Below are 45,987 nucleotides of genomic sequence, written 5' to 3' on the forward strand. Positions count from 1 at the left end.
ACGCACCGCTCTCGCGGCCAGAAGTCGTGGCCCATCATGAAACAGGTGAGCACCTCCACCTTCTCCAGGCGGGGGTCCGGAGCCAGGTCGCGCACGTCCGCCTCGATGAAGTCGAAGCGCCCGCCGAAGCCCTCGGCGGCCACGTTCTCCGCGGCGTCGCGGAGGGCGTCGGGCGCGATGTCGATCCCGATGCCCTGGACGTTGGGATAGCGGCTCGCGATCTGCGCCAGGCGCCCGCCGCTGCCGCACCCGAGGTCCGCGACGGTGCCGAAGTCGAAGTCGAGCGCCTCCATCGCCTCCCAGAAGACCGGGTCGAACGAATGCCGGTTGATGTCCTTGCAGGCGTAGCTGATGGCCACGGCGTTGCGCCGGTAGAAACCACCGACCCTGTTCTCGTTGCGGACGATGCCCGGCATGTTCGCGAACAGCTCGGCGCAGCCGATGGTCAGCCAGTGGAAGAACGCCTTGTCCCGGTAGACCTCGGCGAACGCCGACCCGGCACGCACCGTGTCCTCGTCGTCGCGGACCACCACGCCGGCCGAGCCGAGCGCGGCGAACATGCTCCGCATGGATGGCAGATGCAGGTTGTGCTTCTCACAGAACGCGGGGACGTCGATCACGCCGCGGTCGTTCAGGACGTCGAACGCGCCCACCTCCCACGCGGCGGCGATCGCGAACCCGGCCACGGTGGAGTTGAAGATGTCGGCGGACAGCCCCGTGCCGTCGGAGGACGGGCCGAATCCGGTCGCGTGTGCGGTCATCAAGCTCTCCTTCAAGCGGGCATCGGCGAAGGCGACACGACCGTCGCGTTCAGCGAGCCGGTACAGGCGGGAAAGGTCCCGGCTCGCGGGCCGGGGAGGGGTCACACGATCCGCACGTCCGGGACGTACAGGATCCACTTGCCGCCCGCGTCCCGGAACTCCTGCTCCTTCGCCATGATCTCCTCGGCGTGGTTCCAGGCGAACAGCAGGGCGTAGTCGGGGTAGGGCCGTGAGAAGTCCGCGGGCGTCCGCACCGGGATGTGCGTACCCGGGGTGAGCCGCCCCTGCTTGGTGGGGGTGCTGTCGCAGACGAAGGAGACCAGGTCGGGCCCGATGCCGCAGAGGTTCGTCACGGTCGCGCTCTTCGCCGTGGCGCCGTACCCGACCACCGACCTCCCCTCGTCGCGAAGGCGGCGCAGCAGTGACGTGAGGTCCTCGCGGATCTTCAGCACGTTCTCGCCGAACCGGCGCAGCGTGGCCATCTCGCCGAGCCCGCGCGCGTCCTCCTCCGCCAGCAGTTCGGCCACCGCGGCGGACGGCTGCCGCGACCCGGCGGGAGCCAGCGTGTAGCGGACCTCCCCGCCGTGCACCGGGAGCCGCTCCACATCCACCAGTTCCAGCCCGTGTGCGGCGGCCATCGCGCCGACCGACCGCACGGTGAAGAAGAAGAAGTGCTCGTCGTAGATCTGGTCGAACGAGGTCCGTTCGACGATGTCGGAGAGGTAGGGGTCCTCGAAGACGAACACCCCGGTCGGCGCCAGCAGCGCGGCGACGCCGGACAGGACCGACCCGATGTAGGGGATGTGGCAGAGCGTGTTGGCCGCGTAGATGACGTCGGCGTGCCCCTCCGCGGCGAGGATCTCCTTCGCGGTCGACTCCTCGAAGAACGACTTGCGGACCCTGATCCCCTTCTCGGCGGCGAGGTCGGCCACACCTCCGGAAGGCTCCACGCCGAGGTGCCGGACGCCGGCCTCCGCGAGCGCCTTGAGCATCACGCCGTCGTTGCACCCCACCTCGACGATGAACGGGTCCTCGCCGGTGAGCTCGGTCGTGAGAAGGCGCTTGGCCAGCCCCTCGAAGTGGTCGCGCATGTAGGCCGACCCGGAGGAGTAGTACGGGTACTCCTCGTGGAACATGCGGTCCCGCGGCACCTCCTCCATGAGCTGCACCATCGTGCACGCCTCGCAGAGGCCGGTGGCGAGGCGGAAGAAGAACTCCTGACCGAGGTCGGAGCCGGGGGCGAGGAAGGCGTCGGACAACGGCTGGCGCCCGAAGTCGAAAAACTCATGAACAGTGCCACCGCACACGCGGCATTGGGATGTGTTCGGCATATGAGCTCCTGACTGACCAAACCGACGGCGAGTTGAGTGGGCCGAGTGTCAATGGGCGGACTCATCCGCGGTGTCCTCGGCCAAGGAACAGGGAATCGCTCCGTACAAGTTTCCGCAAGCAATGCTCTTTCGGCAAACACTTCGTTCCCACAGCACCCTGTGGCGATGGTGTTTCGCCTTTCTTGAGCAGGCAGGGAACTGATTTAATTTCCGGAAGTCGGGCCGGTTCGCTGTCCCGCCAGCGGGACGAAGAGGCGGTTCACATCGGGGTTTATCTGGTACGACGGGATCGCCCTGCGGTGCCACCCGCCGACGGCCGTCTAGCATTTTGCGTTGTTAATTCGCTATCAATGGCAGGCACGGCGCAACCGCGCGACGAATGCGGAGGAGACCGATGATTACTGCCGGGCTCAAGCTGACCAAGAGCGGCGGCCTCGCCCTGATCCGGGATGGCAGGCTCGAGTTCAATATCGAGATCCAGCAACTGGACAACAACCCGCGTTATAGCGGCGTCCAGGACCTGGAAACCCTGCCGAAATTACTGGCCGACCGGGGATACGACGTGGACGACGTCGACGAATGGGTGGTCGACGGCTGGGCGGGCACGAAAAGCGGTCGGGTGCTGGATGTCGAGGTGGCGCCGTACCTGGAGACGGGGTCGGCGCCCGACCCCGCCCTGCCCGGCCACCGGGGCACCGTCCTGCTGGGCGGGAAGTCCAGACCATATACCAGCTATCCGCATGTGACGAGCCATATCGCGGCGGCCTACTGCACGAGCCCGTTCGCCCTGCGCGGCGAGCCCGCCATGGTCCTGGTGTGGGACGGCGACGCCTTCCCACGGCTCTACCACGTCGACGAGGGCGGGCGAATCGAGGCCGACGGCGCGCTGTTCCCGCTCATCGGCGACGTGTACGCCATGGCCACCCAGCATTTCGGACCGTTTCCCCGGGAGAGCGGGGAGGGCGAACCCGGCCCCCACGCGGCGGGGAACCTCATGGCGTACATCGCGATGGGCACCGTCAAGGACGAGATCCAGGCGGTGCTCCGCACGCTGTTCCACGAGCACTTCGAGGCGGACACGCCTCGGGCGCGGGAGTACCGGCAGGCGGTCGTCGGCTGCGGCGGCGCCGCCGAGCCGTCCCACCGGTACGTGCACGCCTACCTGGGCGAGCTCCGCGAGCGGATGGACCGGCTGGGGGTCGGCGACGCCGACGTCCTGGCCGGCCTGCACGACTTCGTGGAGAAGCTCCTCATCGAGCGGCTGGTGCCGCGGATGCGGGCGCGGGGAGACGGGCCGTTCAACCTGTGCTTCGCGGGCGGCTGCGCGCTCAACACCAAGTGGAACTCCGCGCTCCGTGCGGAGCCGGCGATCCGCGAGATGTGGGTGCCGCCCTTCCCCGACGACTCGGGATCGGCGATCGGCGCCGCGGCGGCCCACCTGGGCCGCGCGGACGGTCTGCGCCCGCTCGAGTGGAACCTGCGGGCCGGCCCCGCGCCGGTCCGCCACCCGCACCTGCCCTCGGACTGGTCGGTGTCGCCGTGCCGGCCGGAGGAGCTGGCCCGCCTGCTGCACCTCACCGGCAAGCCGGCGATCGTGCTCAGCGGACGGGCCAAGCTCGGCCCGCAGGCGCTGGGGTCGCGCAGCATCCTGGCCCCCGCCGTCGATCCGGGCATGCGCCGGCTGCTGAACGAGGTGAAGCAGCGCGACGGGCACCGGCCGGTCACCCCGATATGCCTGGCCGACCACGCGCGGAAGGTGTTCGATCCGGGGACGCCGGACCCGTACGCGCTGTTCGAGCACCGCCTCCGCCCGGAGTGGGTGGATCGGATCCCCGCCGTCCAGCACCTGGACGGCACGACCCGGGTGCAGACGGTCAGCGTGGACGACGATCCGACGCTGACCACCATCCTGCGCGAGTACCACAAGTGGAGCGGGATCCCGGTGCTGTGCGGCACGAGTGCCGGTCTGAGCGGGAGCGGGTTCTTCCCCGACGTCGTCTCCGCGATGCGCTGGGGCCGGATCGACATCATCTGGAGCGACGGCGTCCTGTACCGCCGCGTCCGCAACGGCAGCGAGTGAAGGAGCCGGACACATGACCCGAGAACCGCGCGCGATGGTGATCTCGCTGCAGAAGAGCGGGACCCACCTGATGCAGGAACTCATGCTGGAGCTGGGCTTCAAGATGGTCGGCGTGCCCCGGCCCGCGCCGCACACCGTGCCCGTGTTCGACGAGGAGCAGAGCAAGGCCATCGCGGCCCAGGTCCTCTCCAAGCTCGACTACGACGAGTTCCTCGAACTTCAGGGCACCGAGGCGTTCGCCGAGCGCGCCCAGGAGCTCTGGGGGACGATGGTCTGGCACTGGCAGCGCCAGCTCGGCCAGCGGGTGGTCAACCGGTACGGGCGCACCAGGTACGAGTTCGCCGAAGGGCTCGCCACCAACCCGCACCTGTCCTACAGCCGGTTCGCCGACACCCCGCCCGGCCTGTGCTGGATCTTCCACGAGCTGGACATCGAGCGGGTGGACGGCACCTTCCTGAGCGAGTGGGTGGAGACCGCGAACCCGCCGCTCATCTTCAACTACCGTGACCCGCGCGACGCCGTCGTCTCCATGATCAACTTTCTGGAGGGACGGACCAGGGAGGGGTACGGCAACTTCTTCGAGGCCGACATCTTCAGTGCGATCCTGGCCAGCAAGCCCACCTGGGAAGAGAAGATCGACTACGCGTTGCGGGACCGGTCGTTCCTCGGCCGGGACCAGTTCGAGAAGGCGCTCTGGCTGCTCAATCACCCGAAGGTCTGCAAGGTGCGGTACGAGGACCTGGTCGGACCACAGGGGGGCGGCTCCCGCGAGCGGCAGCTCGACGCGGTGAACCGGGTGCTGCGCCATCTCGGCTCCGACCGGGACGCCGAAGAGGTCGCGGGCCGGGTCTACAACCCCGACTCGTGGAGCTTCTACAAGGGCCGCAGCGGCGGCTGGCAGGAGCGGTTCACCGCTCGTAACCTGGCCAGGTTCAACGAGCAGTTCGGTGACCTGCTGGAGCAGTACGGCTACGAGTGAGGCGAGATCCCCCGGCCGGCGGCGATGCCAGCCGCACCGCCGCCAGGCCCCCGTGCCGCGTCCTAGACTTACCCGGGATGGATGAATTCGCCGTGTCACCCACGTCCCGGCGCAGCGTACGCGACTGGCTCGTGGACATCGGACTGTTCCTCTTCGCGGCGGCCTTCGGAATCATGACGGCCGCCCAGCGCCTGCAGATGCCCGCCCCGGACGTGGTGCCCTGGGTGTTCCAGCTCGACCAGGTGATCGGCGTGCTGGGCTGCGTCGCGCTGTGGATACGGCGGCGCCATCCGGTCGAGCTGGCCCTGGCCCTCGTCGTCCTGTCGGCCTTCTCCGAGCTGGTCGCGGGCGCGATGCTGGTGGCGCTGTTCACGGTGGCGGTGCACCGGGCGGCGCGCACCACGTTCGCCGTCTTCACACTGAGCCTGCTCGCCGCGCTGGTCTACGCCGTGGTCAGGCAGGAGGTCGGCACGCCGCGCGAGGTGCTGTTCCTGCTGGGGGTCGCGGCCCAGGGCTCCGCCACCGGCTGGGGCCTCTTCGTGCACCACCGGCGCCGGCTCGTGCTGTCGCTGCGGGAGAGCGCCGCCAGGGCCGAGGCCGAGGCCCAGCAGCGCGCCCGCGAGGCGATCGCCCGGGAGATCCACGACGTCCTCGGGCACCGGCTGTCCCTGCTGAGCGTGCACGCGGGCGCGCTGGAGTTCCGGCCGGACGCCCCCGCGGAGGACATCGCCCGCGCGGCCAAGGTGATCAGGCAGAGCGCCCATCAGGCGCTGCAGGACCTGCGGGAGGCCATCGGCGTGCTGCGGGCTCCGGTCGGCGAGCTGTTACAGCCCTCCCTGACCGACATCGAGGAGCTCGCCGCCGAGTCCCGGCGGGCCGGGATGCGGGTGAACCTCACCCAGGAGGTTCCCGGGAGCGTTCCCGGCCGGAGCGCCGGCACCGCCTACCGGATCGTGCAGGAGGCCCTCACCAACGCCCGCAAGCACGCCCACGGGGCACAGGTGTGGGTGCACACGACGGGGACGCCCGGCCAGTGGCTCTCGATCGAGGTGCGCAACTCCGCGCCCGACGCCCCTTCCTCGGCCGCTCCCGCCCCTGCCCCCGCTCCCGGTGAGGGCTCGGGGCAGGGGTTGGTCGGCCTGGCCGAACGGGTCGCCCTGATCGGCGGGCGACTGGAGCACGGGCCCACCGCCGAAGGTGGCTGGTGCCTGTCGGCCTGGCTACCCTGGCCGGTATGACCTCCCAGCAGCCGCGGCAGGTCGGCGTGCTCATCGTCGACGACGACCCCCTGGTACGCGCCGGGCTGGTGATGATGCTGGGCGGCGCGCCCGATCTCAGCATCGTCGCGGAGGCGGGCGACGGGAGCGAGGCGCTCTCGATGGCCGCCCGGCATCGCCCCGACGTCGTCCTGATGGACATCCGGATGCCCGTCATGGACGGGCTTACCGCGACCAGGGAGCTCCGCGCCCGCCCCGGCGCCCCGGAGGTCATCGTGATGACCACCTTCGACGCCGACGACCACGTCCTGCGCGCGCTGCGCGCGGGAGCGGCCGGCTACCTGCTCAAGGACACCCCGCCCGCGGAGATCGTGGCCGCGGTGCGCCAGGTCACCCTGGGCAACCCGGTGCTCTCCCCCGCCGTGACGCGACGCCTCATCGCCCGGGTCGCCGACGACGGCGAGAACGAGCGCCGCACCCGGGCGCGGGAGCGACTGGCCCAGCTGGCCGACCGGGAACGCGAGGTGGCCATCGCGGTCGGGCAGGGCAGGTCCAACGCCGAGATCGGCGCCATGCTCCACCTCAGCCTGGCCACGGTGAAGACGCACGTGTCCAGCGTCCTCACCAAGTTCGACCTCAACAACCGGGTCCAGATCGCGCTGCTCGTCCACGACGCGGGCCTGCTCGACGACCCGCGGTGACTCAGCCGGCGGCGCGCTTGGACTTCCACCAGGAGGGGTTGTCGGCGTACCAGCGGATGGTCTCCGCCAGGCCGTCCTCGAACGCGGTCAGCGGCCGGTAGCCGAGAGCGCGCAGCTTGGTGTCGTCGAGCGAGTAGCGGCGGTCGTGACCCTTGCGGTCGGTCACCCGCTCGACCATGGTCCAGTCGGCCTCCAGCGCGTCCAGCAGCCGCTGGGTGAGTTCCAGGTTGGTCAGCTCGGCGGTGCCCGCGATGTGGTAGACCTCGCCGGGCTCGCCCTGTTCGGCGACCAGGCGGATGCCCCGGCAGTGGTCGTCGACGTGGATCCAGTCGCGGATGTTGCCGCCGTCGCCGTACAGCGGAACCTTCCTGCCCTCCAGCAGGTTGGTGACGAAGAGCGGGATGACCTTCTCCGGGAACTGGTACGGCCCGTAGTTGTTGCCGCACCGGGTGATCGACACCGGCAGCCCGTGCGTGATCGCGTAGGCGCGGGCGATCATGTCGCCGCCCGCCTTGGCCGCCGCGTACGGCGAGCGCGGGCTCAGCGGGGCGTCCTCGTCCCAGGAGCCCGTCTCGATCGACCCGTACACCTCGTCCGTCGAGACCTGGACGACCCTCGGCGTACCCGCGTCCAGGCAGGCCTGCATCAGCGTCTGGGTGCCGAGCACGTTGGTGCGGACGAACTCGCCGGCCCCCTCGATCGACCGGTCGACGTGTGACTCGGCCGCGAAATTGATCACGACGTCATGGCCGGGGACCACCCGGCTGAGCAGTTCGGCGTCGCAGATGTCGCCCTGAACGAGATCGTGCGGCACCCCCTCCAGGTTGGCCAGGTCCGCGGCGTACGTGAGCCGGTCGAGCACGGTGATCCGGGCGTCCCGGGTGGTTCTGACGAAATGGGACCCGATGAACCCGGCACCGCCGGTGACGAGGATTCTCATGAGCGAGACACACCTTTCTGTCTGGGTAGGGCGCAGAGGACACGCGCTACCGGGCCAGACACCATTCCAGCACCGCCATGGCGCTGTGGAGCTTGTTACGCGCCTGCTCGAAGGCGATACTCGCCGGGCCGTCCAGCACCTCGGCGGTCACCTCCTCGCCGCGATGCGCCGGCAGGTCGTGCATGAAGCAGGCGTCCGGGTAACGGGACATGAGTGACGCGTCCACCTGAAACGGTGCGAAGACCTGCCGCCATCGCGGGTCGGGCTTGCTGGTCCCGGTGGTCTGCCAGCGGGTGGTGTAGACGACGTCGACCTGGGCGGGCAGCGACAGCATGTCGTGGCTCTCACGGACACTGCCGCCGGATCGCGCGGCCAGCGCGGCCGCCTCCGCGAGCACGTCCGGTGTGAGGCCGTACCCGCGGGGAGTGCGGAACTCCAGTTCGACACCGGGGAACCGGGAGAGCGCGAAGGCGAGCGCGACCGCGGTGTTGTTGCCCTCACCGACGTAGAGCACGCGCAGCCCCTTGAGACGGCCGAACCTGGCCGACATCGTGGTGAGGTCGGCCAGGGCCTGCGTGGGGTGCTCCTCGGCGCTCATCGCGTTGACGACGGCGGGGCAGTGCTCGGCGAACGTCCGCATCTCCCGCTGCGGCCCGGCGGTACGGATGACCAGGCCGTCCAGCATGCCACCGAGCACCCTCGCGGTGTCCTCCAACGTCTCACCGGTGTTGAGCTGCAGGTCGCCGGGCCCGTAGGTGATCACCTGCGCGCCGAGCCGCAGCGCGCCGGTGGTGAAGGAGGTCCGGGTGCGGGTGGAGGTCTTGCTGAAGTAGACGCCGACGATCCGGCCGCGCAGCGGGGCGTCGTGCGCCTCCGGGTCCGCGGCGAGGTCGACGCCGCGCTGGACGATCGACTCGATGTCGGCGTCCTTGAGGTCGCGCAGCGAGATCACATCACGGGAACCGACCATGGCTCACTCCTCGGGGTTGTCGATGACCGCGGTCAGCGCGGCCGCCAGAATGGACACCTGCGGTGGGAAGAGCGCCGTCCGGTGGTCGCCGGGGACGCGGCGGACACGTACCCCCGCGGCCTGCCGCCGCCACTGGTCCAGGTAGTCGTCGAACGACCGGCCGAGAATGGTCTGGTAGCCGCCCGCGGCGAGTTCCTCGCAAACGATCAGGTCGACCGTGCCCGGGTAGGCGGCGAAACGGTAGCGGGAGCGGGCCTCCAGCATCTCCCGCCAGGAGCGCAGCCAGTGCGTCCAGCCCTCGCCGAGGTCGAGGTCCGCACCGTCGACCAGTAGGTCGCCGTCGTCGATCACCTCGCGCAGCACGGCCATGATCTCGGCGCGCGCCTCCTCGCCGCCCGGCCCGTCCTGCAGGTCCGCGAGCAGCCCCTCGGCCCGGCGCAGCACCTCCAGGTTGGCCAGCAGCGGGTTGACCCCGGCCGAGGCGTACTCGAACGGGTCGATCAGGATCAGCCGGGGCCGTTCACCGATCTCGTGGAGCTGACGGGCCATCTCCCAGGCGATACCGCTGGAGGCGCACCAGCCGAGGATGTGGTACGGGCCCTTCGGCCGTGCCTCCCGTAGTTCCGCCAGGTAGGTGGCCGCGATCTCCGGCACGCTCGTGGCGTGACCGTGGTCGCCGTGCAGTCCGGGCCACTCGAAGGCCGCCAGGGGTCGTTCCGGCGCGTACACGTCGGCGAGATGCCGGTACCAGTGGGCGCTCCCGCCGCCGGGGTGGACGCAGAACAGCGGCGTGCCCTCGTCCTGGTCGTTGAGCCAGAGCAGCACCGACGGCCTGGCCCGCTCCGTCGCGGCGGCGGCCGCCAGGCCGCGTACCGTGCGGTGTTCCAGGAAGTCGCGGAAGGTCACCTCGACGCGGTGCTCCCTGGCCAGCCGGGCGACGATCCGGAGCATGAGGAGCGAGTGGCCGCCCAGCTTGAAGTAGTCGTCGTCGCGGCCCACCCGCTCGATGCCCAGCGCGTCGGCCCACACCTCGGCGATCGCCGTCTCGACCGGACCGTCCGGCGGCTCGTACCGCGTGGTCACCCTCGGCCGGTCGGAACCGGGCACGGGCAGCGCGGCCCGGTCGACCTTGCCGTTGGCCAGGCGGGGGAAGGACTCCAGGACCACGAAGTGGGTCGGCACCATGTACCCGGGCAGCACCCGGTCGGCGTGGCGGCGCACCTCCTCGACTGCGGCGCCGTCACGAAGGATCAGGTAGGCGGCGAGCCGCTGCTCACCCTGCGGCCCGGGAACCGGGTGCACCACCACGGCCCGGACGTCCGGATGGTCGGCGAGGATGTTCTCCACCTCGCCGAGCTCGACCCGGAACCCGCGGATCTTGAGCTGATGGTCGCGCCGGCCGAGGATCTCGATCCGGCCGCCGCGGTCGCGCCTGCCGATGTCGCCGGTGGCGTACATCCTGCCGCCCGGCTCGGCGAACGGGTCGGGCAGGAACACGTCCGCGGTGGTGGCGGGCCTGCCGAGATAACCCCGGGCCAGCCCGTCGCCACCGACGAAGATCTCTCCGGCCACCCCGTCGAGCACCGGTTCCAGGTCCCGGTCGAGCAGGTACACGGTGGTGTCGGCGGCCGGCACCCAGACGGGCCCGTCATCGGTCATCCGGGTGCCGAAGGCGAAGACGGTCGCCTCGCTCGGGCCGTACATGTCCCAGACCTGGGCGTCGGTGGCGCGCAGCCGGGTCATCAGGTCGGCGCTCATCGCCTCGCCCCCGGACAGCAGCCGGAATCCGGCGGGCGGGGACCAGCCCGACTCGGTCAGCATCCGCCAGGTGGTGGGCGAGGCCTGCAGGAACCTGGCGCCGCTGCCGCGCAGCAGCCCGGCGAGGGATACCGGGTCCCGGCCGAGGTCCTCACCGGCCAGGACCAGGTGGCCGCCGCCTGCGAGGGTGGTGAAGACGGCGAGCTGGCACACGTCGGTCACCATCGGCACGACCGCGGCCGCCACGTCGTGGACGGCCAGGCCGAGGTTCCGCCACATCGACCAGACCCGGTCGGCAAGCGCGCCGTGCCGGACCATCACCCCCTTGGGGCGGCCGGTCGACCCGGAGGTGTACACGACGTAGACCAGCTCCTCCGGATCGGGCCGGTGCGGTTCGGCGACCGGCTCGGCGTGGTCGATCCGGCCGGGAGTGACCACGACGGCCCCGGCGATCTCGGTGCCGCTCACCACGACCCGCGGCCCGGCGTCGTGCACCAGCGCGGCGATCCGGTCGGCCGGGTGCCCGGGGTCGATGGGCACGTACGCCGCGCCCACGGCGAGGACGCCGAGCACGGCCGCCACCAGGTCGGGTTCCCTGGGCAGGCACACCCCGACCAGATCCCCGGCGCGCACGCCCGCCTCCCGCAGGCCGGCCGCCCAGCGCCAGGCGCGGTCGCGCAGTTCCCGATAGGTCAGCGTGGCCCCCGCCGCCTCGACCGCCACCGCGTCGGGGATCCGCTCGGCCTGCTCGGCGAAGAGCTCGTGGACACCCCGGCGCGGCCGGGGCGCCCGGGTCCGGTCCACCCCGCCGGTCAGCAGCCGTTCCCGCTCGCGCGCCGGGAGCAGTGACACACCGGCGTCGCCGTCGAGGTCGGCGATCATCAGGGTCAGCGCCCGCCGGTACATCCGGGCGAGCAGCTCGGCGTACGGGCGCCCGACCCACGACGACTTGGTGGCGATCACCAGCCCCTGGGCGCCCCTCATGACCGCCAGCGGGAACTCGTTCGGGCTGACGTCCGTGCTGCCGGAGGTGTCGACCGTCTCCCGGTCCAGTACGTGGAAGTCGAGGTAGTTGAAAGCCACGTCGAGCACCCGCTGCCCGTCGCCGAACTCGCGCTGCATCTCGGGCAGCGGGAAGCGACGGTGCGGCCACAGTTCGACCTCCTCGGCGAACACCGCCTCGACCAGCTCGCGCCAGGTGGCCGCCCCGGTCGGCGCGACGAAGGGCACCGGGTTGAGGAACATGCCGCGGACCCGGTCCCCGCCCTCGACCTCGGTACGGCCGTTGCACACCAGGCCGCAGTAGAACGGCCCCGGGCCGGCGACCGCCCGCCACACCGCGACGTGCGCGGCGAGCAGCACGCTCTTCAGCGACGTCCCCGCCGACGTGGCCACCCCCCGCAGCGCGGCCTCGATGTCGTGGAACGGCACGACCGTCGAGTACGCCCCCGGACCGTCCGGGTCGGCCCAGGCGGCGGGGATGGTCAGCCGGTTCGCGCCGCCCAGCCGGTCCCTCCAGAACGCCCGGTCGGCCTGGCCGGTCAGGCTGCGCCGCTCCTGCGCGATGAAGTCGGCGTACCTGACGGCACTCGACTCCCCGGCGGGCGCGGGCCGGCCGTCGCGGATCGCCCGGTAGAGGTCGAGCACCTCCGTGATGATCGAGTTGTGGCTCCAGCCGTCCAGGATCGCGTGGCACTCGGTGAGCGAGAAGTACCACCGGTCGTCACCGGCCTGGTGCGCGTGGACGCGCAGCAGCGGCGCCGCAGCGAGGTCGAAGAGCCGTGCGCGCTCCGCCGCCCGGAACGCCGTCATGCTCGCCTCCCGCTCGTCCGGCGACTCCCCGCGCAGGTCCGCGTACCCGACCTCGACCTCCACCCGCTCGTGCACGAGCTGCAGCGGCTCGGAGAAGGTCGCCAGGTCGAACGAGGTGCGCAGGATGTCGTGCCGGGCCACGACCTCCTCGGTCGCGGCGGCGAACGCCGCGACGTCGAAGACGCCGGGATCGCGGATCAGGTAGCTGGTGATGTTGTGATACGGGTTGCCGTCCGGGTCGGCCAGCAGCTCGTAGACCATGCCGGCCTGGACCCGCGCCATCGGATAGGCGTCCGCCACTCCGGCCGGCACCTTCGCCCGGTCCTCCGCGCCGATCAGCGCGAACGGCGGCGTGCCGGCCCGCTCGACGTGGGTGGCGTCGCCGTCGCCCGCCAGGATCAGGTCGGCGATGCTCTGATGCCGGAACAGGCTCTGCACGGAGTAGTCGAGGCCGCCGGCGCGCAGCGCCCCGACGAGGCGGACCGCGCGGATCGAGTCGCCGCCGAGCTCGAAGAAGTTGTCACCCACGCCGACCCGCTCGATGCCGAGCACCTCGGCCCAGATCCTGGCCATCGCCGTCTCCGCCTCGGTCCGCGGCGGGACGTAGCCGTTGCCCTGCTCCTGCCGCGAGCCGTCGGGAGCGGGCAGCGCCCGCAGGTCGACCTTGCCGTTGGCGGTCAGCGGCAGCTTCGGGACGATCACGAAGGCGGCCGGGACCATGTGGCCGGGCAGCCGCTCGACCGTGTACGCGCGCAGCTCCGCCGCGCCGATCCGCGCGCTGTCCCTGGGCACGGCGTAGCCGATGAGCCTCCGTTCGCCGGGCACGCTCTCGTCCACGGTGACGACGGCGTCGTCCAGGTCCGGATGGCCGGACAGGCACGCCTCGACCTCGCCGAGCTCGATCCGGAACCCGCGGATCTTCACCTGGTCGTCGAGGCGGCCGAGAAAGCCGATGTCGCCGTCCGGCCGCCACCTCGCCCGGTCTCCCGAGCGGTAGAGCCGAGAGCCCGGCGGCCCGAAGGGATCGGGCACGAAACGGTCCGCGGTGAGCGCGGGATGGCCGAGGTAGCCGCGGGCGACGCCGGCGCCGCCCACGTAGAGCTCGCCCGGCACGCCGACCGGCACCGGACGCATCCGCCCGTCGAGCACGTGCAGGGTGAGATCGCCGAGGGGCCGCCCGATCGGGCTGCGGTCCCCCGCCAGATCGGCCGGGCCGAGGGGCCGGTAGGTGACGTGCACGGTCGTCTCGGTGATGCCGTACATGTTGACGAGCCTCGGCCGCTCGGCGCCGTACCTGTTCCACCAGGGTTCGAGCATGCCGACGTCGAGCGCCTCCCCGCCGAAGACCACCAGGCGGAGCCGGAGCCGGTCGAGGGCGACCTCACCGCGCCTGGCCAGATCGACCAGCGAGCGGAACGCCGACGGTGTCTGGTTGAGCACGGTCACGCCCTCGTCGGCGAGGAGCACGGCCAGGTCCCAGGGCGAGCGCGACACCTCGTAGGGGACGACGACGAGGCGGCCGCCGTACAGGAAGGCGCCCCACATCTCCCAGACCGAGAAGTCGAAGGCGTAGGAGTGGAACAGCGCCCAGACGTCGTCCGGGCCGAAGCCGTAGTCGTCCTCGGTCACGGTGAACAGGCGGACCGCGTTGGCATGGGTCACCTGGACACCCTTGGGGCGGCCCGCGGACCCGGAGGTGTAGATGACGTAGGCGAGATCGCCGGGGTGCGTCCGGAGCGCGGGCGCCTCGGCGGGCAGCGCCGCGATGCGGTCGATCTCATCGGCGTCGTCCAGACACAGACAGTGTCCGGACACCCGTTCCGCCAGCGCGGTCTCGGTGACCACGACACGGGCGGCGGCGTCACGGACCAGGAAGTCGATCCGCTCGGCCGGATGATCCGGATCGAGCGGCAGGTAGGCCGCCCCGGCCTTGAGCACCGCGAGGACGGTGACCAGCATGTCGACGCCACGCGGCAGGCAGATCCCCACGAGGTCCTCGCGGCCCACGCCGAGTTCCGCCAGCCGGTGCGCCAGCCGGTTGGCCCTGGCCTCCAGATCGGCGTAGGTCAGGTGCCGTCCGTCGAAGGTCACCGCGATCGCGCCGGGCCGCTCCCGCACCCGGGCGGCGAAGCGCTCGTGCAGGCAGGGCTCGCCGGTCGTCTCGGCGCTCGGCGAGACGACCGGCCCGCGGACCAGCCGATCGAGCTCCGCGGCGCCCAGCAGCGGCAGTTCGCTCACCCGCGTCCCGGGGTCGGCGACGGCCGCGCCAAGCAGGCGGACGTAGTGCTCGGCCATCCGCCGCGCCGTGTCCGGGTCGAGCAGCGCGCGTGCGATGGTGGCCTCGCCCGCGACCGAACCGTCCGGCCTCTCCTCCAGCGTCCAGCTCAGGTCGAACTTGGCCTGTCGCGCCAGGACCGGGACCAGCTCGCCGGAGACCGCTCCGGCCGTGAAGCTCAGCGGTTCGTTGTTCTGCAGGGTCAGGTTGACGCTGACCAGCGGGTGGGTGGACAGGTCCCGGCCGGCCGCCAGCGCGTTGACGACGCGCTCGAACGGGACGTCCTGGCGGGCGAAGGCCTCAAGGGCCGTACCGCGGGCGCGATCGAGCAGCTCGGCGAACGTCGGGTCGCCGGACAGGTCGGCGCGCAGCACGAGCAGGTTGACGAACACGCCGATCAGGTCGTGCGTCTGCGCGCGGGTCCGGCCGGCCACCGGGCTGCCGACGGCGAAGTCGGCCTGGCCGGTGTACCGGTGCAGCAGCGACCAGAACGCCGCCAGGTAGACCATGAAGGGGGTGGCCTGGTGCTCCCTGGCCAGGATCCGGACCTGGTGCCCGATCTCGGCCGGGATGTCGAACCGGACGGTCTCCCCCGCCGGGTCCCACACCGCCGGGCGCGGCCGGTCCGTCGGCAGTTCCAGCGCCGGCAGGTCACGGAGGGTCTCCGACCAGTGGTCGAGGTCGCGTTCCAGCCGTTCACCGGAGAGCTGGTCGCGCTGCCAGGCCGCGAAGTCGGCGTACCGCAACCTGGGCGCGGGCAGTTCCTCGCCGGTGGCCAGCGCGGCCAGCTCGCGTACCAGCAGGCCGCCCGACCAGCCGTCGACGGCGATGTGGTGCAGCATGAGGACCAGTACGTGCTCCTCGGGTGCCAGCCGTACCAGCCTGGCGCGCAGCATCGGACCCGTGGCGAGGTCGAACGGCGTGCCGGTCTCGGCTTCCAGGAGGGCGTCGAACTCGGCCGGGGTCAGGTCGTCGAAGGCCAGCTCCACCGGGCCCGGCGGGTCGATCGTCTGGATCGGTTCGGCGTCGGGCCCTTCGGTGGTGTAGCGGGTGCGCAGGATCTCGTGACGACGTACCAGCTCGTCGAGGGCCGCGCCCAGATCGACGCCGGAGAGGTCACCGCGTAGCCGGATCACCAGCGGCACCAGGTAGTCGGTGCCGCCCGGGCGGAGCCGGTCCAGCACCCAGAGCTGCCGCTGCGCGAAGGAGAGCGGCGGCGAAACGCCGGGAGGCAGGGGCGGGATGGCGCCCTCCCGCCCCGCCGCACGCCGGGAACGCAGGCGATCCCTCAGCAGCCCGGCGCCCGCGCTCGTCTCCGGCTTGGTCACGTCAGTGCTCATCGTCTCTTCCCTCGTACGATGTGGGGGCGGCGGCCTCGGCCAGTCTTTCCAGCGCGGTGGCCTGCGCGCGGACGGTGGTGGCCTCGAACAGGACGCGTAGCGGGATCTCCAGTCCGAACAGGTCCTGCAGCAGGGCCATCAGGCGGGTGGCGAGCAGCGAGTGGCCGCCGAGTTCGAAGAAGTCGTGTTCCACGCCGACGGCGGGCAGGCCGAGCACGTCGGCCCAGGCGGCGGCGATGGCCTCCTCCACCTCGGTGCCCGGCGGGACCGCCTCCTCCGGCGCGAGAGCGGTGCCCGGGTCGGGCACCGGCAGCGCGCGGCGGTCCACCTTCTGGCCCGCGGTCGCGGGTAGCCCGTCCAGCGTCACGAACAGCGCGGGCACCATGTACTCCGGCACCCGGTCGCGCAGGTGGGCCCGGAGCTCCGGCGACGACGGCGCGCCCCCGGACCCGGACGCCGGCACGACGTACCCCACCAGTCGGCGGTCGCCCGGCGCGAGTTCCTGAACCGCCGCGGCGGCGGCCTGGACGCCGGGGTGCGCGGCCAGCGCGGTCTCGATCTCGCCGAGCTCGATCCGGAACCCGCGCAGCTTCACCTGGGCGTCGATCCGGCCGATGAACTCGATCACCCCGTCGGGACGGTACCTGACCTGGTCCCCCGTCCGGTACAACCGTTCCCCGGGCTCCTCGCCGAACGGGTCGGGGACGAAACGATCGGCGGTCAGCCCCGGCTGCCGCAGGTACCCCCGGCTGACCCGCGGGCCGCCCAGGCAGAGCTCACCGACCACGCCGACGGGCACCGGGTTGAACGCCGCGTCCACCACGTAGGCTCGGGTGCCCGGCAGCGGGCGGCCGATCGGCAGGCCCGCGTCCGGGGCGGCGGCGGCCACCTCGGCCGGGGTCACCGGGTGGCACAGGCTGCCGATGGTGGCCTCGGTCGGGCCGTACACGCAGAGGAACCTGGCGGGCAGGCCGGTGGCCAGCCAGAGCCGGGCGTCCTGGTAGCCGACCGCCTCGCCGCCGACGGCCAGCACGCGCAGCGCGGCCGGCCTCGGGTCGCCGGGCCGGATGCCGGTCATCACGTCGCGGTAGTAGGTGGCCGCGAGCGCGACGTGGGTCACCCCGGTCTCGGCCAGCAGGTCCGGCAGGTCGGCGGGGGCGACGACGCCGGTGTCGCCGATCACCACGGTGGCGCCCGCCAGCAGGGTGGCGCCCATCTGCGCCATGGCCGGGTCGAAGATGAGCGGCGCGTGCAGCAGCACCCTGTCCCCGGGGCGGATGTCGTGCGCGTCCGCGTGGACGCGGCAGTGGTGGGTGTACGCGCCGTGCGGGACGACGACCGCCTTCGGCCGGCCGGTCGAGCCCGAGGTGTAGATCATGTACGCGGCGCGCCCGGGGTCCCCGGGTGGGAGGTCGATGAGCGGGAGGTCACCGGGTGGCGCGTCCTCCGCCTCGCCGACCGTCTCTCCGACGGTGAGGACCGGGGCCGAGCCGGGGAGGGAGCTCAGCCCGCGGTCGGTGAGCACCACCGCGGGCCGCAGGTCGCCGAGCATCGCCGCCAGGCGTTCGGTGGGTTGCGCGGTGTCCAGCGGCACGTACACCCCGCCCGCCCGCAGCACGGCCAGCAGCGCGGTCACCGCCGCCGGTGACCGGTCCAGGTAGACGGCCACCGGGTCCTCGGGGCGCACCCCCGCGGCGTGCAGCCGCCTGGCCAGCGTGGCGGCCCGGTCGTCCAGCTCGGCGTAGGTCAGGCGCTCGCCGGCGTACTCGACCGCGGGCGCGTCCGGGGTGCGGGCGGCCTGGGCGGCGAACGCCTCGTGCAGGGATTCGTGCGTGATCGGCGTGGCCCGCGGGTTCCAGTCCCGCAGCAGCCGTCCGCGCTCGGCGGGGTCCAGCATGTCGAGGCGGCTGACGGGCCGGTCCGGTGCCGTCGCCGCCGACTCCACCAGGGTCCGGAAATGTCCGGCGAGACGGCGGATCGTCGCCTCGGTGAACAGGTCCGTCGCGTACTCCAGCTCGGCCAGGTAGCCGCCGTCGGTGCCGGCGGTGAGACCGAAGGTGAGATCGAACTTGGCCGTCGTCCGCTCGACGGCGACCGGCCGCACGTCGAGCCCCGTCAGGCGCGGCGGCTCGGGCGCCTGCTCGCGCAGCCCGAACGTGACGTCGCACAGCGGGGAGCGGGACAGGTCCCGCTGCGGGGCCAGCCCCTCCACCAGCCGGTCGAAGGGCAGCTCGTCGTGGCTGAAGGCGTCCAGCGCGCTCTCCCTGACCCGGCCGATCAGGGTCGTCACCGTCGGATCGCCGGCCAGGTCCACCCGCACCACGACGGTGTTGACGAAGAACCCGACGACGTCGTCCAGTTCCGCCTGGCCACGACCGGCGACGACCGTGCCGATCGCCACGTCGGTGGCACCGGTGTGGCGGCCGAGCAGCGCGGCGAACACGCTCAGGAAGGTCATGAACGCGGTCGCGCCCTGCCGCCGGCCGAGCGCCAGCAGCGGCTGCGCGACCTCGGCGGGGATGTCGCAGGTGACGGTCGCGCCGCGGCCCTGGCGGACCGGCGGCCGGGGCCGGTCGGCGGGCAGTTCCAGCGGCTGCAGTCCGGCCAGCCGATCGCGCCAGTGGTCCAGCTCACGGTCCAGCACGTCGCCGGTCAGCTGGGAGCGCTGCCAGGACGCGTAGTCGGCGTACTGCAGCGGGGGTGGCCCGAGCGCCGCCGGCCGGCCCTGCACCCGGGCCTCGTAGAGCTCGGAGAGCTCTCGCGCCATGATCTGCTCGGACCAGGCGTCGGCGACGATGTGGTGCATGACCAGCAGGAACACATGCTTCCGGGCGCCGAGCCTGATCAGGTAGGGCAGCGCGGGCGGCTGCCCGGCCAGGTCGAAGGGTCGCTCGGCGAGCGAGCGGGCGAGCGTGGTCACCCGTTCGGAGTCCGCTCCGGACAGGTCGATGACCGGCAGCGGAACGGGGGCGGCCGGGTCCACGATCTGGACCGCGCCGCCGTCCTGCCCGGTCACGTAACGGGTGCGCAGGGCGCCGTGCCGGGCGAACAGTCCGGTCAGCGCGCCGGCCAGGGCCTCGGCGTCCAGCTGCCCGGACAGCCGGAACGCCCAGGTCACGTGATACTGGCCGCCCTGGTCGAGGAGATCGAGGAACCACAGTCGCTGCTGGGCGAAGGAGAGCGGGACCGGTCCGGCCCGCCGTTCCGCGTCCAGCGGGACGATCTCGCCGGTGGCCTGGACGCCGAGCCCGTCGACCCTGGCCGCCAGCGCGGCGGCGGTGCGGTCCTCGAACACGGCGCGGACCGGCAGTGCGACGCCGAACGCGGCCCGCAGCCGGGCCGCGATCCGGATCGCCAGCAGGGAGTGGCCGCCCAGGTCGAAGAAGTCGTCGCCCGTCCCGACCACGTCGAGCCCGAGCACCTCGGCCATCACATCCGTCACGATCTTCTCGGCCGGGGTGCGCGGCGCTGCGGGGACGGCCCGGCCGGCCCGCCGGACGCCGTCCGGGTCGGGCAGCGCGGCCCGGTCGATCTTGCCGCTGGAGGTCCGCGGCAGGCGGTCCACGGTGAGGAGCACCGAGGGCAGGTACGGCTCGGGCAGCCGCGCGAGCAGGAACTCGCGGATCTCCCGCTGCTCCGGCGCGTCTCCCCGCGCCACCAGGTAGCCGACCAGCCGGGGCAGGCCGTCGGGTCCCCGCCTGGCCTCGACCACGGCCGCGGCGAGCGCGGGGTGCCGGGACAGCACGGCCTCGACCTCGTCCAGCTCGATCCGGACTCCGCGGATCTTGACCTGGCGGTCGGCCCGGCCGAGGAACTCCAGCGCGCCGTCGGTCCTGCGGCGCACCACGTCGCCGGTGCGGTAGGCGCGGGCACCCGGCGGTCCGTACGGGTCGGGTACGAACCGGTCGGCGGTCAGTCCCGGCCTGCCGAGGTAGCCGCGGGCCAGGCCGTCCCCCGCGGCGTGCAGCTCGCCCGGCGTGCCGATCGGGGCGAGCCTGCCGTCCGGCGTGTAGACGACCGTGCGGGTGTTGTCCAGCGGCCTGCCGATCGGCACGATGCCGGGTCCGTCACCCGGCTCGTACTGCCACGCGGTCACGTCGATCGAGCATTCGGTCGGGCCGTAGGTGTTGACCAGCGCCGTCCCCAGCCGGGTGGACAGGCGGGCGGCGAGCTCGCCGGGCAGCGGCTCGCCGGCCGAGAAGAGCAGGCGGAGCGTGCCGCAGCGTTCCAGGCCCGGCTCGTCGGCGAGCGTCCGCAGGAAGGAGGGGACGCCCTGGAGCACGGTGATCCGGTCCCGGACCAGCGCCTCGACCATGCTCGCCGGGTCGCGCTCGGTCCCGTCCGGCGGGAGCACCACGGTGCCACCGGACACCAGCGGCCCGAGGAACTCCCAGACGGAGGCGTCGAACGTGACCGACGTCTTCTGCAGGAGCCGGTCCGAGGCGCCGAGCCCGTGCTCGTGGACCGTCCACAGCACCCGGTTGCGGATGCCGCGGTGCGGCACGGCCACGCCCTTGGGCCGGCCGGTGGAGCCGGAGGTGTACATGACGTACGCCAACCCGTCCAGGTCGGTGCCGACCGGCGCGGACTCGCCGGGGCGGGCGTCGATACCGGCCCGCTCGGCGGCCAGGCTCAGCACCGGCGTGCCGTGGCCGCTCGCCGGAGACGGCTCGGCGTCGACGACGACCAGCCGCGCCCGGGAGTCCTGGAGCATCCAGGCCAGCCGGTCGGCCGGGTGGGCGGGGTCGAGCGGGAGGTAGGCCGCTCCGGCGCGCAGCACGCCGAGCAGCGCCACGACCAGCTCCGGTCGCCGGGGCAGGCAGACGCCCACGACGTCGTCACGGCGGATGCCGGCGGCCCGCAGGTGGTGGGCGAGCCGGTTGGCGGCGGCGTCCAGGTCACCGTAGGTGAGCGCGGCTCCGTCACACTCCACCGCGCCCCGGCCGGGGGCCAGGGCCGCCTGGCGGGCGACCAGCTCGGGCAGGCCGAGGTCGGGCCTGCTCCGGACGGGGCCGCCGGCGCCGGCGGTGAGCGCGTGCCGCTCCGCGTCGTCGAGCAGTTCCAGCTCCCCGAGCGCGCCGTCCGGCCGGGCCGCCGCCGACTCCAGCAGGGTCAGGTAGTGGCGGGCGAGCCGGTCGGCGGTGGCCCGGTCGAAGAGCGCGGTCGCGTACTCGATCTCGCCGGTCAGGCCGCCGTCGGCACGCCGGGTCAGCTCCATGGTGAGGTCGAACTTGGCGGTGCGCCACGGCACCGGCTCGGGCGAGACGTCCAGCCCCGGCAGCCGGAACCGCTCCTCGCCCTCCTCACGGAACGCGAAGAGCAGCTGGAACAGCGGGTGCCTGGACAGGTCGCGGCTCGGTGCCAGTTCCTCCACCAGCCGCTCGAACGGTAGCCCGTCATGCTGGTACGCCTCGGCGACGACGTCCTGGACCCGGCCGAGCAGCGTGCTGAACGACGGGTCTCCGGTGAGGTCGGCGCGCATCACGACGGTGTTGACGAAGAAGCCGATCAGCCCCTCGACCTCGGCGGAGTCGCGGCCGGACATCGGCACGCCGACCGCCAGGTCCCGCCGCCCGGTGTGGCGGGCGAGCAGTGCGTAGAACCCCGCCAGGTAGGTCGTGAACGGGGTGGCTCCGGCCCGCCTGCCGACCTCCTCCAGCGCCCCGGCCAGCGTGGGCGGCACGTCGAAGCGGAGGACCGCCCCTCGGTGGTCGCCGATCGGGGGACGGGGCCGGTCGGTGGGCAGTTCGGTCGGCTCCAGACCGGTGAGCCTGCCGCGCCAGTGCGCCAGTGCGCCGTCCAGCGCCTGCCCGGCGAACCGCTCGCGCTGCCAGGCGGCGAAGTCGGCGTACTGCAGAGCCGGCTCCGGCAGGTCCCGGCCCAGGTAGGCGTCCGCCAGCTCGGTCGCGAGGATGCCGCTCGACCAGCCGTCGGTGGCGATGTGGTGGGTCACCAGGACCAGCACGTGCTCGTCGTGCTCGTCGTGCTCGCCGGGGCCGGCCCGCACCAGCCGGACTCGCAGGACGGGGCCGCGGGCCAGGTCGATCGGCGTGGCCAGTTCCTCTTCGAGTACCGCGGCCGGGTCCGCGTTCTCGGCGACCGGGCGGAGCCGCGACGGCGGGTCGACGACCTGCGCGGGCTCGCCGTCGGAGCCCGCGACGTAGCGGGTGCGGAGGATCTCGTGCCGCCCGGCCACCCGGGTCAGTGCCCGCCCGAGCGCGTCGACGTCGAGCTCTCCGCGCAGCCGCAGCGCGGTCACCACGAGGTACTCCGTCCCGCCCGGGCGCAACTGGTCCAGGACCCACAGGCCGCGCTGCGCGAAGGAGAGCGGCAGCGGGCGGGACCTGTCCGCGGGGGTGACGGGCGAGGAGAGGGCGGTCGCCTGCGGCGTCTCCGGCTGCCGCGCCCCGGCGGACGCCCCGAACATCTCCTCCATCTGGGCGCGCACCCGGGCGGCGACGAGGTCCGCGAGGGTGGCCACGGTCGGCGCGGCGAACACGTCCCGCACCGAGACCGGCACCGGGAACCGCTCGCGCAGCCGGGCCACCACCCGGGTGGCGAGCAGTGACTGCCCGCCGAGGTCGAAGAAGCGGTCGTGCCGGCCGACCCGGCCGGCTCCGAGCACCTCGGCCCACACCTCGGCGATCGCCTGCTCCGCCGGGGTGGCGGGCGCGGTGTAGGTCTCCGCGCCGCCCAGCGGGGCCAGGCCGGGCAGCGCCCGGCGGTCGAGCTTGCCGTTGCCGAGCAGCGGCAGCTCGGCGAGGGTCCCCCACAGGGTGGGCACCAGGTGACCGGGGAGCCGCTCGGCCAGGTAGGTCCGCAGCTCGGAGAGCGGCGCGCCGGGGCCCGCCGGGAGGATGTGGGCGGCCAGCCTCGGGTTGCCCGGGTCGGACCGGTCGGCGACCACCGCGGCGGCGCGGACGGCCGGATGCTCGGCCAGGACACCCTCGATCTCGCCGGGCTCGACGCGGAAACCGCGAATCTTGATCTGCTGGTCCGCGCGGCCCAGGAAGACCAGGGTGCCGTCGGGTCGCTGCCGGGCCAGGTCGCCGGTCCGGTAGAGGCGCGCTCCGGGCTCGGTCGCGTGCGGATCCGGTACGAAGCGGTCCGCGGTGAGGCGCGGGCTGCCGAGGTAGCCCTGGCCGACACCGCGCCCGCCGACGTAGATCTCGCCGGCCACGCCGGGCGGCACCGCGCGCATGGCGTCGTCGAGCAGGCAGACGGTGGCACCGGGGATCGGCCGGCCGATCGGGACCGGACCCGGCACCGTCTCGCCCGCGGGCACGATGTGCACGCAGCAGGCGACGGCGGTCTCGCTCGGGCCGTAGCTGTTGACGATCCGGGTCGCCGGGGCATGCGCGGACCACACGGCGAGCTGCTCGCCGCGCAGTTCCTCCCCGCCGATCACCAGGCACCTGGCCGTGCCGGCCAGCACGTCGGCGGGGAGCGTCCCGGCCAGCAGGTCCAGGTGGGTCGGGGTCAGCTTGACGACGCCGTAGGGACCGTCGGCCAGCGCCCGCGCCAGCTGCTCGACGCCGGCCGGCTCCTCGTCCACCAGCCGCACCGGGGCTCCGGCGGCCAGCGTCGGGTAGAGCGAGGTGAGGGCGAGGTCGTAGGCGATGGAGGTGTGCAGCGGCGATCCCACGCCGTCACCCGGCCGCAGCTCCGCGCAGGCCCAGCGGGTGTAGCCGGCCAGGCCGCCGTGGGTGACCATGGCCCCCTTGGGGCGACCGGTGGATCCCGAGGTGTAGACCACGTACGCCAGGTCGTCCGGGTGCGGCCGGACGTCCGGCGCGGTCGGCGGGCAGGCCCGTATCCCGGCCCGCTCGGCCGGGTCGTCCAGCGCCACCAGCCGGACTCCCGCGGGGAGCAGCGGAGCGGCGTCGGCGGTCGCGATCAGCAGCGGCGCGGCGGAGTCCGCCAGCGCCTGTGCCAGGCGCTCGGCCGGATGGGCGGGGTCGAGCGGGATGTAGGCCGCCCCGGATTTGAGCACGGCCAGGAGCGCGACGACGAGGTCGGCGGTTCTCGGCAGCCGGACCGCGACGAGCGTGCCGCGGCGGGCGCCGAGCGCGCGGAGGCGGCCGGCCAGCCGGTTGGCCTCGCGGTCCAGTTCTGGGTAGGTGAGGGTGGTTCCGCCGCCGGTGACGGCGATCCCCTCGGTGACGGCCGCGCGGGCCGCGATCAGCTCCGGCACGGTGCCGGAGTCGTCCGGCACCGGCTCGCCCGCCAGGACGGGCGCCGCGGCCTCCGCGCCGGTGAGCAGCGGCAGCCGTCGCACGGGTGTGTCCGGCGCCGCGACGGCCGCCCGCAGCAGCCGCACGTAGTGGTCGGCGAAGCCCGCCATCGACGAGGCGTCGAAGAGCGCGGCCGCGTACTCGATCCGGCCGTCCAGGCCGCCGTCCGGCCGCCGCGTCAGATGGCAGCCCAGATCGAACTTGGCACCCGGCAGGTCGGGGAGCTCCACGCCGGACGGGCGGGCCGCCGCCTCGTGCGTCGCGAACATGATCGAGAACAGCGGGTTGCGGGACAGGTCGCGCTGCGGCGCGAGCTCCTCGACGACCAGCTCGAACGGCACCTCGGCGTGCGCGTACCCGGCCGTGGCGCTCTCCCGGACCTCCGCCAGCAGGTCGGTGAAGCCGGCCCGGTCGGCGAGAGACGCCCGTACCACGATGGTGTTGACGAAGAGGCCGACGAGATCGTCCAGCTCGGGCCGGTTCCGCGCGGAGACCGGCACGCCGACGGCCAGGTCGCTCTGGCCGGTGTAGCGGGCCAGGATCGCGAGGAAGCCGGCCAGCAGCGTGATGGACGGCGTCGCCCCGTGGCCGCCGCCGAGCTCGTCGAGGCGGGCCGCCAGCTCCGGCGGGACGGCGAACCTGACCGTACCGGCCCTCGGGTCGCGGACCGCGGCGCGCGGCCGGTCGGCCGGCAGCTCGGTCGGCTCCATCCCGGCCAGCCGCTCCCGCCAGAACCCCAGCTCCCGCTCGACGAGCTCGGCGGCGGACCCTGCCATACGGTCGCGCTGCCAGATCGCGTAGTCGGCGTACCGGACCGGGAGCGGCGGCAGCGGCCTGCCCTCCAGCGCCGCGACCAGCTCACCGGCGAGCACCTCATGCGACCGGTCGTCGGTCGCGATGTGGTGCAGCGTGAACAGCACGGTGTGCTCACCGCCGGGCCCGCGGACCACGCGGACCCGGACCGGCGGGGCCGCGGACAGGTCGAAGGGGCGGGTCATCTCCTCGGCGAGCACCTGCCGGGGGTCGCCGTCCTCGATCCGCACCGGAACCGGCCCGGCCGGCTCGACGACCTGCGCCGGCTCGCCGTCGCCCTCGGCCGGGTAGCGGGTGCGCAGGATCTCGTGACGCTCGAAGAGCCCGGTCAGCGCGGCGCGCAGCCGGTCGGGGTCCGGCGTGCCCGGCACCCTCACCGCGAGGGGCTCCAGGTAGGAGGTGCCCTCCGGGTCGAGCTGGTGCAGGAACCACATCCGCCGCTGCGCGAACGAGAGCGGCACGGGACCGGTCCGCGGCGCGACCGGCACCGGCGGGAGGGCGCGGCCGGCGGTCTCCAGCCGCGCGGCGAGGCGCTCGACGGTACGGGCCTCGAACAGCGCGGCGACCGGCAGCTCGATCCCTCGCTCGGCGCGCAGGCGGCCGACCACGAGGTTGGCCGAGAGCGAATGCCCGCCCAGGGCGAAGAAGTCCGCCTCGGCGTCGGCCACCGGACGCTCGAGCACCTCCGCGAACGCCGCCGCCACCGCGCGTTCCGCGGGCGTCCCCGGCTCGCGTCCCGCCGGGACCGCGTCGGCGGGCATCGCCCGCAGGGCCGCCCGGTCGATCTTCCCGTTGGGCGTCGTGGGGAACTCCGCCACCCTGAGGAAGTCCGCCGGGATCAGGTACGGCGGGAGCAGCCGCGCGCAGTGCAGGTGCAGTTCCCGCGCGGAGGGCGGCGCGGCCGGGTCGGCCGGCTGGACGTGGGCGACGAGGCGCGGTCCGGTACCGGCCTCGACCGCCTGGACCACCGCGAACCGCACCCCCTCGTGCGCCGCCAGCACGCCCTCGACCTCGCCCGGCTCGATCCGGTGTCCGCGGATCTTGATCTGGTCGTCGGTGCGGCCGAGGATCTCGATCCTGCCGTCCGGGTGCCGCCGGGCGACATCGCCGGTGCGGTACAACCGTCCGCCCGGCACCATGCCGTAGGGGTCGGGGACGAACCTGTCGGCGGTCAGCGCCGGCCTGCGGTGGTAGCCGACCGCGACGCCGTCGCCGCCGATGCACAGCTCTCCGCTCACCCCGGTGGGCACCGCGTTCAGTCCGTCGTCCAGGACGTGCAGCGTCGTGTTGGCCACCGGGGCGAAGTCGCGCACCTCACCGTCCGCCAGGAACGCGACCGACGACCACACGGTCGTCTCGGTCGGCCCGTACAGGTCCCACAGCCGTGCGCCGCCCGCGCACAGGCGGCGCGCGAGCTCGGCGGGCAACCGCTCGCCGCCGCAGAGCGCGGTGAATCCGGCGGGCGGGCTCCAGCCGGCGTCGAGCAGCAGCCGCCAGGTCGTCGGGGTCGCCTGCATCACGGTCGCGCCGATGCGGGCCAGCAGGGCGGCGAGCCGCTCCGGGTCGCGGGCGTCCTCGGGCTCGGCGACCACCACGCGCCCGCCGACGACGAGCGGCAGGAACAACTCCAGCGCCGCGATGTCGAACGACACCGTGGTCACGGCCGGGAAGACGGTGCCGGGGGCCAGCCCCGGCCGCTCGCGCATGGACCACAGGAAGTTGGTGAGCGCCCGGTGCGAGACCAGCACACCCTTGGGCCGTCCGGTCGATCCCGAGGTGTAGATGAGATAGGCCGGGTCGTCCGGCACCACCGCCCGCGGCGCGGGTTCCGGGGACCGCTCGGACCGCGGCTCCGCGAGGTCGTCGATCCGCACCACGGTGGCCGCGGCCGCCCCTCCGGCGCCGGCGTCGGCGCCGGAGGTGACCAGTACCCTCGCCCCGGCGTCGTCGAGCACGTAGGAAAGCCGGTCGGCCGGATGGGTGGGATCGAGCGGCAGGTAGGCCGCCCCGGCCAGGTGCACGCCGACCAGCGCCGCGACGAGTTCGACGCCGCGCGGCACGGCCACGCCGACCGGTTCGCCGGAACGCACGCCGAGCCGCCGCAGGCGACCGGCGAGGGCACCGGCCAGTGCCATGAGCTCCGCGTAGCTGAGCCGCCGGTCGCGGCACTCGACCGCCACCGCGTCCGGCGTCCTGGCCGCCTGTGCCGCGATCAGCTCGTGCACCGGAAGCGCGGGGTACGGCTCCGCGGCCTCCCTGCCGCTGTTCGGAGCGTGGTCCTCTGGCGGCGCGTGCCGTCGCGAAGGGGTGGGATCCACACCGGTCTGGTCAGGCATGCTCATCGTCCCCTCGGGATGGCTCGGCGGATCGTCAGCGAGCCTCGTCGGCCATGCGCAGCCGCAGGCTGAGCGGGCGCATGTCGGTCCAGACCCGCTCGATGTGGTCCAGGCACTCCTGCCGGGTCCCGGAGGCGCCCTCGGCCCGCCAACCGGCGGGCAGCGCACGGTCGGCGAACCAGACCGAGTACTGCTCCTCGTGGTTGACCACGACCAGGTACTTCTCGTCCGCGGACATCTCTCTCCTCAACGGTCGCGTTGTTCCGCTTCTCCCGGACCCGCCTCCGGGCCCGTGGAGAAGTCGGGAAGGTGGATCCCGAGCCCCCGCGCCGCGGCCTCGTCCATGACGTGGGCGGCGAGGGCGGCGTCGAGGGCGCCGAGCCCGAAAGGCGAGAACACCGTCACGGCTCCGGCGTCATAGGGCAGCGCGGTGCCCGGGGCCAGCAGGTCGCCGAGCTCGGCGGTGACGAATCCCCGGTTCCCGGCCAGCCGCGCGGCCAGGTCGAGCGAGGTCGCCTCGCGGCAGACGTGGTCGGTGTCGTCGACCACGTTCCTGGCCGCCAGGATCGACTCGGGGGTCAGGTCGCGCAGCGACACGTGCAGCACGACGGTGCCCGGCAGGCAGGAGTCCGTGCTCAGGTGCGGCTCGCCGGCGGTGGTGGCGAGGGAGACGATCCGGTGCGCGGCCAGCGCCTCCTCGACGTCACCGGCGATCTCGACCTTCAGGTCGGGCACCCGGGACGCGAACTCCCGGGCGCGCTCGGGGTCGAGGTCGAACACCGTGACCGTCGCCAGCTCGGGGAGCTGTGACCGCAGGAAGCGGAGGATCTCGAAGTTGATGACCCCGCAGCCGATCAGCGTGACCCCGCTCCGGACGTCGGCGGGAGCGTCGGCGGTGAGCGTGGCCGCGGCCACGGCCGCGCCGGCCGCGGTACGCCTGGCCGAGATGACCGCTCCCTCCAGCAGCGCCACCGGCCGTCCGTCCGTGACGGAGTTGAGCAGGATCGCGGCCGACGCCCGCTCCAGCCCGAGGGCCAGGTTCCCGGGGAACGACGCCACCCACTTGACCGCCGCGACCGGGCGCTCGCCCCCGACGTAGGCGGGCAGCGCGATGATCCGGTCGCGTGTGTTGCCGGGGAAACGCAGGAAGACCGAGTGCGGCACCGAGGTCTCCCGCCGCGAATGGGCCAGGTAGGCGTCCCTGACGGTCCGGCAGACGGCGTCCTCGGCGTCGTCCAGCACCGCCAGCACGTCGCTCCTGCGGAGGATCAGCATGCCGTTTGCTCCTTCCAGAGGTGGGCGATGTCGCCGAACCTCTCTTCCACCCAGACGTCGGAGTAGATGGTGTCCAGGTACCGCTCGCCCCGGTCGGGCAGCAGCAGGACGCAGTTGGCTCCGGCCGGGATCTCCGCGAGCCGCTGCGCGACCGCGCTCACCACGGCGCCCGAGGAACCACCGCCCAGGATCGCCTCGACACCGACCAGCCGCCGGCAGCCGACCACGCAGTCCTGGTCGGTCATCCGGGCCACGGAGTGGGCGATGCCGTCGTAGTACAGCTCCGAGCGAATCGCCGCGCCGTGCCCCGGGATGAGCCGCTGGCAGGACGGCTCGCCGAAGATGGCGCTGCCCTCGGCGTCGACGGCGACGATGTGCGTGCCCAGCCCGTGGTCCGCGACGAACCTGGCGCACCCGTGAATGGTGCCGCAGGTTCCGGTGGCCACGAAGAGGTAGTCGACGTTCCCGTCGAGCTGCCGGACGACCTCCTGCATGATCGTTTCCTGGGCGCGGGCGTTGAGCGGGTTGGCGTACTGGTTGGGCCAGAACGCGTGGGGAATGTCGTGGACGAGTTCGCGGACGCGCCGGATCCTGGCGGACAGGAAGTCGCCCACCTCGTTGTCGGGCTCGCGCACGATGTCCAGCTCCGCCCCGTACGCGGCCAGGATCGCGAGGTTCTGGGCGGTCATCTTCGGATCCGCCACGCAGATGAACCGGAGGCCGAACCAGCGGCACACCTGCGCGAGCCCGATGCCGAGGTTGCCCGAGCTCGACTCGACGACCGTCGACTGGTTCGGGATGAGCTCGCCGCGCTCGATCGCACCCAGCACCATGCCCATGGCGGACCGGTCCTTCATGCTGCCGCCCGGGTTCAACGACTCCAGCTTGGCGTGGAACCGGACCTGGGAGTCCCCGAAGAGGCGCGTCAGCCGCACCAGGGGGGTCGCACCGACCGCGGAGAGGACGCCGTCACCGACCCGCGCGTTCACCGCCGGAGTCGTCCGGCCGGGGGGCGCACAGTCGATGGCCTCATATCCTGCGCTCACCGTTCCGCTCCGTCAGGAAATTCAGAAGATATGCTCCGCGAGACATTGGCACCTTTCCGGATGGCTTCATTCTCATGGGTTTCCGGCAGCACCCGCCAGAACCCGCCGAACATATTTACCGGGCCACCTCGAATGGCTGTCCACATCAGCGGGCCCCAAAACGTGGCCCGACCATAACCAGGGCGCCTCGACAGGGTCAATAGCGCAGGCCCCAGAAATGGTCATTGCCGCAAAAACTCCAGCCGTGCATGATAAGTCTCGACACCGCCGAATTATCGCACCGTATTCACCGAATGAACGGGCCGCCCGGCGCATTAATGTCGCTATTAGACGATGGCTGGGAGCTGTCCCGCCGGCGGGACAGCTGGGCGACGCGGACCGCCGGGGAGCGTGCCATGGCCGCTCCGACCCCCCGCACGCGAAGGAGAAAGCCGAGATGACCACCATTTTGCCCGCTCCGGCGGGCCCGCTGAATAATGTTCGGCCGATGACCGGTGAGGAATACCTGGAGTCGTTGCGCGACGGCCGCGAGGTATATATCGGGGGCGAGCGCGTGCCGGACGTTACCACTCACCCGGCCTTCCGTAACAGCGCGCGTTCCATCGCCCGGCTGTACGACGCGCTACACGAACCGGAGGCCGCGGATGTATTGCGTGTGCCGACCGACACGGGAAACGGCGGATTCACCCATCCGTACTTCAAAACGGCCCGTTCCGCGGCCGATCTGGTCGCCTCCCGGGACGCGATCGTCGCCTGGCAACGGCTCGTCTACGGCTGGATGGGCCGCACCCCGGACTACAAGGCCGGCTTCTTCGGCACCCTGGAGGCCAACGCGGAGTTCTACCGCCCGTTCCAGGACAACGCGCTGCGCTGGTACAAGGAGGCGCAGGAGCGGCTGCTCTACTTCAACCACGCGATCGCGCATCCTCCCGTCGACCGGGACCGGCCGGCCGACCGGACCGCGGACGTGTGCGTCCACGTCGAGGAGGAGACCGACTCCGGCCTGATCGTGTCCGGCGCGAAGGTCGTCGCGACCGGGTCCGCGATCACCAACGCGAATTTCATCGCCCACTTCGGCCTCCCGCTCAGGGACAAGAAGTTCGGCCTGGTCTTCACGGTGCCGACGAACTCCCCCGGCCTGAAGTTCATCTGCCGCACCTCCTACGAGCAGGCGGCGGCGGCGCAGGGCAGCCCCTTCGACTACCCGCTGTCCAGCCGGATGGACGAGAACGACAGCATCATGGTGTTCGACCGGGTGCACGTGCCCTGGGAGAACGTTTTCATGTACGACGCCGGCGCGGCCAACTCCTTCGCCGCCGGATCCGGTGTCCAGGAGCGCTTCACCTTCCACGGCTGCGCGCGGCTGGCCGTCAAGCTGGACTTCATCGCAGGCTGCGCGATGAAGGGTGTGGAGGCGACCGGCGTCTCGACGTTCCGCGGCGTGCAGGCCCAGATCGGCGAGATCCTCAACTGGCGCGACCTGTTCTGGGGGCTGTCCGACGCGATGGCCAAGTCGCCGACCTCGTGGCACGGCGGCGCCGTGCAGCCGAACCTCAACTACGCCATGGCATACCGCACGTTCATGGGCGTCGGCTATCCCCGCATCAAGGAGATCCTCCAGCAGACCCTCGGCAGCGGCCTGATCTACCTGAACTCGCACGCCGCCGACTGGAAGAACCCCGATGTGCGTCCCTACCTGGACCGCTACCTGCGCGGCTCGCGGGGCATCCAGGCCATCGACCGGGTGAAGCTGCTCAAGCTGCTCTGGGACTGCGTCGGCACCGAGTTCGCCGGACGCCACGAACTCTACGAGCGCTCCTACGCCGGCGACCACGAGGGCATCCGGGTGCAGACGCTGCAGTCCTACACGGCGAGCGGGCAGGCCCAGGCGCTGAAGGGCTTCGCCGAGCAGTGCATGGCCGAGTACGACCTCGACGGGTGGACCCGTCCCGACCTGATCGGCCCCGAGGGCCTGCCCGGCCACGCGCGTTGACGCCACCCCACGGAGACATCGCCCACACCGAAGGAACCATCATTGGCCATCATCGCGCTTGAGCCGTCGGCCCGGCCCCGCCGGGAGTACCACCCGCTCGCCTGGAAACCGTTGTCGCTGATCGTCGCGGCCGTCGTCGTGCCGGTGGCGCTGCTCATCGACGGCTACGGCTACAACATCGACGAGCTCTACTTCATCGCGGCCGGCCGGCAGCCGGCCTGGGGATACGCCGACCAGCCGCCGCTCGTGCCGCTGCTGGCCGCGCTGACCGACGCCCTGTTCCCCGGTTCGCTGCTCGCGCTCCGGCTGCTGGACCTGCTCGTGGTCGCGGCCGGTGTCGTGGTCACCGCGCAGATCGCGCGGGAGATGGGCGGCCGGGGGCGGGCGCAGGTCATGGCGGCCGCCGCCTACGCGATCGCGTTCCTCGGCCAGGCGGGCAGGCTCGACACCGAGACCTTCGACGTCGTGCTGTGGATGACGGCCGGACTGCTGGTGGTCCGCTGGGTCCGGCTGCGCGGCGAGGGCAGGACCGGCCGGAGCGCCGACCTGCCGCTGCTGTGGGCCGGCGTCGTCACGGCCGTGGCGTTGCAGGTCAAGTTCCTCATCCCGGTCTTCTGGGCGGCTCTGGCGGTGAGCGTGCTCGCGGTCGGCCCGCGCGACCTGCTGCGGCGGCCGGCGCTGTGGGCGGGGGCCGCGATCGCGGTGGTCGCCACGCTGCCCGGACTGGTCTGGCAGACCGTCCACGGGTGGCCGCAGCTCCAGGTGGCCGCCGCGCTGACCGGAGAGAACGAGATGCTCTGGGGCGGCCGGCCGATGTTCCTGCCGCTGCTACTGCTGGTCACCGGCATCCCGGTCGGGACGGTGCTGTTCTGTTACGGCCTGTGGGCGCTGCTGCGCTGCCCCGACCTGCGTGACCACCGCTTTCTCGGGTGGACCGTGCTCGGCGTGATCGCCGTCCTGCTCGCGGCCGGTGGCCGCTTCACCTACGTCGGCGGGGTGTTCCCCCTCGCCTTCGCGGCGGCGGCGGTACGGATGGAGCGGCACCGGCCGGCCCGCTGGTGGCGCTGGACCGTCAGCTGGCCGGTCTTCGTGCTGGCGGCGCTGCTGCCGCTGGTGCAGCTGCCGATCACCCCGGTCGCGGAGCTCAGGCAGCCGACCACCCCGCAGGAACGGTCGGACATGCTGGAGGCCTTCCTCCAGCTCGGCTGGCCCGAGCTCGCGAACTCGGTCACCCGGGCCTACAACGCGCTGCCACCGGCCAGCCGGGACCGGACCACGGTCCTCACCCGATACTTCTGGCAGGCGGGCGCCCTGGAGGTGCTGGGCACCAGGCAGGGGCTGCCGCACCCGTACAGCGGGCACCGCGGGTACGGCTACCTGGCGACCCCGCCGGAGGAACCGGGCCCGGTCCTCTACGTCGGCGGGATGAACGACGAGCTGCGGTCGATGTTCTCCGGCGTCCGGCAGGTGGGCACCGTCGAGGGCAGGATCGGCCTCGGGATCGGCACTCCGATCTGGTTCTGCGAAGGACGTACCGCGGCCTGGTCGCGGATCTGGCCGCTGCTGAAGCGGGAGGACGCCGCCCGGCGGGCCAGACCCGGCTCCTGAGACCACATGCGTGAGGGCGGGCCGCGATCGGCCCGCCCTCACGCATGTGGTCTCAGATCTCGAAGTGCAGCGCCACCTGCTGGATCCGCTCGATCAGGGCCGCCTGCTGCAGGCTTCCCTCCTGCTGTGGCCGGACGTCGCCACCGTGCAGCACCGAGCGCACGAAGGCACCGATCACGTTCGCGAACTGGTGGTCGGCCGGCAGGATCAGTTCCTCCCGGTGGTCCTGGCGCTCGATCCGCAGCACCGGCCGGTGTGCCTCCGGTGGGGTGAACACCCGGTCCAGCAGGATCCTGCCGGTACTCCCCGCCAGCCGGTAACTGTTGCGGTAGGAGTGCTCCATGCCGAAGGTCAGCTGAGCCGAAACCCCCTGCGGCGTGCTCAGCAGCACGTCGCCCGACATCACCACGTCCCGCTTGTGGTCGTGCCTGAAGGCGGCGCCGACCACCTGGAGGTCACCGCCGAGGAAGTGCAGCGCCGCGCGGACCGGGTAGCCCCCGAAGTCGACGAAGGCGCCGCCGCCGACGTCGCGCAGGTAGCGGATGTCGCCCTCCGGCTTGGGCGGGAAGGTGAAGGCGCTGGAGAACCCGCGCAGTTCCCCGATCGCGCCGTCGGCGACCAGCTTGCGCACGGTGGCGTGCTGGGAGTGGTGGAGGAACATGTAGTTCTCCAGCAGCACGAGACCGCGCGAGCGGGCGAGCGCGAGCAGGCGGCCGGTCTCCGCGTAGCCGCTCGTCATCGGTTTCTCGACCAGGATGTGCACGCCGGCCTCGATGGACCGCTCGATCCACTCCGCGTGCAGCAGCGCGGGCAGCGGAATGTAGACGGCGTCCACGTCCGGGCGGTCGAGCAGCGAGCCGTATCCTTCGATCGGCGCTCCCCCGAACCGGTCGGTGAACTGTTTCGCCCGCCGCATGTCCCGGCTCGCGATCGCGACGACCTCCACGGACGGGTCGTCGCGCATCGCGGGAAGGGTCCGCCGCCAGGCGATGTCCGCGCATCCCATGACCCCCATGCGCAGCCTGTCAGGGGTGCTGGCACTCATCGGAATCCTTCCAGCGTGAAGGCCCCCGGATTTATCCGTGAGGAGAAAGTCGACATCAGGGGAACTCCGCTCGGCAGAGGACGGAACATCAGGTGGTCGGGCAGGGACAGTGCGGCGGCATCGTCAGAACGGCCGCGGGGCCGTCTTCAGCTCCGCGTAGTGGGCGAGGCATTCCTCGTAGGTGCTGAGGAGCCCCTTCGACTCCGCTTCGGCCAGGGTGAGCGCGCCGGCGTCCTTCTCCGACATGATCGGAGGCTCGGTGAGGCCCCAGGGGATGCCGATCTCCGGATCCAGCGGATCGATCTCGAGCATCGTCCCCGGAATGTACGCCGCCGAGCACACGTAGTTCATGCAGGCGTCGTCGGTCAGCGCCAGGAAGGCGTGCCCCAGGCCGTCGGCGAGGTACACCGCGATGCCCGAGTCCTCGTCCTGGCGGGTCATCTCGTACTTCCCGTACGTGGGTGAGCCCACCCGCAGGTCCACCACGACGTCGAGCACCGCGCCGCGCACGCACGTGACCAGCTTGGCCTGGCCCGGCGGCAGAACGGTGCCGTGGATCCCCCGCAATGTGTTGCGGCGGCTGAGCGAGTAGTTCACCTGCCCGACCACGAAGGGGTAACCGATCGCCTCGGAGATCGTCTCGGCGCGGAACGCCTCCATGAAGTACCCGCGGCGGTCATGATGCTGCTCCGGAGTCAGGCGGTACGCGTTGGGCACCGACAGCTCGGTTATCGACAGCGACTGGAACATGTGCGGAAGGCTCCTCGAGTCGTTCCGGCGATCAGACCGCCAGCTTCTCCAACAGGTATACGACGTCCACCGGAGCCGGCTGCGCGGCGATCTCGGCGGCGACATCGGCCGCGGCCACGGTGAAGCGGGCGTCCGCGAGGAGCGCCAGGCACCGCTCGGCGACCAGCTCGGGAGTGGCCTCCTCGGGAGGCAGCCACATCCCCGCCCCCGCGCCGACCACCGCCCCCGCGTTGTCGAACTGGTCGTCGAACTGCGGGAGCACCAGCTGCGGCCGGCCCGCGGACAGGGCGGTCAGGACGGTGCCGTGCCCTCCGTGGTTCACCACCAGGTCGCAGGTCGGCAGCACCTGCGCGAGCGGAAGCCTGCCGACCCGGTGGGCGGTCGCCGCCAGCGCGGGCCAGGCGGCCACGACCTCCTCGTCCGCCGCGACCACGAGCTCGGCGCCGTGCCGGGCCAGGCGTTCCAGGACCGGCACGACCAGGTCGCCCAGCAGCCGCGCCCCGATCCGCGGCACCACCGTGCCCAGGGTGACGCACACCCGCGGCCGCCGGCGCTCCGGGAAGACCCAGCCGGGCACCCGGGCGTCGCCGGTGTAGGGCACGTTGCGCACGCTCTGGTGCCCCGCCGCGTGCGGCAGCCGCATGCCCGGCGGCCACGGGTTGAGCACCTCGACCGGTACGGGCGGCTCGATCCCGAGCTCCCCCCGCACGGCCGACCGGTACTCCGCAAGCGGCGCCACGCCCCACTGGTACTCCACGTACGGCACACCGGCGGCCGCGGCGGCGAGCGGTCCGGCGAACTCCGCGCGCTCGCTCACCACGAGGTCCGGCCGCCACGCCTTGACCAGCTCGCGCGCGCCGGGCAGGCACTGGCCCGAGATGCGGCCGAAGGCGCGCCCGTGGGCGTGCCTGCGGCGTTCGGCGTCGGCCGCCGAGGCGGCCGGCTCGTCGCCGACCAGCTCGACGAAGTCCGTCGCGGAACCGAAGGACGCGGCGGGCAGTCCGGACCGCACCACGACGGCGGCGAAACCGTCCGTGGTGGCGACCAGGACGTCATGACCGGCGGCGCGGGCGGCCCAGGCCAGCGGCACCAGGGGGAAGAAATGGCCACGCAGCGGCGCAGTCGTGAACAGCAGTCGCACGGTGACTCCACTTCGTCTCCTCGGCCCGCGCGTGGCCGGCGGTCAGCAAAGGCTGTGCATGCAGGCAAGCAGGCTGCGCGCCTCGATGTTGAGATAGTGACCGTGTCGGAGCAGATCCAGTAGCTGCCGAACGGTCATCCAGCGGAAGTTCGGCGGCACGTCGATCGGCATCGTCTCATCGGCCTCGATGATCTGGTACCTGGTGAGCGCCTTGTAGAAGCGCCCGCCCTCCTCGGACAGCACGGTGTCGTAGTGCGTGACACCCGGCTGGGAGATCAGCAGGTCCCGGGTGAACGGGTCGTCGACGTCCGTGGGCTCCGTGCCCGGCAGAAGGTGGACGGTCGGCGCCATCTCCACCATGTCCATCAGACCGTACTCCGGCCTGGCCTGGACGAGCAGATGCAGCACGCCCCGGATGGACCGCGCGAAGAACACCGCCCGTCCCCGGCCGCGGGGGTACAGCAGGGGCTGTGTCCAGCGCTGGACCTCCCGGGTTCCGGCCTCCGCCTCGACCGCGATGATGCGGAACCGCCGGCCCTCGTGGTCGGCGATCTCGTCGTCACCGCGCTTCCAGCCGGCGACGCCCTCCAGGGGCACCAGCCGGGCGGTCCAGTCGCAGCGGGTCTTCGCCTCGGTGAACCAGCTGAGGATCTCCCCCGCCGTGTGCAGCGGCCGCGTCTCCGTGCCGTCCGCCTGGTACTGGTAGGAGCGGACGAGCGCGTCCCTGAAGGCGTCGTCGGTCGGTGCGCCGTCCTCCTGCGGCAGCGCGAACGGCATGCACGACAGCACCGTCCGCGCGTCCATGTTGACCAGGTTGTCGATTCGGGTCAGTTCGCGGAGCTGGGCCAGGCTGAGCCAGCAGAAGTCCTCGCGGACGGGGATGTCCCCGGTCACGAGCACCACCATGTTGCGGTTGCGCTTGCGCCAGAACCAGGCCCCCTGCTCCGACTGCAGGACGTCCACCAGAACCTCGCCGCGGTCCGGCCCGATGAAGCACTCCAGATACGGAGTGCCGGTGCCGCGGTGCACCCGGGTGTAGTTGCTGCGCGTCGCCTGCACGGTCGGCGAGAGCTGGAGCGTGTTGACGTTGCCGGGCTCCATCTTCGCCTGCATCAGGCAGTGCAGGACACCGTCGAACTCCTTGACGACGATGCCGAGGATGCCGATCTCCGGCTGGTTGATGATCGGCTGCGACCAGGTCTCCACACCGCCGTCCCGCACCCGCAGGCCCTCGATCGTGAAGAACCGGCCGCTCTCGTGTCCGAGGTTGCCGGTGTCCGGTTCGAAGGCCCACGACTCCAGCTCGGAGAAGGGGATCCGCCGCACGGCGAAGTGGCCGGCCGCGTTCCGTTCGGCCCACCAGTCATGGAAGCCGGAGATGGACATGAGCGCACCGTCGTCTGCTCTGCCGTCCGTTCCCGCGTGCGACGCGGCGAGTCGGGTCATGGTGGCGGGCCTCTTCCTGTCCTCGGTTCGTTCGGGTGGCCGTCGGTGCGCGCGGGCAGCGCTCAAACCGTGGCCAGTACGGCACGCAACGTGTCGATGACCCGCTCCTGATCGGTGTCGGAGAGCGAGGGGAACATGGGCAGGGAGAAGATCTCGTCGGCCGCCGCCTCGGTGACCGGCAGGGACCCCTTCTCATAGCCGAGGTGGGCGAAGCCCGACTGGGTGTGCACCGGCCACGGGTAGCTGATGTTCAGCGAGATGTCGCGCGCCTTGAGGGCCTCTATGATCTTGTCCCGCCTGGGGTGGCGCACCACGTAGACGTAGTACACGTGGTCGTTGCCCGGCGCCGTCCTGGGAGTCACCAGCTCGGTGTCCGCGAACGCCTGCTCGTAGCGTGCCGCGATCGCGCGCCGCTTGGCGATGTAGTCGTCGAGCCGGGTCAGCTTGCGGCGGAGGATCTCGGCCTGTACCTCGTCGAGCCTGCTGTTGTAGCCGGGCGTGCTCACGACGTAGTACTGGCTCTCCATCCCGTAGTAGCGCAGCCGGCGCAGGTTGGCGGCGACCTCGGCGTCGCCGGTCATGGTCGCGCCGCCGTCGCCGTACGCCCCCAGCACCTTCGTCGGGTAGAACGAGAACGCCGCCGCCTTACCCGTCGAGCCCGCGATACGGCCGTGCCGGCGGGCGCCGTGCGCCTGTGCGCAGTCCTCCAGGATCGGCAGGCCGTGCTTCGCGGCGATCGCCTCCAGGGGCGCCAGGTCCACGCACTGGCCGTACAGATGGACCGGCAGGATGCACCGGGTGCGGTCGCTGATGACTCCCGCCACCTGCTCGACGTCCATCAGGTAGGTCTCCGGGTCGATGTCGACGAACACCGGTGTGGCACCCACCGCGTCGATCGCCAGCACCGTGGGCGCCGCCGTGTTCGAGACAGTGATCACCTCGTCCCCGGCGCCGACCCCGAGGGCCCGCAGTCCGAGCACGATGGCGTTCGTCCCGTTGTCGACTCCCACGCAGTGCTCGACACCGTGATAGGCCGCGAACTCCTGCTCGAATGCCCGGACCCTCGGTCCAAGCACCAGCTGCCCCGAGCGGAACACCGTGTCGACCGCATCGAGGATGTCGTCGCGTTCCTTCTCGTACTCCGGCAGATAACCCCATACGTAGAGGGTCATCGGGGCACGTCACCTCCAATACGCGGAGACCCGTTCGGCATGTGGCCGGGGACTCAGACGATGTGCTTGAGAAGATCCACGCCGTGCGCGTCCCAGCTCTCGCGATAGATCGCGAAAACGTGGACGTCCCACACCCGGCCGTGGAAGTACATGTGCTTGGGCAGAACGGCTTCGGCCTCGACCATCGCCGTGTGCGGCTCGGTGAATCCGAGACTCTCGGCACCGGCCTCGACGGCGTGGAAGTACACCTTTCTGGTGCGCCACATCGCGAAGGCGAAGTTGACCGTGAGCGCGACCGCGTCCGTCCGGATCTCGTCCGGCTGACCGGCCAGGTGGACCTCGGCCCGGAGGTGACCCGCCGGAGAGAGGTCGGACAACGTGCTGAATCCGACTATCTCCCCGGTGTCCTTGCGGTGCACCAGGAAACAGGCGGCCAGCCCCTGCCCGAAGGTGTCCACGAACCTGTCGATCACCGGCAGACCACTGTGTCCCAGCCGGAACAGGATGTCGTAGACCTTGGCAGCGTCCTTGACACCCGCCGGCCGCAACTCGATCTGCCTGGACTCGGTGTGGGGAAAGAGCATTTCTCGGTCATCCTCGTTTCTGAGTCCGGGTTCCGGCGACATGAAATGGCATTCACCCGCCAGACGGCACAGATCTCTGGACATCGATCGGGAAAACATGTGCGGTCTCATACCGTAGGCCGTCCGCCCGTCCCGCCAGCGGGACAGGGCAGGCGCGCATCGAATCAGCACGCCTTCTGAAGACCGGGGAGCCGAAACCCTTCGGGTGTTTACCAGGTCTACCACACCGGATCGTTCATCGGAATCCCACTGACATTTCCATCGCCATGGAAAAGCATGAGACCGTACGGCGAACCAGTCTTACGCTATTGCCCCCGCCGCGACGCCGTGGCTACTGTCGTCGACGTTTAGGCGTCCACCTACAAAGCTCCGTTTCTGAGCGGGACCCGCGAAAGCACTTCGAAGCGGTGTCGATTCGAAACTCGCGTAGATATCACCGCGACCGCACGAAAGGACAAAAGACATGTCGGATAAAGACCTTGCCGCCGGCGTCGACCTCACCCTGATCGACGATGTGGAGCGAATGGTACGGGGCACGGCGGAAATGATCTGTGCCGAGCAGCCCGACGTGCCCCAGCCGGAGTCCCTGCACGACCTCGACTCGTTCTCGATGGTCCAGGTCCTGCTGGAGCTGGAGAACACCACGCAGTTGAAACTCCTGGAGCGGTTCGAGGGCTTCGAGGGCGAGACGTTCCGCGACCTCGCCGAGTTCATCGTCCGCTTCACGGCCAAGGACGACGACGAGCAGCGGCAGGAGTCCTCGGAGGAGCTCCGCGAGCAGACGACGCCGGTGTAGCGCCACCGGCCCGTGCGCTGTCCCGCCAGCGAGACAGCGCGGCGGTGGCATGACCGGAATCCGAGGCGTCGGCCGACGGGCGGAGAAAACGCAGTCATGTGCCGCGCACGCCCAAAAACAAGCGTCCAAAAATCGGTCCCATTTACCGGAACCGCTTCAGACGACAGGCCGTTCATTATGCCCGGAGACCCCACTGACACAGGATCACGACATGCCTGACACATCGTATGCGGCCTCCCCAGAACAGACCCGAGAACCGCTCGTGCTACGCCCTCCGAAGCACCGGATCGAACGCCGGGCGATCCTCATGTGGACGCTCAACGCACTGATCTGGGGAATACTCGTTGTCAGTGGCCTCGGCATCGCCTACGCGCTGCTGCCCGACACCCGGCCGTGGCTGGGTCCGGTACTGGTGATTTTCGCGGTGATTTATGCGGTGAACATCGCGGTCATGCCCACCTGGCGTTATCTGGTGCACCGCTGGGAGATCACCGACCAGGCCGTCTACGCGCTGAATGGCTGGATAACCCGCGAATGGCGGATCACCCCCATCTCGCGCATCCAGTCCATCGACACCAGGAGAGGCCCCCTGCAGACCATGCTGGGGCTGGCCACGCTCAAGGTGACCACCGCGTCCAGGGAGGGCGCGATCAGCATCGCGGGGCTGAACGCCGCAGTGGCGGAGGAGCACTCGCACCGGCTCACCGAGATCACTCAGGCCACGCCGGGAGATGCCACGTGAACACCGGGAAGTCGGTGGACGAGCCTCTCCCCGAGGTTCTGACGCCCCCGCCCACCGCACCACTGCCGACGCCGGTGCCGACGGAGGGACCGGCGGAGGTGCCGGCGTCGGCGGGCGGGCAGACGGAGGCTCGGGCGCCGGACGGCGAGGAGGTCCCGTGGCAACGCCTGAACAGCCGGTTGGCGTGGGTCGACGCGACCAGGTTCGTGCTCACCATTCTTCCCAGCGTGCTCGTCACCGTCGTCTTCGGGCGGGGTTTCGACGCCTGGCCGGTCCTCATCGCCAGCGCGCTGGGGGTCGTGGTCAGCGTCATGGCCCTGCGACGCTGGCTGACCACCCGGTTCCGGATCACCGAGGACAGGGTCGAGATCCGCAGGGGGCTGCTGGTCCGCAAGTACCGCTCGGTTCCCAGGGACCGGATCCGTACGGTGGACACCGGCGCGAAACTCCGGCACCGGCTCACCGGGCTCCGCGTGGTGACCATCGCCTCCGGCGAGGCCCGCACGTCGTTCAAGCTCGACGCGGTCGCCAAGGATCAGGCCGAGAAGATCCGCGACGATCTCCTGGGCGTCCAGCGGAACGACGCCGCCCAGCCCGAGGTCCCGGAGCGGGCGGTGGAGGAGACCCTTCTCGCCCGGCTCCAGTGGTCCTGGTTCTTCTACAACGTGCTCAGCGTCTGGGCCTTCCTCGCCGCGGCACTGTTCCTGTGGAGCACGAGCCTGACGCTGCAGATGTTCGACGTCGACCTCATGGAGATCATCCGTGACGCGATCGGGTGGGAGGCCCTCGGGGTCGGCTGGTCGATCGCCGTCGGAGCCGGTGGCGGCTTCCTGCTCGGCACGGTCGGCCTCGCGATCTCCTTCGTCAAGGAGAGGTGGAACTTCGAGCTGGTCCGCACCAGGACCGACGACGGCACGGCGCTGCTCACCAGGCAGGGACTCTTCCAGACGCGCGAGGTCTACCGCGACGACCGGCGCCTGCGCGGGATCCACATCAGCGAGCCGCTGCTCTCCCGGTGGATGGGGCTCGCCGAGACGGAGGTCATCTCAACCGGGCTGCGCTGGATTCCCGGCAGCGACGCCTCCAGCGCCATCCTGCCGCGGACACACGTCAGCGAGGCCCACCGGGTGGCGGTTCTCGTGCTCGGGGACGAGCATCGGCCGCTGCAGGCACCGCTTCGCGCGCACCCACGTACCGCGCTGTACCGCAGGCTGGTGGGCACCATCCTCACGCTGGGGATCGTCGCCGGCCTGCTGGCCTGGCTGGGGGCGACGGGAGCCCTCGTCCGCGGGCTCTGGCTGATCCCGGTCGCACTGATGCCGGTGGGCGGAGTACTCGCCTTCGTCGCCTACCGGTCGCTTGGGCACACGATGGCGGGGCCGTACCTCGTGGCGCGGTCCGGACTGATAAGGCGGGCGACCGTCGTGCTCCAGCACCGGGGAGTGATCGGCTGGACGCTGAGCCAGTCGCTTCTCCAGCGCGCCCTGGGTCTGAAGACCGTCCGAGTGTCGAGCGCGGCCGGAGCTCGCTTCTACGAGATACCGGACCTCGCCGCCGACGAGACCGTGACGTTCGTCCACAGCGGAACCCCGGAGCTGGTGGCCGAGTTCCTCGCGGACCGGCCGACCGGAGATCCACCACCCGACATGAGCCACGAGAACTCGTCCAGCTGACCTAGATCACCTACCTGGTGGACAGGGGGTAGAAAATGCGCACGACCAATCTCACGGACGGTTTCTCCGTGAGCGCGATCGGCCTCGGCTGCAGCTCCATGTCCCACGGCTACGGGCCGACCGAGCGGGACGACGAGGAGTCCGTCCGGGTCATCCACCGAGCCGTCTCCTACGGCATCGACATCTTCGACACGGCCGACGTCTACGGGCCGTTCACCAACGAACTGCTTCTGGGACGGGCGCTCAGATCGCATCGGGACGACGTGACGATCGCCACCAAGTGCGGCCTGGTGGTCATGCCGGACGGCAAGTTCCACCGCAACGGCCGGCCCGACTACCTGCGAGCCGCCTGCGAGGGATCGCTCCAGCGGCTCCAGGTGGACGTCATCGACCTGTACCAGTTGCACCGCGTCGACCCCGCCGTCCCCCTCGTCGAGACCTGGGGAGCCCTGGGCGAGCTGGTCACCGAGGGAAAGGTCCGGGCTCTGGGCATCTCGCACGCCACCTGTGACGAGCTGGAACTGCTCCACTCGGTGTTCCCGATCACCGCCGTGCAGTACGAGCTGTCGGTGTGGGCCACGGCCAACCGCGAGGACGTACTGCCGTGGAGCCAGAAGAACAACGTGGGGTTCCTCGCCTTCGCCCCCCTCGGCCGCGGATACCTGTCCGGCAAGATCGACCACTCGGCCATCGGCACGGAGGACTCCCGCAACCGGGACCCGCGCTTCCTGCCCGACGCGATGAGCGCCAACCACGCGATCGTCGAGGGCCTGCGCAGGGTCGGCGCCCGGCACGGGGCCACCCCGGCGCAGGTGGCGATCGCCTGGACCCTGGCTCAGGGGGACAACGTGGTGCCCATCCCCGGGACGCGGAAGCTCCACTGGCTCAGGGACAACGCGGCCGCGGTCGACCTGCACCTCACCTCCGAGGACCTGCGTGACATCGACGACCTGCCGCAGGCGGTGGGCGAGATGAGCTGGGACCAGTTCCGTTCCGCGGGCGCCGACCGGCCGACGCGCCGGACCTGACCGAGCCACGGCGGCGAATGGCCCACCGGACCCTCACCACATCAGACGACGGGACATGAGAAATTGCTCTTTCCGCACACGGCGTCACGCCGCATCGCGTTCCATCCGGCGAGCAGCACCGACCAGGCGGACTTCGCCCAGGTCTTCGTGCGCACCGGCGTGGAGAGCATCCGCCCGGCGGTACGGCCTGCCCGGGGAACGATGAGGGCACACGCCATCTTCCACGTCACCACGAGGAGCACCGGCGAGCGTCTGGGCTTCGGCGGGCTCCACGCGCTCGACCCGGCCGGGCACATCAGGTGCGCCGTCTACCTGGACCCCCGGCGAGCCCGGCTGGGCGTGGGCTCCGAGGCCATCCTGCTGCTGGTCAACTACGCCTTCGCCACGCTGGACATCGACCGGGTGATCGGACAGACCACCGAGGCCAGCTTCGCCTCCTTCGGGCTCACGACCGGTGACCAGGAGATCGGCGCACTGCGCGACCACATGTACTTCCGCGGACGCCACTGGGACCTGCACAACTTCCAGATCGAGCGCGCCGGGTGGGAGGAGTACGTCGACAAGAACGCCGACGGTGTGCTTCCCCCGTCGCTGAGCTGGCGGGCCGCGCCGGCTCAGCCACTCGACGTGTTGTCTTGACGACGGCGGTCGCGGCTCCCCGGCTACGACGACGAAGGAGATGACGTGGCGACGACAGCCGCGAAACCACTGATCACCGTGCTCGGCGCCTCGGGCCTCCTCGGGACGGCCGTCACCCGCGAACTGGCGGCCAGACCGGTCCGCCTCAGGCTCGTCGGGCGCCGGCCCACCACCGTCCCACGGCGGCCCCGCGCCGAGGTGGAGGTGCGCCCCCTCGACCTGACCGGAGGCGACGCCGTCGCCGAGGCGGTCCGTGGCGCCGACGCGGTGATCCACCTGGTCGCGCACATGGGAAAGGCGAGCACGTGGCGGGCGGCCGCGGCCGACCCGGCCGCGGAACGGGTCAACCTCGGCCTGGTCCACGACCTCATCGAGGCGGTCCGGGCACAACGCCCGGAGCGGCCACCGACTGTGGTGTTCGCCGGCTCGGTCTCACAGGCGGGGCATTCCCTGTCCGCCCGGCTCGACGGCAGCGAACCGGACGAGCCGCTGACCGCGTACGACCGGCACAAGCTGGCCGCGGAGCGCGCGATCGAGGCCGCCGACGCCGAGGGACTGATCCGGGGCAGCACGCTGCGGCTGGCCACTCTCTACAGCCGGGGGACGGACCCGATCACGCTGGACCGGGGTGTGGTCTCGGTGATGATGCGCCGCGCGTTCGCCCAGCAGCCGCTGACGGTGTGGCACGACGGTTCCACCAAACGCGACCTGCTCTGCGTCGACGATGCGGCCGCCGCGTTCGTCACCGCGCTGGACCGGGCCGAGGCGGTCTCCGGGCGGCACTGGCTGGTCGGCACGGGTCAGGTGACCAGCGTCGCCGACCTGTTCTCGATGATCTCGAAAGTCGTCGCCAACCGTTCGGGACGGCCGCCGGTGCCGGTCGTCTCGGTCGCGCCCGCGGAGCACTCCATGCCCACGGACGTGCTGGACTTCGTGGCCGACCCGTCGGCGTTCCAGGAGGCCACCGGCTGGGCCGCCCGCGTGCCGCTGCTGGACGGGCTGGAGAGCGCGGCGGCCGCCATCGTGCACGAGTCCGCCTGACCGTCCGACCGCCTGACCGAAGGAGGAGAGAGCCCCGTGCGCGTCCTGTTCGCGGTGAACCCGGAAAAGAGCATCTTCCAGTACCTTGTGCCACTGGCCTGGGCGCTGCGCACGGCCGGCCACGAGGTGTGCGTCGCCGGTCAGCCCTCCTTCGCCAAGGTGATCACCCAGGCCGGCCTGACCGCCGTGCCGGTGGGCGAGGACCGCAGCTCGTGGCGGATCACCCAGAACAGGCAGGACATGCTCGACGCCCTGCGCGTCGGCATCATGGCGCCGTACGACGCCTTCGACGCCCCGGCCAAGGCCACCTGGGACTACCTCAGGCCGGGAATGGCGAAGGCGGTGCGGGGCTGGCACCGGGTGAGCAACTTCCCGATCATCGGGGGTCTGGTGGAGTTCGCCCGCTCCTGGCAGCCCGACCTGGTCATCTGGGAACCACTGACCTTCGCCGCACCGATCGC

The 45,987-nt window shown here is 71.8% G+C and carries 27 protein-coding genes and 1 pseudogene; 13 read left to right on the forward strand and 15 right to left on the reverse strand.

Annotation, left to right across the window (positions count from 1 at the left end; translation table 11 throughout):
* On the reverse strand, positions 1–761 hold a 761-nt coding region (locus tag ABT061_RS45815; RefSeq protein WP_350929989.1), incomplete at its 3' end, for a methyltransferase domain-containing protein.
* 101 nt (positions 762–862) lie between these two features.
* Positions 863–2,092 carry a methyltransferase domain-containing protein gene (locus tag ABT061_RS45820; RefSeq protein ID WP_350929990.1) on the reverse strand — a complete coding sequence of 410 codons (1,230 nt, stop codon included), beginning with the start codon at positions 2,090–2,092 and terminating at the stop codon, positions 863–865.
* Positions 2,093–2,486: 394 nt separating this feature from the next.
* Here ABT061_RS45820 and ABT061_RS45825 point away from each other — a divergent pair, with 394 nt between their 5' ends.
* The 4 genes from ABT061_RS45825 (at position 2,487) to ABT061_RS45840 (ending at position 7,069) form a co-directional block, all read left to right on the forward strand.
* The gene (locus tag ABT061_RS45825) at positions 2,487–4,172 is read left to right on the forward strand and encodes a carbamoyltransferase N-terminal domain-containing protein (RefSeq protein WP_350929991.1); all 1,686 of its coding nucleotides are present in this window, start codon (positions 2,487–2,489) and stop codon (positions 4,170–4,172) included.
* Between the two features lie 13 nt (positions 4,173–4,185).
* Entirely contained in the window at positions 4,186–5,151 is a 966-nt protein-coding gene (locus ABT061_RS45830; RefSeq protein ID WP_350929992.1) for a sulfotransferase domain-containing protein, read from the forward strand.
* Between the two features lie 77 nt (positions 5,152–5,228).
* Positions 5,229–6,389 (forward strand): histidine kinase, encoded by a 1,161-nt coding sequence (locus ABT061_RS45835; RefSeq protein WP_350929993.1) that lies wholly within the window; start codon positions 5,229–5,231, stop codon positions 6,387–6,389.
* Positions 6,386–7,069: a response regulator gene (locus ABT061_RS45840; RefSeq protein WP_350929994.1), complete on the forward strand. Its 684-nt coding sequence runs from the start codon at positions 6,386–6,388 to the stop codon at positions 7,067–7,069. The genes ABT061_RS45835 and ABT061_RS45840 overlap by 4 nt, the downstream gene beginning before the upstream one ends.
* Before the next feature lies 1 nt (position 7,070).
* On the opposite strand, the gene rfbB is transcribed toward ABT061_RS45840, so the two are convergent.
* From rfbB to sbnA, 7 genes are read right to left on the reverse strand one after another with little or no spacing between them, the layout of a single operon-like run.
* The gene (gene rfbB, locus ABT061_RS45845; protein WP_350929995.1) at positions 7,071–8,009 is read right to left on the reverse strand and encodes a dTDP-glucose 4,6-dehydratase; all 939 of its coding nucleotides are present in this window, start codon (positions 8,007–8,009) and stop codon (positions 7,071–7,073) included.
* 46 nt (positions 8,010–8,055) lie between these two features.
* Positions 8,056–8,979 (reverse strand): ornithine carbamoyltransferase, encoded by a 924-nt coding sequence (locus ABT061_RS45850; RefSeq protein WP_350929996.1) that lies wholly within the window; start codon positions 8,977–8,979, stop codon positions 8,056–8,058.
* 3 nt (positions 8,980–8,982) lie between these two features.
* Positions 8,983–16,164, reverse strand: coding sequence for a non-ribosomal peptide synthetase (locus ABT061_RS45855; RefSeq protein WP_350929997.1), 7,182 nt, complete (start codon positions 16,162–16,164; stop codon positions 8,983–8,985).
* On the reverse strand, positions 16,154–27,547 hold the full coding sequence (locus ABT061_RS45860; RefSeq protein WP_350929998.1) for a non-ribosomal peptide synthetase: 11,394 nt from the start codon (positions 27,545–27,547) through the stop codon (positions 16,154–16,156). The genes ABT061_RS45855 and ABT061_RS45860 overlap by 11 nt, the downstream gene beginning before the upstream one ends.
* A gap of 34 nt (positions 27,548–27,581) precedes the next feature.
* The gene (locus tag ABT061_RS45865) at positions 27,582–27,785 is read right to left on the reverse strand and encodes an MbtH family protein (protein WP_326645853.1); all 204 of its coding nucleotides are present in this window, start codon (positions 27,783–27,785) and stop codon (positions 27,582–27,584) included.
* A gap of 8 nt (positions 27,786–27,793) precedes the next feature.
* Positions 27,794–28,822, reverse strand: a complete 1,029-nt coding sequence (gene sbnB, locus ABT061_RS45870) for a 2,3-diaminopropionate biosynthesis protein SbnB (protein WP_350929999.1) — start codon at positions 28,820–28,822, stop codon at positions 27,794–27,796.
* Complete coding sequence (sbnA, locus tag ABT061_RS45875; RefSeq protein WP_350930000.1) at positions 28,816–29,868, reverse strand: 2,3-diaminopropionate biosynthesis protein SbnA; 1,053 nt, start codon at positions 29,866–29,868, stop codon at positions 28,816–28,818. Before sbnA ends, sbnB begins: the two co-directional genes overlap by 7 nt.
* Positions 29,869–30,355: 487 nt before the next feature.
* Here sbnA and ABT061_RS45880 point away from each other — a divergent pair, with 487 nt between their 5' ends.
* Both ABT061_RS45880 and ABT061_RS45885 read left to right on the forward strand, forming a co-directional pair.
* On the forward strand, positions 30,356–31,861 hold the full coding sequence (locus ABT061_RS45880) for a 4-hydroxyphenylacetate 3-hydroxylase family protein (RefSeq protein ID WP_350930001.1): 1,506 nt from the start codon (positions 30,356–30,358) through the stop codon (positions 31,859–31,861).
* A gap of 42 nt (positions 31,862–31,903) precedes the next feature.
* Positions 31,904–33,469: a glycosyltransferase family 39 protein gene (locus ABT061_RS45885; protein ID WP_350930002.1), complete on the forward strand. Its 1,566-nt coding sequence runs from the start codon at positions 31,904–31,906 to the stop codon at positions 33,467–33,469.
* A gap of 52 nt (positions 33,470–33,521) precedes the next feature.
* Here the strand turns inward: ABT061_RS45885 and ABT061_RS45890 are convergent, their stop codons facing one another.
* The 6 genes from ABT061_RS45890 to ABT061_RS45915 form a co-directional block, all read right to left on the reverse strand.
* Positions 33,522–34,514 (reverse strand): Gfo/Idh/MocA family protein, encoded by a 993-nt coding sequence (locus ABT061_RS45890; protein WP_350930003.1) that lies wholly within the window; start codon positions 34,512–34,514, stop codon positions 33,522–33,524.
* Positions 34,515–34,637: 123 nt separating this feature from the next.
* On the reverse strand, positions 34,638–35,264 hold the full coding sequence (locus tag ABT061_RS45895) for a dTDP-4-dehydrorhamnose 3,5-epimerase family protein (RefSeq protein ID WP_350930004.1): 627 nt from the start codon (positions 35,262–35,264) through the stop codon (positions 34,638–34,640).
* Between the two features lie 31 nt (positions 35,265–35,295).
* Complete coding sequence (locus ABT061_RS45900; RefSeq protein ID WP_350930005.1) at positions 35,296–36,405, reverse strand: nucleotide disphospho-sugar-binding domain-containing protein; 1,110 nt, start codon at positions 36,403–36,405, stop codon at positions 35,296–35,298.
* Between the two features lie 42 nt (positions 36,406–36,447).
* Positions 36,448–37,851, reverse strand: a complete 1,404-nt coding sequence (locus tag ABT061_RS45905; RefSeq protein ID WP_350930006.1) for an NDP-hexose 2,3-dehydratase family protein — start codon at positions 37,849–37,851, stop codon at positions 36,448–36,450.
* 62 nt (positions 37,852–37,913) lie between these two features.
* Entirely contained in the window at positions 37,914–39,023 is a 1,110-nt protein-coding gene (locus ABT061_RS45910) for a DegT/DnrJ/EryC1/StrS family aminotransferase (protein WP_350930007.1), read from the reverse strand.
* Between the two features lie 53 nt (positions 39,024–39,076).
* Positions 39,077–39,607: a GNAT family N-acetyltransferase gene (locus ABT061_RS45915; protein ID WP_350930008.1), complete on the reverse strand. Its 531-nt coding sequence runs from the start codon at positions 39,605–39,607 to the stop codon at positions 39,077–39,079.
* Positions 39,608–40,070: 463 nt separating this feature from the next.
* On the opposite strand from ABT061_RS45915, the gene ABT061_RS45920 reads away from it, so the two are divergent.
* From ABT061_RS45920 to ABT061_RS45950, 7 genes and pseudogenes are all read left to right on the forward strand, one after another.
* Entirely contained in the window at positions 40,071–40,403 is a 333-nt protein-coding gene (locus ABT061_RS45920; RefSeq protein WP_350930009.1) for a hypothetical protein, read from the forward strand.
* 211 nt (positions 40,404–40,614) lie between these two features.
* On the forward strand, positions 40,615–41,145 hold the full coding sequence (locus tag ABT061_RS45925) for a PH domain-containing protein (RefSeq protein WP_350930010.1): 531 nt from the start codon (positions 40,615–40,617) through the stop codon (positions 41,143–41,145).
* Positions 41,142–42,818 (forward strand): PH domain-containing protein, encoded by a 1,677-nt coding sequence (locus ABT061_RS45930; protein ID WP_350930011.1) that lies wholly within the window; start codon positions 41,142–41,144, stop codon positions 42,816–42,818. Before ABT061_RS45925 ends, ABT061_RS45930 begins: the two co-directional genes overlap by 4 nt.
* A 35-nt stretch (positions 42,819–42,853) precedes the next feature.
* Positions 42,854–43,846 carry an aldo/keto reductase gene (locus tag ABT061_RS45935; protein ID WP_350930012.1) on the forward strand — a complete coding sequence of 331 codons (993 nt, stop codon included), beginning with the start codon at positions 42,854–42,856 and terminating at the stop codon, positions 43,844–43,846.
* Between the two features lie 63 nt (positions 43,847–43,909).
* Positions 43,910–44,485: a GNAT family N-acetyltransferase gene (locus ABT061_RS45940; protein ID WP_350930013.1), complete on the forward strand. Its 576-nt coding sequence runs from the start codon at positions 43,910–43,912 to the stop codon at positions 44,483–44,485.
* Between the two features lie 45 nt (positions 44,486–44,530).
* Positions 44,531–45,526: an NAD-dependent epimerase/dehydratase family protein gene (locus ABT061_RS45945; RefSeq protein ID WP_350930014.1), complete on the forward strand. Its 996-nt coding sequence runs from the start codon at positions 44,531–44,533 to the stop codon at positions 45,524–45,526.
* A gap of 36 nt (positions 45,527–45,562) precedes the next feature.
* Positions 45,563–45,987: pseudogene (locus ABT061_RS45950) on the forward strand (glycosyl transferase); the annotation flags it as partial.

Source organism: Streptosporangium sp. NPDC002544 (assembly GCF_040295965.1).
Taxonomy (GTDB): Bacteria; Actinomycetota; Actinomycetes; order Streptosporangiales; family Streptosporangiaceae; genus Streptosporangium.

Excerpts from the sequence above, each read along its gene's own strand:
- ABT061_RS45820 (WP_350929990.1), bottom strand. The coding sequence starts at position 2,092 with ATGCCGAACACATCCCAATGCCGCGTGTGCGGTGGCACTGTTCATGAG.
- ABT061_RS45825 (WP_350929991.1), top strand. The coding sequence starts at position 2,487 with ATGATTACTGCCGGGCTCAAGCTGACCAAGAGCGGCGGCCTCGCCCTG.
- ABT061_RS45830 (WP_350929992.1), top strand. The coding sequence starts at position 4,186 with ATGACCCGAGAACCGCGCGCGATGGTGATCTCGCTGCAGAAGAGCGGG.
- ABT061_RS45835 (WP_350929993.1), top strand. The coding sequence starts at position 5,229 with ATGGATGAATTCGCCGTGTCACCCACGTCCCGGCGCAGCGTACGCGAC.
- ABT061_RS45840 (WP_350929994.1), top strand. The coding sequence starts at position 6,386 with ATGACCTCCCAGCAGCCGCGGCAGGTCGGCGTGCTCATCGTCGACGAC.
- rfbB (WP_350929995.1), bottom strand. The coding sequence starts at position 8,009 with ATGAGAATCCTCGTCACCGGCGGTGCCGGGTTCATCGGGTCCCATTTC.
- ABT061_RS45850 (WP_350929996.1), bottom strand. The coding sequence starts at position 8,979 with ATGGTCGGTTCCCGTGATGTGATCTCGCTGCGCGACCTCAAGGACGCC.
- ABT061_RS45855 (WP_350929997.1), bottom strand. The coding sequence starts at position 16,164 with ATGAGCACTGACGTGACCAAGCCGGAGACGAGCGCGGGCGCCGGGCTG.
- ABT061_RS45860 (WP_350929998.1), bottom strand. The coding sequence starts at position 27,547 with ATGCCTGACCAGACCGGTGTGGATCCCACCCCTTCGCGACGGCACGCG.
- ABT061_RS45865 (WP_326645853.1), bottom strand. The coding sequence starts at position 27,785 with ATGTCCGCGGACGAGAAGTACCTGGTCGTGGTCAACCACGAGGAGCAG.
- sbnB (WP_350929999.1), bottom strand. The coding sequence starts at position 28,822 with ATGCTGATCCTCCGCAGGAGCGACGTGCTGGCGGTGCTGGACGACGCC.
- ABT061_RS45880 (WP_350930001.1), top strand. The coding sequence starts at position 30,356 with ATGACCGGTGAGGAATACCTGGAGTCGTTGCGCGACGGCCGCGAGGTA.
- ABT061_RS45890 (WP_350930003.1), bottom strand. The coding sequence starts at position 34,514 with ATGAGTGCCAGCACCCCTGACAGGCTGCGCATGGGGGTCATGGGATGC.
- ABT061_RS45895 (WP_350930004.1), bottom strand. The coding sequence starts at position 35,264 with ATGTTCCAGTCGCTGTCGATAACCGAGCTGTCGGTGCCCAACGCGTAC.
- ABT061_RS45905 (WP_350930006.1), bottom strand. The coding sequence starts at position 37,851 with ATGACCCGACTCGCCGCGTCGCACGCGGGAACGGACGGCAGAGCAGAC.
- ABT061_RS45910 (WP_350930007.1), bottom strand. The coding sequence starts at position 39,023 with ATGACCCTCTACGTATGGGGTTATCTGCCGGAGTACGAGAAGGAACGC.
- ABT061_RS45915 (WP_350930008.1), bottom strand. The coding sequence starts at position 39,607 with ATGCTCTTTCCCCACACCGAGTCCAGGCAGATCGAGTTGCGGCCGGCG.
- ABT061_RS45920 (WP_350930009.1), top strand. The coding sequence starts at position 40,071 with ATGTCGGATAAAGACCTTGCCGCCGGCGTCGACCTCACCCTGATCGAC.
- ABT061_RS45925 (WP_350930010.1), top strand. The coding sequence starts at position 40,615 with ATGCCTGACACATCGTATGCGGCCTCCCCAGAACAGACCCGAGAACCG.
- ABT061_RS45935 (WP_350930012.1), top strand. The coding sequence starts at position 42,854 with ATGCGCACGACCAATCTCACGGACGGTTTCTCCGTGAGCGCGATCGGC.